The following is a 42,754-nucleotide window of genomic DNA, read 5'->3' on the forward strand; positions in this document are numbered from 1 at the left end:
CAATCATCACCGAGCCCACTCCGCCCTCGGAGGCCAGCCGCCGGTCACCCGACTGACCAACCTCCCTGGACATCACATCTAGCCGTTCTCGGCGATGTCCTCCAGGACCGCGAACATGGTGCGGGCCGGAACCCCGGTGCCGCCCTTGGGCGTATAGCCCCACGGGCCGCCGGTGTTGTAGGCCGGGCCCGCTACGTCGATGTGCACCCACTGCACGCCCTCGGCGACGAATTCGCGCAGGTACACCCCGGCCACCAGCATGCCGGCGAACCGCTGGGAGCTGACGTTGGCCAGGTCGGCGACCGACGACTTCAGGTCATCCTTGAGCTCGTCGGGCAGCGGCATGGGCCAGCCGTTCTCGCCGACGGACTGCGACACCGCCGCAACCCGGTCCCGGAAGTCGTCACTGCCCATCACGCCGGGGATGCGTGCCCCCAGCGCCACCGTCTGCGCGCCCGTCAGCGTCGAGGTCTCGATCAGGTAATCCGGGTTGTCCTCGCAGGCCCGCACGATCGCGTCGGCCAGGATCAGCCGGCCCTCGGCGTCGGTGTTGAGCACCTCAACCGTGGTGCCGCCGTACTGCGTGAGGACATCGCCGGGACGCTGCGCGGTGGCCGACGGCATGTTCTCGGCCATCGGGACCGTGGCGATGACGTTGATCGGCAGCTCAAGCTGCGCGGCCAGCACGACGGTCGCGATGACCGCCGCCGCACCGCCCATGTCCGAGGTCATGTGGTGCATGGACGCGGCCGGCTTGATCGAGATGCCGCCGGTGTCGAACGTGATGCCCTTGCCCACCAGGGCCACCGTCTTGGCATCCTTGCGCCCGGACCGGTGGATCAGTCGCACCAGGCGCGGCGGACGCGACGACCCCTTGCCGACACCGACGATGCCGCCGAAGCCGGCCTCCTCGAGCGCCTTGCGGTTGAGGACCTCGACTTCGAGGCCGACCGAGGAGCCCAGCGCCTTGGCGCGTTTGGCGAACTCGGCGGGAAAGAGGTGGCTCGGCGGAGTGTTGACGAAGTCCCGCGCGGTCGCGACCGCGGTGGCCACGGCCGTGGCCCGCTGGGCCCGCTTCTTGGCGTCCTTGCCGGAGGCGAGCACCGTGATGGAGCTCAGCCCCTTGTCCTTGGGAGCGGTCTTGGCGCTGCGGTAGTCGACGAAGCGGTAGGAGCCCAGGATCAGGCCCTCGACCGTCGCCTCGAGGTCAACCTCGGACAGCGTGGTGAGGACGGCCTCGGTGCCGTTGATCGAGCGCGCCGCGACCCCGGCGGCCTTGCGGATGACGTCCGCGGGCCACTCCTCGCGCGGTTTGCCCAGGCCGACGGCCAGCACGCTGCCGACCGGAAGCGACGGCGCCACCAGACGCGTGACCTGCTCGGCGCCGCCCTTGGCGCCCAGCGCCACGAGCGCCTTCTCGATCTCGGCGACGGCCTCGGCGGGCAGGAACTCCGAGGCCAGCACGGCAGGAGTGGCCTCGGGGGAGTCCGGGTCCCCGCTGACCACACCGACGATCAGCACCGTGGAGTCCAGGCCGCGCTCGGGCAGCGAGGTCGCGATGGTGACGGTGGGAGACTGGTAGGCAGGTTCGGTGCTCACGGTGATCACCCTAATCACTAGGGTGGACAGCCGTGACCGATGATCTGCTGCACGGGCCCCTGGAAGACCGCCACCGCGAACTGGGCGCCAGTTTCGCCGAGTTCGGCGGTTGGCTGATGCCGGTCTCGTATGCCGGCACCGTCTCCGAACACAACGCCACCCGCAGCACGGTCGGCCTGTTCGACGTCAGCCACCTCGGCAAGGCGCTCGTGAAGGGCCCGGGGGCCGCCGAATTCGTCAACTCCGCGTTCACCAATGACCTGACCCGCATCGCACCGGGCAAGGCGCAGTACACGCTGTGCTGCACCGAGTCCGGCGGTGTGATCGACGACCTGATCGCCTACTACGTCGCCGATGACGAGATCTTCCTGGTGCCCAACGCCGCGAACACCGCGGCCGTCGTCGCAGCCCTGAAAGAGGTTGCACCGGAGGGCATCACGGTCACCGACGAGCACCGCTCCCACGCCGTGCTCGCGGTGCAGGGCCCGAAGTCGGCCGAGGTGCTCACCGCACTGGGCCTGCCCACCGACATGGACTACATGGGTTTTGAGGATGGGGAGGTCAACGGCGTTCCGGTGCGGGTGTGCCGCACCGGGTACACCGGCGAGCACGGCTATGAACTGCTGCCGCCGTGGGATCAGGCCGCCCCGGTGTTCGACGCGCTGGTGGCCGCGGTGGCCGAGGCCGGGGGCGAGCCCGCGGGCCTGGGAGCCCGCGACACCCTGCGGACCGAGATGGGCTACCCGCTGCACGGCCATGAGCTGTCGTTGGACATCTCGCCGCTGCAGGCGCGTGCGGGCTGGGCGATCGGGTGGCGCAAGGAGGCGTTCTGGGGGCGGGACGCGCTGCTGGCCGAGAAACAGGCCGGACCGCGCAGGCTGCTGCGCGGGCTGCGCGCGACGGGCCGCGGGGTGCTGCGCCCCGACCTGCGCGTGCTCGTCGGCGACCGAGAAGTCGGGGTGACCACCTCCGGCACCTTCTCACCGACCCTGAAGGTCGGCATCGCGCTGGCGCTGATCGACGCCGATGCGGGCATCGACGACGGTGCCGTCGTCACGGTCGACGTGCGCGGTCGCGCCCTGGAATGCGAGGTGGTCAAGCCGCCGTTCGTCGACGTCCGCACGCGCTGAGTGCGCCGCAGAATTCGTTGGCGCACGGTTATACAATTCCCCCTATGACTGACGGCCCTCTTTCGTTCTCGCTTGCCCGCAATCCTCAACCGGCAAGCGACGACGTAAGGGCTGCGATCCTGCGCGACCCGGGCTTCGGCCGCTATCACACCGACCACATGGTGTCGATCACCTACAGCGACGGAGCCTGGCACGACGCCGAGGTCCTCCCATACGGGCCAATCGAACTGGATCCGTCGGCCGTTGTGCTGCATTACGCGCAGGAGATCTTCGAGGGGCTCAAGGCCTATCGGTGGGCCGACGGCTCGATCGTGTCGTTTCGGCCGGAGGCCAACGCCGCGCGGCTGCGCGCGTCGGCGCGCCGGATCGCGATCCCCGAACTGCCCGAGGACCTGTTCATCGAATCGCTGCGACAGCTCATCGCGGTGGACCACGCCTGGGTGCCGCCGGCCGGCGGCGAGGAGTCGCTGTATCTGCGGCCCTTCGTGATCGCGACCGAACCGGGGCTGGGGGTGCGCCCCGCCACCGACTACCGCTACATGGTGATCGGCTCCCCGGCGGGCGCCTACTTCAAGGGCGGTGTGAAGCCCGTCAGCGTGTGGCTGTCCACCGAGTACGTCCGGGCCAGCCCGGGCGGCACGGGTGCGGCCAAGTTCGGCGGCAACTACGCGGCCTCGCTCCTCGCGCAGGCCCAAGCCGCCGAGCACGGCTGCGATCAGGTGGTGTGGCTCGATGCCATCGAACGTCGCTACATCGAGGAGATGGGCGGCATGAACCTGTTCTTCGTGTTCGGCAGCGGCGGTTCGGCGCGCCTGGTGACCCCGGAGCTGTCCGGTTCGCTGCTGCCCGGCATCACCCGGGATTCGTTGCTGCAGTTGGCCGCTGACGCCGGCTTCGCGGTCGAGGAGCGCAAGATCGACGTCGAGGAGTTGCGCAAGAGCGCGACCACCGGCGAGATCACCGAAGTGTTCGCCTGCGGGACCGCCGCCGTGATCACCCCGGTGTCGGTGGTGAAGAACGCCGATGGCGAATTCACCATCGCCGACGGTGAACCCGGTGAGGTGACGATGGCGCTGCGCGACACGCTCACCGGCATCCAACGCGGCACGTTCGCCGACACCCACGGTTGGATGGCCCGCCTCGGCTGACCCGGCGGCGCCACCTAGCCGATCGCGAGGCCGAGGGCGGTCAACGTCGTCGCGACCTCGACGGCGGCGCCGAGCACGTCGCCGGTGACGCCACCGAACCGGCGCACACAGTGCGCCACCAACGTGACCACCAGGGCCGCGACGACAATCACCACCACAGGTCCCTGCCAGGGTCTGGGCGTGACGACCGCCGCGGCGCCAGCCAGGGCGACCACCCACGCCACGGCCACCCACCAGGGCTGAGTGCCCGCGGCCAGCGACCCCAGCGTGCTGCCCTCGGCGGCGGGGACACCGCGACGGCACGCCAACACCACCGCGACCCGTCCCGCCGCGACCGCGACGACGATCCCGGCCGCCGCCAGGTCGGCGAAGGCCAGGCCCGTCAGCCCGATCGCCAGCACCACGGCCGCCACCCCGAACGGGCCCGCGGTGCCGTCGCGCATGACGGACAGGGCCCGTTCGGGCGGGCCGTAACAGCCCAGGCCGTCGGTGGTGTCCGACAGACCGTCGATGTGCAGGCCGCGGGTGGCCAGCAGCAGCACCGCGACGGCCAGCAGGCCCGACAGGGTGCTTCCGGCGCCGAACAGCTCACCGGCACCCCAGGCGACCCCGGCCGCCAGCGCACCCAGCGCCACACCCACCACCGGCAGTGCCGTCACCGCGCCCCGGCCGAACGGGGTGCTCGACCGCAACGGCAGCACCGTGAAGAACGTGAAAGCGGTTGTCAGCGAGCCGATCACGAGTCGGAGCGGCCGGACACGCCTGCCGAGTCGAAGGTCGCCATCTGCGCCAGAGTGGCGATCGCGGCCCGGACGACGGGCAGTGCGACCATCGCGCCGGAGCCCTCGCCGAGGCGCATGCCGAGGTCGACGATGGGTTCGAGTTCCAACTGGGCCAAGGCCAATGCGTGAGCGGGTTCGGTGGACCGGTGCCCGGCCTGCCACCATGCGCGAGCCCCGGGGGCCAGGCGTTCGGCGACCAGGGCCGCCGAGGTGACCACCATGCCGTCGAGCAGCACCGGGGTCCGGCGCAGCGCGGCCTGCGCCAGGAATCCCGCCATCGCGGCAAGGTCGGCGCCGCCGCCGACACGCAGCACGGCAACAGGATCCGAGCGCACCGGATGTACCCGATAGAGCGCGTCCCGCACCGCGGCGGTCTTTCGGATCCAGCCCGCGTCGTCGATTCCGGTGCCGCGCCCGATCACCGCGACCGGTTCGGTGTTGGTCAGCGCGCACACCAGAACCGTTGCCGCGGTGGTGTTTCCGATGCCCATATCGCCGGCGATCAGCAGGTCGGCACCCGAATCCACCTCCTCGTCGGCGATGTCGCGGCCGGTGGCCGCGGCCGCGGCGACCTCGTCCTCGGACAATGCGTCGGCGACCGCGATGTTCTCGCTGGACCTGCGCACCCTGTGGGTGCCGGGCGTATCGGTGTCGACCGCGACGTCCACCACGCGCACGCCGGCACCCGCGAGTTCGGCCAGCACGTTGATCGCCGCGCCGCCGGCATCGATGTTGGCCACCATCTGCGCGGTCACCTCGGGCGGGTACGCCGACACCCCGGTCCGCGCCACCCCATGGTCGGCCGCGAACACCACGACGCGGGCCCGCTCGAACTGTGTGGGTGGGCACACGCCCTGACAGGACGACACCCACACCGACAGGTCTTCGAGGCGGCCGAGTGCGCCACGGGGTTTTGTCAGATTGTCCTGCCTGGCCCGCGCCGCCGCCGCGGCCTCTGCGTCGGGGGTCGGCACAGTGCCGAACGTGGGTGCCGTCATGACAGCCCCGCCGGTTTCACGGTCAGGGGCTGGCCGGCCACCACGAGCACCACGCGGTCGCACACCGCGGCCAGGCGCTGATTGAGGGTGCCCAGCGCGTCGGCGAACAGACGCCCAGCCGGGGTCGCGGGTACGACGCTCAGCCCGACCTCGGGACTGACCAGCACGAGGGGCCCGGCGAACTGCGTGACCGCGTCGACGAGGTCCTCCACGTCGGCGCCCACCGATCCGTCCTGCCACGCGTCGCGGCGATCCATGGTCGTCGTCAGCCAGTTGCCCACGTCGTCCACGAGGGTGGGGGCGGGGGACTGGCGCAGCACCTCGGCCACCTCGGCACTCTCCACGGTGCGCCACGACGCGGGTCTGCGGTCACGATGCCCCGCGATGCGAGCCGCGAATTCGGGGTCCTCGCGCACCGGAGCGGTGGCCACGTAGGTGATCGCGGAGTCCGCTTCGGCCGCGGCCTCGATCGCCTGCTCGGCCCAACGGGACTTCCCAGACCGGATCCCGCCGAGCACCAGTGTGCGCATCGCGGCCGTCAGTCGATCTTGTCGCCGCGGTTCACGTTCGGCCGGGGCGCCCGCAGGCGTCGCATCTGCGAGGCCCGTCCGGCGGCGTAAAGGCCCAGCCGCCAGCGGCTTTCGGTGTTGCCCGGGAACTTCACGTCCACCTTGCTGTTGACCTTGCGGGCCAGCAGGATGGCGTCGACGGCCATCATGGCCATCAGGATCAGCATGCCGGGGGAGATGTAGTACTGGACCTGCGGCACCGCAAGCATGATGAAGATCAGCGCCAGCGCCAACGGCATGAACATGCCGAGCAGGTTGTAGCGCGAGTCCACGACGTCGCGGACGTAGCGGCGCACCGGACCCTGGTCGCGGGGCAGCAGGTAGGCCTCTTCTCCGGCCATCATCCGCTCGCGGCGCTCGTTCATCCGGCCGCGGCGCTCCGCACGCTCGGCCTTGCGCTCTTCCCTGCTGAGTTTGGGGCCGGCCATGGCCTTGCGCCGCGCGCGGGCCTCGGCGGTGGTCATCGGCGCGGGCGCCACCGGGCCGCGACGACGTCCGTCGTCGCGCTTCGGTGTCGGGCGGCCCTTGGGTGCGGTGGCTTTGGCCTGTGCGGCCCTCTCCTCGGCCGCGGTTGCTGCGGCCGAGTCGGCTGCGGCGTCACCGGTCGGATCGGAGCCACCCTCCGACGCGCCGCCATTCTTACGACCCAGCAGTTTCACGCCTGCCAGATTACTGCGGTGAGCGTCGTGCCTCGTCATGCACCCACCGGAGCCGCGTTCTACGCTGGCGCAATGACTGCGCGGGAGACCTCGGCCCTGCGTGTGCTCATCGCTCCGGACTGCTTCGGCGACACCCTGTCGGCCGTGCAGGCGGCCGAGGCGATCGCCGAGGGATGGCGGCGCAGTCGTCCCGGTGACCACCTGCTGTTGGCGCCGCAGTCCGACGGTGGCCCCGGTTTCGTCGACGTGCTGGCCACTCGCTTCGGTGGAGTGCGCCAGACCCGGGTGTCCGGCCCGCTTCAGGACGAGGTCGACGCGGCGTGGGTGTTCGAGGAGGCCCACGCCACCGCCTACATCGAATGCGCCGCGGCCTGCGGACTGGCGCTGCTGGGCGGCCCGCCGACCGTCCAGACCGCGCTCGCCGCGCACACCACCGGCGTGGGCCAGCTGGTCGACGCCGCGGTGGCTGCCGGGGCACGCCGCGTCGTCGTGGGGTTGGGCGGCAGTGGCAGCACCGACGGCGGGCGGGGCCTGGTGGACGCACTCGGTGGTCTGTCCGCGGCCCGGGACCGACTCGCCGGCGTCGAACTGATCGTCGCCTCCGACGTCGAGCACCCCCTGCTGGGCCCGATGGGTGCAGCCCGTGTGTTCGGACCGCAGAAGGGTGCCGACCCCGCCACGGTCGAACTGCTCGAGGCGCGGCTGACCGACTGGGCCCGCCGCCTCGACGAGTTCGCTGGGCGCCCCGTCAGTGAACAACCGGGAGCCGGCGCTGCCGGCGGGCTCGGCGCGGCACTTCTGGCGATCGGTGGACGGCGCGAATCCGGTGCGGCGATCATCGCCGAGCACACCGACCTGGCCGACGACATCGCCTCGGCTGGGCTCATCATCACCGGGGAGGGCCGGTTCGATGACCAGTCGCTGCACGGCAAGGTGGTCAGCGCGCTGGCGGACGGAGCCCGCGCCCGCGGCATCCCGGTGCTCGTCCTGGCTGGCCAAGTCACGCTCGGACGGGAAGAGCTCGACGTGGCCGGGATCGCCGCCGCCCACGCGATCGCCGACTACGCGGGCTCTGTCCAGCGCGCGATCGACGACGCGGCCGCCCAGTTGACCGGTCTGGCCGCCAAGACCGCCGCAGAACTACGGGAATAGGCGCTGGCCTTGGTACCGTTGAAGGCGTGGGCGCACCGCTCGTGCAGCCCCAACACGCCCAACACGGCAGGGAGAAGGCAATGACTGTTCAGGACGAATCCGCCACCACCACCCATGGTGTGATCCTGACCGACGCCGCGGCCGCCAAGGCGAAGTCGCTGCTCGACCAGGAGGGCCGGGACGACCTGGCGCTTCGGATCGCCGTTCAGCCGGGTGGTTGCGCCGGCCTGCGGTACAACCTGTATTTCGACGATCGTGCCCTCGACGGCGACCTGACCGCCGACTTCAACGGCGTCAAGCTGACGGTCGATCGGATGAGCGCGCCGTACGTGCAGGGCGCTCAGATCGACTTCGTCGACACGATCGAGAAGCAGGGCTTCACCATCGACAACCCCAACGCCACGGGTTCGTGCGCGTGCGGCGACTCCTTCAACTGAGTCAGAACGCTCCCGCCGTGCGCATCACGTAGGAGCACACCAGGATCTGGTTGTTGTGCGTGAGCAGTTGTGCCACGCCCTGACGCTCCTCGGGGCCGCGCGTCCCGCGCGCGGGCGTGACCCGCATCGAGAACAGCACCTGCGCGCTGGCGGGCGACGCGAACACGATCTGGTCCACCGAGGTCACCTCGGCCCGGCTGAACTGCTTGTTGAACGCATCCGCGGACAGCTTGGCCAGCGCGTCGTCGGAGCGCCTGTCCCGCACACCGTCGTACAGGCCGCACAGCGTGTTGCGTGAGATGGTCTGCAGATCCTTGTCCGACAGCGCGTCGAGGTAGTTCTGGATCGCGGTCTTGGCGCTGCTGTCGTTGATGACGCCGGTTGTCGTCGTCGCCGCCTCATCGCGGGCCGCCCACACCACCGCGGCCACCAAACCCGCCACGGCGGCCAGCACGACCAGCCACGTGAGCAGCCTGCGCCCGCGGCGCGGTGCCGGATAGGGGACCGGTGGCGGAAGCGGACCGGGGTAGGACTGGGCCGGTCCGGGGTATCCCGGTCCATAGCCGGGGGGTACAGGCTGCACCGAGGTGACGTCGGTACCCTGAGGCGGCGGGTACGGGCCGGCCATGCTGTCTCTCCCAGATATCCGGTGAGGCCATCGTGGCAGCTCGATCGGCGAACTGTGGCTCTGGTAGGCAGGTTAGCGCACGTCGACGGTGGTGTTCGGGCGCGCGGTGGCCGCTAGGCTTCTCCTGACCGATTGATTTGAAGGGCGGACAAGTTCGTGACGATTGCTGTGACCGGATCCATCGCAACTGATCATCTGATGCGGTTTCCGGGCCGATTCTCCGAACAGCTGCTCGCCGAACATCTGCAGAAGGTCTCGCTGAGTTTCCTGGTCGACGACCTCGTGGTGCGTCGCGGCGGTGTCGCAGGCAACATGGCCTACGCGATCGGGGTCCTGGGCGGAGACGCCGCGCTGATCGGTGCGGCCGGCCTCGACTTCGCCGAGTACCGCGCCTGGCTTGAGAACGCGGGCGTGAACTGCGACCACGTTCTGCAGTCCACCACGGCCCACACCGCCCGGTTCGTGTGCACCACCGACCAGGACATGGCCCAGATCGCGTCGTTCTACCCGGGCGCGATGTCGGAGGCCCGCAACATCTCCCTGGCCGACTACGTGAACGCCGACGGCGCACCCGAATTGGTGATCGTCGGGGCCAACGACCCGGAGGCGATGTTCATCCACACCGAGGAGTGCCGCAAGCTCGGCATCCCGTTCGCGGCCGACCCGTCGCAGCAGTTGGCGCGCCTGTCCGGCGATGAGATCCGCCGCCTGATCGACGGCGCGGAGATCCTGTTCACCAACGACTACGAGTGGGACCTGCTGCTGAGCAAGTCGGGCTGGACGGCCGACGAGGTCATGGCACAGATCGGTCTGCGGATCACCACGCTGGGTGCCAAGGGCGTCGACATCGTCGATCCCGACGGGACCACGCTGCACGTCGACGTCGTACCCGAAACGCACCAGACCGATCCGACGGGCGTCGGCGACGCGTTCCGCGCCGGTTTCCTCACGGCCCGCAGCGCGGGTCTGGACCTCGAGCGCGCCGCGCAGCTCGGTTCCCTGGTCGCGGTCCTGGTCCTGGAGACCGAGGGCACCCAGGAGTGGACGTGGAACCGCGACGCGGGCCTGGCCAGGCTCAAGGACGCCTACGGCGCAGAATCCGCGAGTGCGATCGCGGCCGCACTGGTCTAGACCCCTCCGAACGGGCTACAGCTCGACGGGGTAGGTCGGCTCGCTGATCGCCGGGGTGATCGACCCCTCGACGAAGATGGCGTGCCAGAGCATGAAGATCAGCACGGTCCACAGCCGCCGGCTGTGGTCGCTGGCACCGGCCTGGTGCTCGTCGAGCATGCGGCGCACGCCGGCGCGATCGACGAGGTGGTCGGTCTGCGACTGCGCGACCATCTCATACGACCAATCCAGCAGCTCACCCGATCGCAGCCAGTGTCGGATCGGCACGGGGAAACCCAGCTTCGCGCGATGCAGAACATGCGCGGGCACGATCGGCTCCAGCGCGCGCCGCAGCGCATACTTCGTGGTGGTCCGGGTGATCTTCTGTTCCAGCGGCAGCCGCGAGGCCACCGCGAACACCTCGGGATCCAGGAAGGGCACCCGCAGTTCCAGCGAATTGGCCATCGTCATCTTGTCGGCCTTGACCAGGATGTCGCCGCGCAGCCAGGTGAACAGGTCGATGTGCTGCATGCGCGCCACCGGGTCGGCACCCTCGGACAGCGCATAGATCGGCGCCGTGACGTCGGTGTGGGTCCACTCCGGCCGGAAGTCGGGCAGTACGGCGCGCAACTGTGCGTCGTTGAAGCTGCGCGCGTTGCCGTAGTAGCGCTCCTGCAGGGTCAGTGAACCCCGGTGCAGCAGGCTCTTGCCGCGCATGCCCTCCGGCAGGGGCCGCGACATCCGGCCGACCGACCGCCGCAGCGCGGCGGGCAGGTAGTCGAAGGCCTTCAGCGACAGCGGTTCGCGGTAGATCGTGTACCCGCCGAACAGTTCGTCGGCGCCCTCGCCGGACAACACGACCTTGACGTGCTTACGCGCCTCCCGCGCGATGAAGAACAGCGGCACCAGCGCCGGATCGGCGACCGGCTCGTCGAGGTACCAGACGATCTCGGGCAGGGCTGCGACGAACTCGGCCTGCGAGACGACCTTGGCGACGTGCCGCGCTCCGATGGCCTCGGCCGAGGCGACGGCCACGTCGATCTCCGAGAAGCCCTCCCGTTCGAACCCGGTGGTGAACGTGATCAGGCGCGGGTTGTGCCGCATCGCCAACGCGGCGATCGCCGTCGAGTCGATGCCGCCGGAAAGGAATGCGCCCACGGTGACATCGGCACGCATGTGCTTGGCCACCGAGTCCTCGAGGACCGCGGTGATCTCGTCGTAGCGGGCCTGTTCACCGCCCGGGGTGAAGGGCACGGCCTTGAACTGGGGCACGAAGTAGCGGCTGACCTCCGGGGCCTGGCCCGGCCGGATCCGCGCATAGCAGCCCGACTCCAGGCGGCGGACCCCGCGGTGCAGCGTCTCGGGTTCGGGGACGTACTGCAGCACGGTGTAGTGCTGGACGGCCCGCGTGTCGATCCCGGTGTCGACCCCGAGTTCGTCGGCCAACTCGAGCAGGCATTTCTTCTCGCTGCCGACGACCGTGCCGCCGGGACCGGTTGCCATGAACAACGGCTTGATGCCGAACGGGTCCCGCGCGCAGAACAGCTCGCCGGCGACGGTGTCCCACAGGGCGAACGCGAACATCCCGCGGAGTCGTCTCAGCGCGTCGGGTCCCCAGTGGTGGTAGGCCGCGACGATGGCCTCGCCGTCGCCCTCAGTGGCGAAGACCACACCGTGCTCGGCGCGCAACTGCTCACGCAGCTCGAGGTAGTTGTAGATCTCGCCGTTGAAGACCAGCACGTAGCGGTCGGGCGTCTCCGGAGGGCCCCAGCGCAGCGGCTGGTGGCTGTGGGCGATGTCGATGATCGACAGTCGGTTGAAGCCCAGCACAGAGCGGTCGTCAGACCAGGTGCCGGGTTCGTCCGGTCCACGGTGCCGCATCAGATGCGACGCGCCCGCAACCGCTTCCACGATCTCGCTGGTGACGGACCGGGCCGGGTCGCGTACCAGGGCTAGCAGTCCGCACATCGGGAGCCAGTATGCCCCACCACCTGCGATGTGACGAAGCGGCGGGCAGCGTGGGAGACACGCACGGGCCCCGAGGGGTAGGTGTGTTGAGCCTGTCGCGGGGGCGTGGTCTACGCTGCGTAGTATTCGATTCGCGCCGCTTCAGGCGTGCTTTGGGATGGACGAAAACTCATACAGGAGGCGCCGACGTGAAAACCCGCGGGCAGGCCTTGTCACAGGGCCGATCTCGGCGGTTCCGGATGCTTGGCCTGGCGCTGACGCTGGGTACGGCTGCCGTCGTGCTCAGTGGCTGCACCTGGCAGGACGTCATCGGACTGGGCTGGCCGAAGGGCATCACCCCGCAGGCGCATGCCAACTATGACTTGTGGCTCGGATCGGTGATCGCGGCGTTCGTCGTCGGCGGCATCGTCTACATCCTGCTGTTCTGGACCTCGGTCTTCCACCGCAAGAAGGACTCCGACACGGAGTTCCCGCGGCAGTTCGGCTACAACATGCCGCTGGAGCTGGTGCTGACGGTCATCCCGTTCCTCATCATCTCGGTGCTCTTCTACTTCACCGTCGTGGTGCAGGAGAAGATGATGGAGGTCACCGACGATCCTGAGGTGGTCATCGACGTCACGGCCTTCCAGTGGAACTGGAAGTTCGGGTACCAGAAGATCGACTACGCCGACGGCACCTTCAGCTACGACGGCGCCGACCCGGAGCGCAAGGCCGCGATGGTCTCCAAGCCGGAGGACCACGGCGACGCGCACGGCGCGCACCAGGAGTACGGCGCCATCCGTGGCAGCCGCCCCGAGGACCGCAGCTACCTGAACTTCGACAAGGTCGAGACCCTGGGCTCGAGCACTGAGATTCCGATCCTGGTGCTGCCCAAGGGCAAGCGCGTCGAGTTCCAGATCGCCTCGGCCGACGTGATCCACGCGTTCTGGGTTCCGGAGTTCCTCTTCAAGCGGGACGTCATGCCCAACCCCAAGGAGAACAACTCCCAGAACATCTTCCAGGTCAGCGAGATCACCGAGACCGGTGCGTTCGTGGGCCGCTGCGCGGAGATGTGCGGCACCTACCACTCGATGATGAACTTCGAGGTCAGGGTCGTCGAACCCAACGATTTCAAGGCGTACATGCAGCAGCGCATCGCCGGTAAGGACAACGCTGAGGCACTGCAGGCGATCAACCTGCCGCCGACGTCCGTCACGACTAAGCCGTTCGACTCTCGCCGTGGCGAGCAGGTCGGCGCGCAGACCAACTGATCAGAGGGCGCAGCATGCATATCGAATCCAGGCTGTTTGAGATCCTCACGGCGTTCTTCGCGCTGGCGACCGTGGTGTACGCGGTGCTGACGGCGATGTTCGCCAGGGGCGGCGTCGAGTGGGCCGGCACCACCGCGTTGGCGTTGAGCACGGGTCTCTCGCTGATCATCGGGACCTTCTTCCGGTTCGTCGCTCGCCGACTCGACACTCGTCCCGAGGACTACGAGGACGCTGAGATCAGCGACGGCGCAGGCGAACTCGGCTTCTTCAGCCCGCACAGCTGGTGGCCCATCGCGATCGCCCTCTCCGGTTCGGTGACCGCTGTCGGCATGGCCCTGTGGCTGCCCTGGCTGATCTTCGCCGGCGTCTGCTTCATCCTGAGCACCGTGGCCGGTCTCGTCTTCGAGTACTACCTCGGTCCCGAGAAGCACTGACAGACGCTCGCACGCGTTTCGGCGGGTGTGAAGGTCACAATCCTGGCGCGACACGACGCGCCAGGATTTCCGTCGGACTCGTTCTACCGCCTCGGTTGGGTAGTGTTGCCGGGGCGCAACTAGTCGAGAAGGACAGGCGAAGATGAGCGGGCCGAATTCTCCGGGACCCGAGTCTGCGGACGAGCCGGGCGACAGAGCCGGCGAGGACCAGCCGACCGCGGTGGATCGCGTCGACGATGTCGGCGCCGGTGAATTCCCGTCACAGGCGTATTCGGCGCCTGAGTCCGAGCAGTTCATGAGCGGGCCGTACGTGCCTGCCGACGCCAATCTGTACGACTACGACGGGTACGACGGCTATAACGCCGAGGTCGCGCCGGTCGACGGTGAACGCCCGCCGCGCTGGCCGTGGGTGGTCGGCGTCACCGCGATCATCGCGGCCATCGCGCTCGTCGTGTCGGTGTCACTTCTGGTGGCCGACACCGACACGAACACCCTGGCGACGCCGGCGACCTCCACGACGACGGCGCCTCCGGTTCAGGACGAGATCACCACGACCGAACCGCCGCCGGCGCCGCCACCGACGACCACCACCACGACCCCGGCCGGGCCTCGCCAGGTGACGTATTCGGTGACCGGGACCAAGGCGCCGGGGGACATCATCTCGGTGACGTATGTGGACGCCTCGGGACGTCGGCGCACTCAGCGCAACGTCTACATTCCGTGGTCGCTGACAGTCACGCCGATCTCGCAGTCCGAGGTCGGCTCGGTGCAGGCCTCCAGCCTGTTCCTGGTCAGCAAACTGAACTGTTCGATCACTACGAGCGACGGGACCGTGTTGTCGTCCAACACCAACAACGCAGCCCAGACGAGCTGCTGATGGCCGGGATGAGGGAGCGCGCCCAGGGGTGGTCGCCCGACGTGATCGACCGTGCCCTGATCGTCGCCTGTGCGGTGGCGTGGCTGCTGGCGCTGGGCTTTGCGGTGGCCGCGGGCGTCGCCCTGGCCGACCTCGGCGGGGGACGCTCCAGCGGCACCGCGGAGGACGGGGACACGCCGTGGCTGCTGTACACCGTGATCGGGGTGTCGGCGCTGGTGATCGCCGTGGCGGTGCCCCTTCTGCTGCGGGCCCGGAAGGCGACCCCGGACAGTGTGACCGCGGCCCCGGCAGAGTCCAGCAGGGCCCGCGTCGCCGCCTCGCGAATCCATGCCGGTTATCCCGCGTCGACGGTGCGATCGGCCCCGTCTCGGCTCCCCTCGGCCGCGATGGACCGGCTGCTGCTGCGCTGTGGCCTGGGAGTCCTCACGGCAATGGGCGCGGCCTACATCGCCGTCGCGATCGCCACGCACCTGATGGCCATCGGCTCCGACGGAACGGCGTGGGCGTTGTATGCCGTGGCCGGCCTGCTCACGCTCGGGATGGCCGCGATTCCGGTGCTGCTGGTGCGACAGCTGCCGTCACAGCAGGCTGACTGACCCTCCCTGCGCGACCGTTCGGTGGGTGCGTGACGCGCCCCGCCGGATGCACGTGAGTCGCCGCCCGCCCGCTGATCATCGATGCGTGAGTGCGCTCTGTTCGGTGCAGCTCGGGGCCCCTCTCCGGCAGTTCGGGTTTCGGATCGCTGTCCCTGGTGCCGAGCCGCGTTCCATCCCGGGTTGTACGGCGGCGCTGTCGTTCCCGCTGACACCCCCGACCGGGGCGACGGGCGACCTTCGTCGGCCCAGTCTTGTGCGGCATTGCATGCTTTTCGGCGAAATCTGCTGCGGTTCCGCACAAAAGAGCGCCGTGTGGGCCCGCCGCGGGGGAGGGGGAGTGCCACCAACCCAGCGCAGAGAGCACCGCGTGAGCCCGGCGCGGGGGAGGGGAGTGCCACCACCGAAGCGCAGAAAGCGATAGGGGCCGCCACCGCAATGGTGACGGCCCCGATCGCTGTTCGGTGCGCAGTCGGCTAGTGCCCGTGCCCGTTTCCTTGGCCGTTGCCCGTGCCGTGCTCGTTGTCCTGGTACTCCTTGAGGGCCGTGAGCGCCTTGTGCTCGGCCGCGTGGGCGGCCTCGGTCAGCGCCCGGTCCTCGGAGACGGGATCGGCGAACAGGAAGCTGCCGGAACCCGGTGCACCACCGGAGCCGAGCTTGTTCATCTTCTTCGGCAGCGCCGCACCCTGGTACTCGAGCGGGATCGGATGACCGTGCTCGTCGACCGGGCCGATCGGCTGGTGCAGCTCGATGTAGGCACCGTGCGGGAGCCGCTTGATGATGCCGGTCTCGATGCCGTGCTCCAGCACATCGCGGTCGCTGCGCTGCAGCGCGATGGCCCACCGGTAGGCGATGAAGTACACCAGCGGCGGCAGCACCACCATGCCGATACGGCCGATCCACGTGGTCGCGTTCAGCGAGATGTGGAACTTCAGCGCGATGACGTCGTTCATCGCGGAGAACGTCAACACCAGGTAGAGCGCAATCGCCATGGCGCCGATCGCGGTGCGGACCGGAGCGTCACGGGGACGCTGCAGCAGGTTGTGGTGCGCGTAGTCCCCGGTGAACTTCTTCTCCAGGAACGGCCAGGCGATCAGCAGGCCGAACACCAGACCCATGATCAGCGCCACCCAGGTCGACGCCGGGACGGTGTGACCGAACGGGTAGAGCTCCCACGGCGGGAAGATACGGGCCAGGCCTTCTGTCCACATCATGTAGAAGTCGGGCTGGCTGCCCGCGGAGATCTGCGAGGGCCGGTACGGGCCCAGGTCCCAGATCGGGTTGATCTGGAGAAGACCACCCATGAGGCCGAGGATGCCGGTGACCATGGCGAAGAACGCGCCCGACTTCACGGCGAACACCGGCATGACGCGCACGCCGACGACGTTGGTCTCGGTGCGGCCGGGCCCGGGGAACTGCGTGTGCTTCTGGAACCACACCAACGCCATGTGCGCACCGATCAGGGCCAGGATGATGCCCGGGATGATCAGGATGTGCAGCGCGTACATGCGCGGGATGAAGATACCGATCGAGCAGTCGTTTCCGACGCCGCCACAGGGGAAGTCGCCGCCGAACAGCGCCCAGTGCAGCCAGGTGCCGATGACCGGCATACCCAGGGTGATCGAGCTCATCGCGGCGCGAAGACCGATGCCGGACAGCAGGTCGTCGGGCAGCGAGTAGCCGAAGTAACCCTCGAACATCGCCAGGATCAACAGCAGCGAGCCGATGACCCAGTTGGCCTCACGCGGGCGGCGGAACGCGCCGGTGAAGAAGATGCGCGCAAGGTGCACCATGATCGACGCCGCGAACAGCAGGGCCGCCCAGTGGTGGATCTGCCGGACGAACAGACCGCCGCGGACCTCGAAGCTGATGTCGAGCGCCGAGGCGTAGGCCCGCGACATCTCGATGCCACGCAGGGGCTGGTACACGCCCTGGTAGGTGACCTCAGCCATCGACGGGTCGAAGAACAGCGTCAGGTAGACGCCGGTGATCAACAGGACGATGAAGCTGTACAGGGCGATCTCACCCAGCAGGAAGGACCAGTGGGTGGGGAAGACCTTGTTGAGCTGTCGCCGGACCGCTGCGGACGGGTGATAACGCGAGTCCATCGCGTCACCCTGCTTGGCCAGCCGCTCACCGATTGCCGAACTCATGATTTGCGCTCCCAGAAGGCCGGGCCGACAGGTTCGATGAAGTCACCGTTGGCCACCAGGTAGCCCTCGGTGTTGATCGTGATGGGCAGCTGCGCCAGGGCGCGTGCCGCGGGGCCGAACACCGGCTTCGCGAAATGCAGCGCGTCGAACTGCGACTGGTGGCACGGGCACAGGATGCGGTAGGTCTGCTGCTCGTACAGCGACGAGGGGCAGCCGAGGTGCGAGCACACCTTGGTGTAGGCGAAGAACTCACCGAAGTTGAAGCTCTCCTGGCCCTGACGCCGGACGACCCGGTGCATGTCCTGAGGCTTGATGCGGATGAGCATCACGGGGTTGCGCACACCCATCTGGATCTTGGCCAGATTGTGGTGCGACTCAGGAGTGGTGCCGTCACCGTCGGCCTCACGCCACGGGAACACAGTCTCCATGCCGCCGGCGTCGATGTCCTCGGGGCGCATCTTGACGAAGGGTGCGTGGCCGTCGCCGGTCGCGCGGGCGAGGTAGATGGTCTCGCCGGCATACCGCGGGGTCCACCCCGAGGTCCACAGCACGGCCTTCTTGCCCTCGGCGGTCGGGACGACGGGCTTCCACGGGTTCTTGATCAGACCGCCGGCGAACGCCACCAGCGTGCCGAGGCCGAACGCGCCGAGTCCGAGCCCGAGCGAGGCGCCGATCATCTTGCGGCGCTTGATGGTCGAGCCCTCGAGGGCGTCGGTCAGGTTGGCCACCACGGTCTTGCGGTCGAACTCGCTCGACGCACCGTCGTGGCGGTCCTGGACGGTGATCTCCTCAGGAATGAACTTCTTCTGGTAGAGCACCGCGCCGATGCCGATCGACAGGATCGACAGGCCGAAGGTCAGGCCGTACATCGGGGTCGCGAGGTTGTACCAGATGCTGTCCGGATCCCACTGCCACGGCCAGAACAGGAAGACCACCAGCAGTGCGAGCCCGCTGAGGCCGCCCAGGAGGAGCCAACCGGCGACACTGCGCTCGGCGCGCTTCTCGGCGCGGGTGCCCTCGACGGGCCAGCGGTCCTCCTTGAAGATGATGTTCACGCCGTCCTTCTGACCGCCCAGGGCCAGAAGTTCCTCGCGTGACATCGATGCCAACTGTTCGTCAGTCGGCTGCTGCGCGCCAGTCGCGTCGCTCATGCTCGTGCCCCGATCCACATCGCCACACCGATCATCGCCACCATGCCGACGATCCAGATCACCATGCCCTCAGAGGTGGGGCCCAGTGCGCCCAACCCGTAGCCACCGGGGCTGGGGGTCTCCGCGGCGTGCCGGACGTAGCTGACGATGTCCTTCTTCTCCTCCGGGCTCAGCTGCCGGTCGGAGAATTTGGGCATGTTCTGTGGGCCCGTGAGCATCGCGGTGTAGATCACCTGCGGGTTGGCGTCACCGAGCGCCGGTGCCCACTTGCCGGAGGACAGGGCGCCGCCCTGACCGGTGAAGTTGTGGCATGAGGCGCAGTTCAGGCGGAACAGGTCACCGCCGCGGGCGACGTTCCCGTTGGTCAGCGACTCCTGGGCGATCTGACCGTTCTCATCGCGGACCACCAGCGGTCCGCCGCCGTTGGCCTGGATGTAGGCGCCCAGCGCGTCGATCTGGCTCTCGTCGAAGTTCGCCGGCTTCGACGGCGCCTGAGCGTTGAGGCTCATCGCGGGCATGCGGCCCGTCGACACCTGGAACCACACCGCTGCCTCACCGACGCCGATCAGGCTGGGGCCGCGGTCGGCGACACCCTGCAGATTGGCGCCGTGGCAGCTGATGCACGACGTGTCGTAGAGCTGCTTGCCGTTGCGCAGCAGGGCCGACTGGGATTCGTCGGCGACTGCGACCTGTGGCTTGGGGGTCAGCACTGCCGCCAATCCGCCGGCCATCGCCAGCGCCACCAGCAGCAGCATTCCGGCCGTCAGTCGGCGGCGCAATCGCCGCCGGGACCGGTCACCGCTGGTCGATCCGATCAACCGCGAGATCATCAACCGAGCACTCCTGTTCATCACAGCGCTGGACTAACGGACGAAATAGATGACGGCGAACAGCGCGATCCACACGATGTCGACGAAGTGCCAGTAGTACGACACCACGATCGCGGCAGTGGCCTGCGCCGGCGTGAACTTGCTCATCTTGGTGCGCAACAGCAGCAGCACGAAGGCGATGAGACCGCCGATGACGTGCAGGCCGTGGAAACCGGTGGCCAGGTAGAACACCGTGCCGTACGCACTGCCGGGGATCGTCGTGCCGTGCTGGACGAGGTGGACGTACTCATACGCCTGGCCGAGCACGAAGAACGTGCCCATCGCCAGGGTGATGGTGTACCACCGGCGCAAGCCGAAGACGTCGCCGCGCTCAGCGGCGAACACACCCATCTGGCAGGTGAACGACGACGCGATCAGCACCAGGGTCACCGGTACGGCCAGCGCGAGGTTCAACTCCGTGGGAGGTGGTGGCCAGTCGCCACCGGCTTGTGCGCGCGCAGTGAAGTACATCGCGAAGAGGCCGGCGAAGAACATGAGTTCACTCGAAAGCCACACGATGGTGCCGACAGAAACCATATTCGGCCTGTTCAGCGAATGTACGCGCGACGTGATTGCAGTCCCTGAGGTACCCACAGCGGTCGTCACACCAAGAAGTATGACGCTTTGTAGTTGTCGATCTCCACCCGGGGATGCTTTTGGCGGAGAGTGTCGCGTTCGGAGGGTCCCTCCCGCTTGCCGGATGCGCGTCCCGACGTGGGAATATCGGTGCGTGATTGATACCCAGACCCGACCGGATCCGGCCGCCCCGTCCTGGCGCGGCATCCTGAGCCGCCTCACCGAACTGCAGCCGCTGGCGCCGGGTGAGGCCGGTTGGGCGATGGACCAGATCATGACCGGGGCGGCCACGCCGGCGCAGATCGCCGCGTTCGGCGTCTCGATGAAGATGAAGCGTCCGACGCCGGCCGAAGTCAGTGAGCTCGCCGACACGATGCTGTCGCATGCCCGCAAGGTGCCCACCGATCGGATCGGCACCGAGACCGTGGACATCGTCGGCACCGGCGGCGACGGAGCCAACACCGTCAACCTCTCGACGATGGCGGCGATCGTCGTGGCCGCGGCCGGCGTGCCGGTGATCAAGCACGGCAATCGCGCCGCGTCGTCGCTGTCCGGTGGTGCCGACACCCTTGAAGCGCTCGGTGTGCGCATCGACCTCGGTCCCGACGACGTCGCGCGCTGTGTCGAGGAGGTGGGCATCGGCTTCTGCTTCGCCCCGCAGTTCCATCCCTCGCTGCGGCACGCGAGTGCGGCCAGGCGCGAGATCGCCGTGCCGACCGTCTTCAATCTGCTTGGGCCGCTCACCAATCCGGCCGGTCCGCGGGCCGGTCTGATCGGCTGTGCGTTCGCGGACCTGGCCGAGGTGATGGCCGGCGTGTTCGCCGCGCGGCGGTGCAGCGTGCTGGTGGTCCACGGCGACGACGGCCTCGATGAACTGACCACCACCACGACGTCGACGATCTGGCGTGTCCAGGCCGGCACGATCGACCGGCTGACCTTCGACCCCGCCGGCTTCGGCTTTCCGCGCGCCCAGCTGTCGGAGCTGCTCGGCGGCGACGCCGAGAGCAATGCGGCCGAGGCGCGGTCGGTGTTCTCCGGCGCCAAGGGCCCCGTGCGCGACGCGGTGGTGCTCAACGCGGCCGGGGCGATGGTGGCCCATGCGGGTCTGACCAGTTCCGCCGAATGGCTGCCGTCATGGGAGTCGGGTCTGCAGCGGGCCGTCGACGCGATCGACTCCGGCGCCGCCGGACAGCTTCTCGCCAAGTGGGTGAAATTCACCCAACGGCTGTGATCGGCGTCCGCGCAACGGCTTTCGGCACAGGCGTCAGGTCGGCGGGCGGATCGACGTACTGCTCGGCGGCCAACCGGGCCGACCGCGCCGCCGCCGCCCAGCGCGACCAGCGGCCGGCGCCACCGGTGGGCGACGCCCAGCCCTGACTGGTGTGCACGATCCTGGTGCCCGGCGTGGTCAGCCAGCGCGCCACCAGTCCCACCTCCTCGATGAGCGCGCCGCCCAGGGGGGCGGGCTCGGCGAGGATCGTCTGCGCACCCGCACACAACGCCTCGACCACGGGCATCGGGGGGACGCCGCGTGGCGCGCTGCCCGCCGCGGCGAGTTGGCCGCGCCGCACCACCGCCAACTGCCAGCCGCCGGCCCCGTCGGGTGCCGCTGCGACAAGCTCGTCGACCGAGCTCAGCGCCGCCAGGCGTTGCCCTCGGACCGCGGCGTCGATCGCGGTCGCGGTCTGATCACGCAGCCGCGCTGCGCTCTCGTAGAGTCCGCGCTCGGCGAGCGCGTCGACGTGCGCGACGGCCGCGGCCAGGGGAGTGTCGTCGATTCCGGCCAGCACCGCGGCGGCACGGCTGACCGCGGGCGTGTACTCCGCCGCGGTCACATCCCGCGGCGCGGGACAGGCCGAGACCTCCCGCTCGGGGCAGGACGGTCCGTGCCGGGCCGAGCGGCTGAGGCGGTTCGTGCAGGTGCGCACACCGGAGAACCGCGCCAGCAGGGCCGCGGTCGCCGCCGCGTCGGCCCGGGCCCGGAACGGGCCGAGGGCGTGGCGCTCACCCGGCGTGCGGACGACGGTGAACCGCGGAAATGCCTCGTCGGACAACGTGATCCACCACCATCGGTGCGGGAACTTCGACCGCCGGTTGTAGGGCGGGGCATGCGCGGCCAGCAGGCGCAGTTCCCGCACGCCGGCCTCGAGACCGTGGGCGCACTCGACGTGGTCGACCGCTTCGGCCAGGTTCACCATCTCCTTCATCCGGCCGCGGGGGTCCGACCCGTTGAAGTACTGGGTGACGCGACGACGCAGGTCGACGGCCGTGCCGACGTAGAGGACCTCACCGGACGGGCCGCGGAACAGATAGACCCCGGGACGGTTGGGCAGGGTGGAGGCGAGGCCGCGTTTGCGTCGTTGCGCGGGGGTGACGTCGGGCAGGTAGGCGCGCAGTTCGGGATAGGTGTGCACGCCCTGGTTGCCCACCCGTTCGATCAGGCCGTGCAGCACGTCGACGGTGGCCCGGGCGTCGTCGAGGGCGCGGTGGGTGGGCGTGGTGCTGGTGCGGAACAGTCGCGCCAGATCGCCGAGGCGGACGCTGGGCGCCTCCTCCCGCGTGAGCACCCGGCGAGCCAGCCGCACCGTGCACAGCACGGGCGGTCGCGGCCACGGCAGCTCGCACTGGGCGGCGGCGGCCCGCAGGAACCCCATGTCGAAGCCGGCGTTGTGGGCCACCAGCACCGCGCCGCGGCAGAACTCGAGGAACATCGGCAGCACGGCGTCGATGGTCGGCGCGGCACACACCATTGCGGTGGTGATGCCGGTCAGGTGGACGATCTGCGGCGGAATCGCGCGCCCAGGATCGACCAGCGTGGCAAACTCCCCGAGCACTTCACCGCCGCACACCTTGACCGCGCCGATCTCGGTGATGGCATCACACTGACCGCCCGGCTCCTTGGGGGTCGCGCGACCGCCCGTGGTCTCGAGGTCGACCACGACGAACGTGGTGGCGCGCAGCGGCAGATCCGCCGCGGGATCGAGGTCGGCGAAGCTCAGCTGGGCCGACTTGTCCGAACTCACGTTCGATCACGTTAGGGCCTGCGGGCGACAGAATCCGGCAGATTCGACGCCGTCTGGGGGTCGTGTCGCGGGCCCGCGTGCCGCGGAGCGGGAGATTTCTTGTCGGTGCTCTCGGTTAGCGTGCGAATCGCAGCAGACCAACGGAAGAAGTGGGGCAGCACCTATGCGACAAAACGAGAGTTCCTGGGACCGCGACGATGCGCCCGAACCCGTCGTCATCGACTGTGACGACTGCGCTGTGCGCGGTCCAGGTTGTCGAGAATGCGTGGTCAGCGTGCTTCTTGGAGTGCCTGAGACCCTGCTGGCGGATGAGCGCGCGGCGTTGGAGGTGCTTGCGGAGGCGGGCCTTGCACCACGCCTGCGGCTGGTTCCCATCCATCGCGGCCAACAGCCCGGTGTCGCGTGATTCACAGGAGGTGCTCAGCGGGGGCCGGGCGCGGCAGGGGGATTTCTGGCACTCGGTGCTGTTAAATTTAGGTCTCCTGATGGACAACGCCGATGCCGTTTCGTAACCTACTTGAGACCTAAGGCGGTTCGGCGGCGGTGCGGTTGGGCGAGATCCACGCACCACCCACGCACTCACAGGCAGTTTAAGGACGCAAATCTTGAGGTTCGACGGCAGGCAACGGGGCGATCGGATCACCAGGCGACCCCTCAAGAAGACCGCCATCGGCACACTCGCCGCACTCACCGTCCTCAGCGGAGCACTCGCGTCCGGCGCGCACGCTGATCCGCAGGAGGACGCGCTGGCAAAGTTGAACGAACTTTCGCGGCAGGCCGAGCAGACCACCGAGGCGATGCACAGTGCCCAATTGGACCTGAACGCCAAGCTCGAGGTTCAGGCCGCCGCGGACCGCAAGCTGGCTGAAGACCGCGCCTCGATGGCCGCGGCGCAGACCGAGCTCGCGACCTTCCAGGCCGGCGTCAACAAGTTCGCCGCCGCCATGTACATGGGTGGGCGCACGTCGGGCTTCAACGCCATCCTCACCGCCGAGTCGCCGCAGGGCCTGATCGACAAGCTGTCCGTACAGCGGGTCATGGCCGCCGAGATCGGCGCGCAGATGGGGAACTACCGCCGGGTCAACGAGCAGGCGATCGCGGCCGAGGCGGCCTCCGCCAAATCCGCGGCCGAGGCCAAGACCGCGGCCGAGCAGGCCGCCGCGGTCCGCGCGGACCTGCAGGCGAAGCAGAGTGAACTGCAGCTGAAGATCGCGGTCGTCCGATCGCAGTACCAGGCGCTGACCCCCGAGCAGCGGGTCGCCCTCGCCGACCCGGGCCCGGTCCCGCCGGCCCCCGAGGCACTACCGCCGGGGCCCGATGTGCTGGCGCAGGCACCGGAGGGTGTCCCTCCGGGTGACCTGGCTCCGCCGGATGCCGCAGTGCCGGGTGCGCCAGGCACCGGCCAGGGTGCGGTGGCCGTGCAGGCGGCGCTCACCCGCGTGGGATCGCCGTACTCGTGGGGAGGTTCGGGCCCCGGTGCCTTCGACTGCTCGGGCCTGGTGATGTGGTCGTTCCAGCAGGCTGGGATCGCATTGCCGCACTCCAGCCAGGCGCTGGCCCGCGGTGGGCAGCCCGTGTCCCGCGAGGATCTGCAGCCCGGTGACGTGGTGAACTTCTACTCGGATGCCTCCCACACCGGCATCTACGTCGGCGACGGCATGGTGGTGCACGCGTCCACCTACGGCGTGCCGGTCAAGGTGGTGCCGCTGGATGGTGCCGGACCGTTCTACAACGCCCGTCGCTACTGATCGTCACCGGCGCCGGTGGCCGGTGGCCGTCGGTGCCGCCGTGGTGGTTGTTGCCGCGCTGGTGCTCGTCGCCCTGAGTCGCGGACCGAACGACACCGCCTCAGCGCCGGTATCGGTGCCGTCGGCGCCGACGGTGACCGTCGGGGATGGCCGCATCGTCACGTCGCTGAGTCTCGGCGGCGAGTCCACTGACGCCGTGCTGCGTCGTGCCGAGGCCGATCTCGCGCTGAGCGCTCCACGCGTGGAACGTTTCTGGGGCACCGACTGGTCCGACGAGATCGTGGTGGTCGCGACGGGCACTGACGCCGAGTTCGCCGCCGCGGCGCCGGGCGCGCCCGCAGGTGTGGCCGCGGTCGCGGTGGCCGACGCCGTCGATCCCCTCCGCCGAACGGCTGAAGGGCAACGCATCGTCCTGGGGCCCGGCGCCGGCCGGATGTCCGACGAGGCCCTGCGACTCGTCCTCACCCACGAGCTGTTCCACTACGCCGCCCGCCCCGACACCGCGGCCGACGCGCCGCGGTGGGTCACCGAGGGCGTCGCCGACTATGTCGCCCGATCCGGTCCGGTTCCGGCGATGCCCGCGCCGACCCGGTTGCCATCGGACAACGACTTCTCCACCCACGGCGGGCAGTTGTCCGAGGCCTACGACCGCGCCTGGCTGTTCGCGCGCTTCATCGCCGACCGCTACGGCGAGCCCGCGCTGCGGGATCTCTACACCGCAGCAGCTGGACCCGGACACCGTGACACCGACACAGCGCTGCGCCAGGTCACGGGCACCGCGCCCGCGGACCTGCTCGACCAGTGGCGTGCCTGGCTGGCCGCTGCTGCCGAGCCCCGTTAGCATCGGCAGGCATATGACCCGAGTCCTGCTGGTGACCAATGACTTTCCACCGCGGCGCGGGGGCATTCAGTCCTATCTCGAGGAACTCGTGGTCCGCCTGGCCGCCACGGGCCAGCACGAGTTGACCGTGTACGCACCGCGCTGGAAGGACGCGCCGGCCTTCGACGAACAGGCCGAGTCGGCGGGGTACCGGGTGGTGCGGCACCCCGGAACGCTGATGCTCCCCGTCCCGACGGTCGAGTCCCGGATGAGCGATCTGATCGAACGCCACGAGGCCGAGACGGTGTGGTTCGGCGCCGCGGCGCCGCTGGCCCTGCTGGCCCCGCGGGCTCGCCGGGCGGGCGCGAGCAGAGTCATCGCGAGCACACACGGTCACGAGGTGGGCTGGTCGATGCTGCCCGTCGCGCGGTCGGCGTTGCGCCGCATCGGAGACGGCGCCGACGTCATCACCTACGTCAGCCGATACACCCGCGGCCGCTTCGCCTCGGCCTTCGGCGCACACGCGGCCATGGAACACCTGCCGCCCGGCGTCGACGCGAAGCGATTCGCCCCCGATCCGGCGGCGCGGGCGGAACTGCGCGCCCGCTACGGTCTCGGCGATCGCCCGACCGTGGTGTGCGTCTCGCGCCTGGTGCCCCGGAAGGGGCAGGACATGCTGATCCGCGCGCTGCCACGGATCCGGCAGCGCATCGACGGCGCGGTCCTGGTGATCGTCGGCTGCGGCCCGTACCGCGAGACCCTCGAGAAACTGGCCCACGAGCACGGCGTGGCCGAACACGTCGTGTTCACCGCGGGCGTGCCGTCACGCGAACTGGCCGGGCACTACGCGCTGGGCGACGTCTTCGCCATGCCGTGCCGGACCAGGGGAGCGGGCCTGGACGTGGAAGGTCTGGGCATCGTGTTCCTGGAGGCGTCGGCGACCGGAGTGCCCGTCGTCGCGGGCACCTCCGGCGGCGCGCCGGAGACCGTGCTCGACGGCCAGACCGGGACCGTCGTCGACGGCCGATCGCTGGACGGGATCGTCGACGCGGTCGCCGACCTGCTGGCCGACCCCGACCGCGCGGCCGCGATGGGCGCGCGGGGCCGCGAGTGGGTTCTGGCGCAGTGGCAGTGGGACACCATGGCGGCCCGGCTGTCGGGCCTGCTGGATCAGTCCTTGCGGTAGATCGCCTCGATCTCCTCGGCGAACTTCTCCGCGACCACCTTGCGCTTGACCTTCATGGTCGGGGTGAGCTCACCGGTGTCCTCGGTGAAGTCGACCCCGAGGATGCGGAACTTGCGGATGGCCTCCGCCGCGGACACCGCCTGATTGGCCTCCTTGACCGCACGGTCCACCTCGGCCACCAGATCCGGATCGGTCACCAGGTCGGCGACCTTCGCGTCGGTGTCCTTGCTGTTGCGCTGCTTCCAGCCGTCGAAGGCCTCGGGGTCGATCGTGATGAGCGCGCCGATGAACGGCTGGGCATCACCCACCGCCATCGCCTGGCTGATCAACGGATGCGAGCGCAGCCGGTCCTCGAGCACGGCAGGCGCGACGTTCTTGCCGCCCGCGGTGACGATGATCTCCTTCTTGCGGCCGACGATCTTGACGAACCCGTCGTCGTCGTCGTCGCCGAGGTCGCCGGTGTGGAACCAGCCGTCCACGATGGCCTCGGCCGTGGCCTGCTCGTTGTGCCAGTAGCCGCCGAACACCACACCGCCGGAGACCAGCAGCTCACCGTCGTCGCCGATGCGCAGGCTGTTGCCGGGCAACAGCTTCCCGACGGTGCCGACCTTGAGGTCGCCGACCCGGTTGACGGTGATGGCCGCACTGGTCTCCGTCAGGCCGTAGCCCTCGTAGATGGTCAGACCGACACCGCGGTAGAAGTGGCACAGCCGCGCACCGAGTGGGGCGCCGCCGGAGATCGAGGCCCTGCAGTCGCCGCCGAGGGCCGCCTTGAGCTTGCCGTACACCAGCTTGTCGAACACCGCGTGCTTGAGCCGCAACAGGAGCCCCGGACCGCCCGGGGTGTCCAGCGCCTCGCTGTAGTCGATGGCGGTCTGTGCGGCGATCGCGAAGATCCTGCCCTTGCCGCCGTTGATCGCGTTCTGCTCGGCGGTGTTGTACACCTTCTCGAACACTCGCGGCACCGACACCACGATGGTCGGCTTGAACACGCCGAACATCGGCACCAGGTTCTTGATGTCGCTCGTGAACCCGACGGTCACCTTGTTGTGGAACGCCCCGATGGTGATGGCACGGGCCAGCACGTGCGCCAGCGGCAGGAACACCAGCGCACGCTCACCCTTGCGCAGCAGGTCGGGCAGGCTGGCTTTGGAGCCGCGGATCTCATAGATCAGGTTGGAGTGTGTCAACTGGCAGCCCTTGGGCCTGCCGGTGGTGCCGGAGGTGTAGATCAGGGTCGCCGGATCGGCGGCGCGGAGGTTGGCGACGCGGGCCGTGACCTCGGCCGGGTCCACCTCGGCGCCGGCCGCGATGAGTTCGTCGAGACCGCCCCCGTCGATGTGGAACACGCGGCGCAGGTCGGGGAGTTCGTCGATCAGCGCAGCGGCCGTCGCGGCGTGCGCATCGGTCTCGGCGAACAACACCACGGCGCCGGAGTCGGAGAGCACCCAGCGGATCTGCTCGGCCGAGGAGGTCTCATAGATCGGCACCGTCACCGCACCGATGGACAGAATCGCGAAATCGAGAATCGCCCATTCGAAACGTGTGGCGGACAGGATCGCCACCCGGTCACCGGGGGTCACCCCCTGGGCGATCAGCCCCTGGGCCGCCGACCGCACCATGCCGGCCGCCTCGGCGGCGGTGACATCACACCACTCGCCGTCGATGAGCCGCTGGTAGATCACATAGTCAGGATCGTCACGCTCGTGCTCGAAAACGGCGCTGACGATGTTGTCGTGCTCGCCGACTTCGAACGACGCGGGAACACTTAACTCACGCAATGGTCGAGGCCTCTCCGGTTGACCGACTTTTCGTTCAGCCTAGTCTGCGGCCCCTGGCCCCATGCGCGGCTTGGCGTGTGTGAAGCTAAGGCCCATGAACAGCATCCAGGTGGCCGACGAGACGTTCGTCGCGGCATCGCCACAGCAGGTCGGGGAGGCGATCGCCGATCCGGCGCAGTGGCGCCGCTGGTGGCCGGATCTGCAGTTGCAGGTGATCGAGGAGCGCGGTGCGGCCGGCATCCGCTGGTCGGTGGCGGGCCCGCTGACCGGGTCGATGGAGATCTGGCTCGAACCGGTGCTCGACGGGGTTCTCCTGCACTATTTCCTGCACGCCGAACCCGCGGGTGTCTCGGCGCGCGAACTGGCCAAGTTGAACCTGCCCAAACTCGTCCACCGGCGCAGGGTGGCGGGTAAGAACATGTCGTTCGAGATCAAGTCCAGGCTTGAGGCCGGGCGGCCCGTCGGAGCGGCGCCGCAGGCCGGTTGAGGGGCCGAGCAGTCGGCGGTCGGGGTACCGTTTGACCTCAAGGGCGGGGCAGTACAGGGTACGAGGTTAGGCAGCGCACGTGGCGGACAAGACGACGCAGACCATCTACATCGACGCGGATCCCGGCACGGTGATGGACGCGATCGCCGACATCGCCACCTATCCCGAGTGGGTCAAGGAGTACAAGGAGACCGAAGTCCTCGAAGCCGACGACGAGGGCTATCCCAAGACCGCCCGCCTGGTGCTCGACGCCGCGGTGCTGCGCGACACCATGGTGCTGTCCTACGACTGGCCAGCCGATAAGAAGTCGGTCCGCTGGTCGCTGGTGTCGAGCACGCTGCTGAAAGCTCTTGACGGTGCATATCGGTTGGAGCCCAAGGGTTCTGGAACCGACGTCACCTACGAACTCTCCGTGGACCTGCAGATCCCGATGATCGGGCTGCTCAAACGCAAGGCCGAGCGCAGGCTCACCGACACCGCTCTGAAGGACCTGAAGAAAAGAGTCGAGGGCTGAGCGAAGTCGCCGAGTCCGCAGCCGCTGGCCGCGCCCGGATCAGCCTGTTCGTCGGCAAGGGTGGGGTCGGTAAGTCGACGCTGGCCTGCGCCACCGCGGTGCGCGATGCGCGCGCCGGGGAACGGGTGCTCGCGGTGTCCACCGATCAGGCGCATTCCCTCGGCGACGTCCTCGGTGTGCCCGTGCCGCCCACCGGCGCGCGACGTGCGGTCCGAGTGTTCACCGACGATGCCGACGCCGGCGGTGGCCTGCTCGATGCGCTCGCGCTGGACACGCTGGCACTGTTGGAGTCGCGGTGGCGTGAGGTCGCGGTCCCGCTGGCCGCTCAGTTTCCCGAATCGGAATTGGGTGACGTTGCCCCCGAAGAGCTTTCGGCCCTGCCCGGCGTTCAGGAGGTGCTCGGGCTCGCCGAGGTCGCCGAACTCGCCGACTCGGGGCAGTGGGACCACATCGTCGTCGACTGCGCGTCCACCGCCGACGCGCTGCGCATGCTGACCCTGCCGTCGACCTTCGCGCTGTATGTCGAGCGGGCCTGGCCGCGGCACCGCAGGCTCTCGGTCGTCGGCGACGGCGGGGCCGCCGGGGCGGTGGTGTCGTTGCTGGAACGGATCACCGCCGCGGTCGAGCGACTGTCCGACCTGCTGACGGACGAGTCGGCGATCGGCGCGCATCTGGTGCTCACGCCCGAGCGCGTGGTGGCCGCCGAAGCGACCCGGACCCTGGGATCGTTGACGCTGATGGGCGTGCCGGTGGTCAGGCTGATCGTCAATCAGGTTCTGCTGCAGGATGATTCCTACGAGTACCGAAACCTGCCCGACCACCCGGCGTTCGACTGGTACTCGGAGCGGATCGCCGAGCAGCAGAGCGTGCTCGACGAGCTGTCGACCACCGCCGGCGGCCCCGCGTTGGTCCTGGTGCCGCACCTGCCCGGCGAGCCGGTCGGGCCGAAGGCCCTCGGCGATCTGCTGGACTCCGTGCGCCGCCGCGACGGTTCCGCGCCGCCGGGGCCGCTGCGTCCCGTCGTGGACCTCGAGTCGGGAACGGGACTCGGCTCGGTCTATCGCATGCGATTAGAGTTGCCCCACGTGGACTCGGGATCCCTGAGTTTGGGCCGGGTCGACGACGATCTGATCATCGGTGTGGGCGGTATGCGGCGGCGCGTGAAGCTGGCGTCGGTGCTGCGGCGCTGCATCGTGATCGGCGCCCAGCTCAAGGGTGCCGAACTGACTGTGCGTTTCCGACCCAACCCGGAGGTGTGGCCTCAGTGAGCGGTGTGCACTCCGACCTTGGGCCGGAGCTTCGCCAGCTGGCGCAGGCGATCCTCGACCGCATCGACCCCGCGGTGCGCAGTGCCGCACTGCTGGCCGCGGCCCGCGCGGGCGCAGGCCCGGGGCGCTGCCAGCAGGTGTGGTGCCCGGTGTGTGCCCTGGCGGCGCTGGTGACCGGCGAGGAGCACCCGCTGCTCAGCGTCATCGCGGAGCACAGCGTCGCGCTGCTGGCGGTCATCCGCACTCTCGTCGATCAGGCCGGAGACGCCGCACCGGAACCGCCCAGCCCGCCCGAGCCGCCGTCTGGGCCCGGCGCGTCGCGCGGACGCTACGAACCGATTCCGGTCACGGTCGAGGAGTAGCTGGGCGGTGTTCACGCCCTGTGGTCGCATCAGGGCGGGGTGGGTAGAGTTGGCGCGAAGCAGGGCCGGTGTGCGCCCGACCGGTGTGCGTCCGAAAATCAGCGGGAGGGTTCGAGTTCCATGTGGTACTGGCTGTTCAAGTACGTCCTGCTGGGCCCCCTGCTCGCCCTGATCGGGCGGCCCAAAGTCGAAGGACTGGAGCATGTTCCGGTCGAGGGCCCCGCGATCCTGGCCAGCAATCACCTGGCCGTGATGGACAGCTTCTACCTCCCCCTGGTGGTGCGTCGACGCATCACCTTCCTGGCCAAGCAGGAGTACTTCACCGGCACCGGCGTCAAGGGCCGCTTCCTGGCGTGGTTCTACACCGTCGTCGGCCAGGTGCCGATCGACCGGACCGACGCCGACTCGGCGCAGGCCGCGCTGGACACCGCGGTGCGCATCCTGGGCGAGCGCAAGCTGCTGGGCATGTACCCCGAGGGCACCCGGTCACCCGACGGCAGGCTCTACAAGGGCAAGACCGGTCTCGCGCGCCTGGCGCTGCAGACCGGAGTCCCGGTGATCCCGGTGGCGATGATCGGCACCAACGTCGTCAACCCGCCGGGGAAGAAGGGCCTGCGGTTCGGCCAGGTGACGGTCCGCTTCGGCAAGCCGATGGACTTCAGCCGGTTCGAGGGGATGGCGGGGAACCGCTTCATCGAGCGCGCCGTCATCGACGAGGTCGTCTACGAACTGATGGAGCTTTCGGGGCAGGAGTACGTCGACATCTACGCCGCCAGCCTCAAGAACGGGGCAGCGCCTGCTCAGAATGGTCAGGCGACGGCACCGTCTCGCCTTCCGCAGTCGGCCGCGGGCTGACCCGCGTCGTCACGGTCAGACCGGCGGCGACGATGACCGCCAGCGCCCACCACACGTAGGAACCGCCCACGAGTTGGCGCCACCACGCGGCCTCGGCCTCCTGGTGTTCGGGAAGCAGGTCGATCGGCGTCCAGATCATCAGGGCGCACCCGACGGCGGTGACCAGGCCCAGCGCGGTGCTGCGGTGACGCCAGCCCACCACGGCGCACGCCACCAACGTCGGCAGCACCCACACCCAGTGGTGTGACCACGAGACCGGCGAGACCACCAGACCGAACATCGCCACACAGATCAGGGCCAGCACCGGTTCACCGGCGGCGAGGACGCGCCTGCCGGCCCACACCGTGAGCCCCAGCACCGCAAAGCACGCCAGCGTCCACAGCGCGAACCGGAAGTCCTCCGTCAACCCCAGCCTGGCCAGCGCGCCCGAGATGTTCTGGTTGGTGTTCAGCGTCGCGGTGCCGATCCGGTCGGTGTTGCGCACAGTCCGGGTCCAGTACTCGATCGAGTCCTGCCAGGCCAGCACGAAACCGATCAGGGTCGCGCCCGCGAAGGACGCGAACGCCACGAGCACGGCCCGGATGTCGCGGCGCAGCACGAAGTACACCAGGAACACGGCCGGGGTGAGCTTGAGCGCGATCGCCAGGCCCAGCAGCAGTCCGCGTGGCCACGGCGTCCGCCGCGGCACGCAGTCGGCGATCACCAGGGTCATCAGCACGACGTTGATCTGACCGAAGTCGAAGTTGGACCGCACCGGTTCCAGCCAGATCACCGCGGGCGCGACGAGCGCCATCGCCAGCACGACGACCCGCCAGCGCGGTCCCGGGGTGTCGACGCTGCTCAGGCGGGCCAGCACGATCGACGTCGACACCACCAGCAGGACCAGGGTGGTCGCGGTGATCGCGATGCTGGCCGCGGGCAGCGACAGCCACGCAAAGGGGCTGAAGGAGATGGCCGCCAGCGGTGGATAGGTGAACGGCAGATCGATGCCGCCGACGGTGTGGAACACCGTGCCGTCGCTGTAGAGCGGGCGTTCGTCGAGCCAGGCCCGACCGCCCATGCGATAGACATCGATGTCGATGCGATAGGGCACGTCGCGGAACAGTCGCCACGTCGCGTAACCGAACGCGGCGAGCGCGGCGAGCGTGAACACCTGCCACGCGCCGCGTCGCCCGCGGGTGGACTGATCGCCCACACCGGGCCAGCGCCTGTTACTCATGTCTCGAACAGCCTATCGGGGGCAGAGGGCCGACACGGGCATCCACCCGCGGTGTGCACCGCGATCGTGGCGCGGGACGCGTAAGTTCGCGGGCGTGCCTGAGACGTTCCTGGACATCCGGTTCGCGTTCATCGCGCCCGGACGCGAACCGTTGGTCTGGTGCCTGGTCTCGTTCATCATCACGTTCTTCATTACCCGGTGCATCGTGCGATATATCCGCGCGACCGCCGACAGCGACAAGCCGAAGCGCTGGTGGCAGCCGCGCAACATGTCGGTCGGCGGCGGCGGTGGGGGCTTTCACCTGCATCACGTGGTGATCGGCGTGGTGTTGGTGCTGGTCTCCGGCGTCACGATGGTCACGCTCGCGGTCAACGGCGGATCGCGGGAGTTCACGATGGCCGCGGTGGTGTTCGGGATCGGCGCCGCCCTGGTGCTCGACGAGTTCGCGCTCATCCTGCATCTGCAGGACGTGTACTGGTCGGAGGACGGGCGGACGTCGGTCGACGCGGTGTTCGTGGCGATCGCGGCGGCGGGGCTTCTGGTCATGGGGTTCAACCCGTTGGCGTTCTTCGACATCAACGTCTGGCGTGCCGACACGTCGTGGTGGGTTCGGGCGGCCGTGGTGGCCTGGGCCGTGGGCAGTCTGGCGCTGGCCGTCGTGGTGCTCGCCAAGGGCAAGGTGTGGACCGGCCTGCTCGGCATGGGGATTCCACCACTTCTGGTCGTCGGCGCGGTGCGCCTGTCACGTCCTCATGCGCCGTGGGCGCGGTGGCGGTACACCAGCCATCCGCGCAGGATGCGGCGCGCACTCGAGCGCGAGCGTCGACTCCGTCGGCCCGTGGTGCAGGCCAATCTGTGGTTGCAGAGCGTGGTCGCCGGGATGCCGAGGTTTCCCGATGACGACGCGGTCGACGCGCAGTTGGATCGGCAGATCCATGCGGCCGCACCTCCGCCGCAGGTTGCGGCTGGATAGGGTTTCACGACGTGCGGTTCTTCTACGACACCGAATTCATCGACAACGGGCGCACCATCGAGTTGATCTCGATCGGGGTGGTGGCCGAGGATGGTCGTGAATACTACGGCGTGTCAACCGAATTCCCCGCCGAGCAGGCCGGGAAGTGGGTCAAGACCAACGTGCTGCCGAAGCTGCCGCCGCCGTCGTCGCAGCTGTGGCGATCGCGGCGCCGGATTCGGGAGGACCTCGAGGACTTCCTGGGCATCGACGGTGACGAACCCATCGAACTGTGGGCGTGGGTGGCGGCCTATGACCACGTGGCGTTGTGTCAGCTGTGGGGGCCGATGACGCATCTGCCGCCGCAGATTCCGCGGTTCACCCGCGAACTGCGGCAGCTGTGGGAGGACCTCGGGTCCCCGCGGATGCCCCCGCGCCCCCACGACACGCATGACGCCCTGGTCGACGCGCGTCACAACCTGCGCCGATTCCAGATCATGGCCGAACTCGTTGGTGGCTTTGAGCGCCGCTCGGGCTGGTGAAGACCGCTGCGCGGCCCGGTTACGATGGTCGGGTGAACTGGACCGTCGACGTACCCATCGACCAGTTGCCGTCGTTGCCGCCGCTGTCTGATGACCTGCGCAAACGACTGGACTCGGCGTTGGCGAAGCCCGCCCTGCAGCAGCCAAGCTGGGATGCCGGGCAGGCCACGGCCATGCGCACGGTGCTCGAGAGCGTACCGCCCATCACGGTGCCGCGCGAGGTGGAGAAGCTGCAGGCCCAGTTGGCCGCGGTGGCCCGCGGCGAGGCCTTCCTGCTGCAGGGCGGTGACTGCGCCGAAACCTTCGCCGACAACACCGAGCCCCACATCCGGGCCAACATCCGGACCCTGCTGCAGATGGCCGTGGTGCTGACCTACGGCGCGAGCATGCCCGTTGTGAAGGTGGCCCGCATCGCGGGGCAGTACGCCAAGCCGCGGTCATCGGACACCGACGCGCTGGGGCTGAAGTCCTACCGCGGTGACATGGTGAACGGGTTCGCCCCGGATGCCGCGGTGCGCGAACACGATCCGTCGCGACTGGTGCGCGCCTACGCCAACGCCAGCGCCGCGATGAACCTGGTGCGCGCGCTGACCGCGTCGGGCCTGGCCTCGCTGAACCTGGTGCACGACTGGAACCGTGAGTTCGTCCGCACCTCGCCGGCCGGTGCGCGGTATGAGGCGCTGGCGGGGGAGATCGACCGCGGGTTGCGTTTCATGACCGCCTGCGGCGTCAACGACCGCAACCTCGACACCGCCGAGATCTATGCGAGCCACGAGGCGCTCGTGCTCGACTACGAGCGGGCCATGCTGCGCCTGGCCGACGACGCCGACGAGGGCGCCGTGGAGGGCGAGCCGGCCAAGCTGTATGACCTGTCGGCCCACTACCTCTGGATCGGCGAACGCACGCGGCAGCTCGACGGCGCGCACGTCGCCTTCGCCGAGGTCATCTCGAACCCGATCGGCGTGAAGATCGGCCCGACCACGACGCCGGAGATGGCGCTCGAGTATGTCGAGCGACTGGACCCGCACAACGTGCCGGGCCGGCTCACGCTGATCAGCCGGATGGGCAACAACAAGGTGCGTGACGTGCTCCCGGCCATCATCGAGAAGGTGCAGACCTCCGGGCATCAGGTGATCTGGCAGTGCGATCCCATGCACGGCAACACCCACGAGTCGTCCACCGGGTACAAGACCCGGCACTTCGACCGGATCGTCGACGAGGTGCAGGGCTTCTTCGAGGTGCACCACTCCCTCGGCACCCACCCGGGCGGCATCCACGTCGAGATCACCGGCGAGAACGTCACCGAGTGCCTCGGTGGTGCCCAGGACATCTCCGACGACGACCTGGCCGGGCGCTACGAGACGGCCTGCGACCCGCGCCTGAACACCCAGCAGAGCCTGGAGTTGGCGTTCCTGGTCGCCGAGATGCTGCGGGGCTAATTCCCCAGCAGCGTCGTCAGGTTGCTGCCCAGGGCCCATGCGCCCGCGGCGACCGACCCCGTCAGCACCAGCACGATCATCAGCCAGATGGCGGTGTTGCGGCGGGCCCGCTGGCGGGCCCAGGCGAACTCGTCGAGGTGGATGCCCGCGAACTGCTCGGCCGGGGCCGCCTCCGGCGTCTCGTTCCAGTCGTCGGGTCCGCGGGTGAGCTCCCGAGTGGGGTTGCGCACCGGCAGGATCGGGGGATTGGCGGCCCGGCGCGGCTGTTTCGCGGTGGTCTGTGCCGCCGACGCGTGCTGCGCGGAGTTGCGCGGTGCGGGCACCCTGAACGCCGGCAGTCCCAGATCGGCGGCGATCGCGTCCAGGTGTGCACCCATCGCCGCGGCGTCTGGGTAGCGGTCGGCGGGAGTGCGGGCGGTGGCGCGCAGCACCAGGTCATCGAACGCGGGTGGGACACCGTCGATCTGGGAGCTGGGCGGGGGGACGTCGTGGTCCATCCGCTGGTACGCCACGGCCAGTGCCGAGTCGCCGGTGAACGGTGTTGTGCCGGTGAGCAGTTCGTAGGCCAGCACGCCGACGGAGTAGACGTCGCTGCGGGGATCGGAGTCGCCGCTGGCGACCTGCTCGGGCGACAGGTATGCCGCGGTCCCGAGAATCACACTGGTGGAGGTGATTCCGGCCTCGGCGACGGCGCGCACCAGTCCGAAGTCGACGAGTTTGACCTCGCCGTCGTCGGAGATCAGCACGTTCTCGGGTTTGACGTCGCGGTGGACGAGGCCCGCCTGGTGGGCCGCCGCCAGACCGCCCAGTACCGGCCGCAGCACCGCGGCGGCCGCATGCGGCGGCATCGGCCCGCGTTCACGCAGCAGTTCCCGCAGTGTGCCGCCCTCGACCAGTTCCATCACCAGGAACGGGTGCCTGCCGTCGATGCCCTGGTCGTAGATGGCGACCAGGCCGGGATCCTTGAGGCGCGCGACCGCGCGGGCCTCCCGCTCGAAGCGGGTGAGGAACTGCTGATCGCCCGCGTAGCGGGGATCCATGACCTTGCAGGCGACGGGTCGGTCCAGCCTGGTGTCGACGCCGCGGTACACCGTGGACATACCGCCTGAGGCGATCCTGGTCTCGACCAGATACCGGCCGTCCAACAGTGCGCCCTCGAGCGGGTCGTCAGAAGCGTTCGGCATCACTGGGTCATCGTAGGTGGACAGTCGAACCTGGCAGAAAAGTTCCGGCGCACATGCCTACACTTGTGACCCGTGAGCACCATTCCGGCCGGCGACGACGTGCTCGACCCGGACGAACCTGTCTTTGCCCTCAACCACGTCGCCGACATGCTCGGCGTCACGGTGACCAAGGTGCACCAGCAACTGCGTGACGGGCACCTCGTGGCCCTGCGTCGCGACGGCGCGGTGGTGATCCCGCAGGCGTTCTTCACCGAATCTGGTCATGTGGTCAAACCCCTGCCGGGGCTGTTGGCCGTGCTGCGCGACGGCGGTTACCGCGACACCGAGATCCTGCGCTGGCTGTTCACCGCGGATCCGTCCCTGACGCTGACGTTCAACGGGTCCAAGGAGGTGCGGGAGAACGCCCGTCCGGTGGACGCGCTGCACTCGCATCAGGCGCGCGAGGTGTTGCGGCGCGCCCAAGCGCTCGCCTACTGAGCCTGGTCCTGCCCGGCCCGCAGGCCCTGCCAACGGGCCAGTGAGTACCACGCGGCCACCCCGCAGGCCGTGGCCAGCAGGACGTGCATCCATGAGTACATGCCGTGCGAGCCGTCGGGTTTGAAGATCACCATGATCCAGGTCGAGAAGCCCGCGATCGCCGCGATCCAGGCCCGCGACTGCGTCAGCGCGGCCATCACGGCCAGCGGCCACGTGTAGTACCACGGCAGCGCCGCGGGCACGAACAGCACCACGACGGCCATGACCCAGGCGATTCCGGTGAGCGCCTCGCGGTCGGTGTGCCGGAATCGCCACCACAGCACCGGAAGTGACACGGCGATGATCGCGATGCCGACGATCCGGGTGACCTCGAGCACCGCGTAGAAGTTCACGTCGAAGACCAGGCCGACCACGGCGTTCGAGAGGTTGGCGACGGCCGTGGGGACCGTCAGCCAGTTGATGATCTTCACCGATCCGGCCAGCGCTGTCAGCCAGCCCAGGCCGACGCCGGCCAGCCAGGACGTCACCGCGAACACCGCGACGAAGATCCCCACCGATCCGGCGCCCGCGGCCAGGAAGGCCGGAACGGGGCGGCGCAGTGCGCCGGCCGGGCGGTCGCGCAGTTGCCTCATCCAGACCCAGACCAGGAACGGCAGGGCCAGTCCGGCGGTGGCCTTGACCGCGACGGCACCGGCGGCCAGCGTGATACCGGCGACCGGGTGGCGGGCGAAGGTCAGTGCGATGCCGGCCATCATCAGCCCGACCATCAGCATCTCGTTGTGCACGCCGCCCATCAGATGGATGATCACCAGGGGATTGAGCACGCAGATCCACAACGCCACGGCCGGATCGGCCTTCAGATGCCGGGCGATGCGCGGCGTCGCCCAGATCAGCAGGGCCAGCCCGGGCAGCATGCACAGGCGCAACACCATGGTGCCGGCGATGACGTTGTCGCCGACGAGCATCGTGACGAACTTGGCGATCAGGATGAACGCCGGCCCGTAGGGCGCAGTCGTCGTGGTCCAGATCGGGCTGACGTTGTCCAGCAGGGCATTCGGATTCTCAATCGGCCCCACCGCGTACGGGTCGAAGCCGTCGCGCAGCAGGGCGCCCTGCGCGAGATAGGAGTACGTGTCCCGGCTGAACAACGGCACCGACAACAGCAGCGGCGCCAGCCAGAAACCCGTGGTGGCCACCATCGTGTAGACCGTCGTGCCGCCCTCGCTGACCCGGCGCCCGAGCCACAGCCACGCTGCGAGCATGAGCGCGACACCCGACCACAGCAGCAGCGACGACACCACGAGGCCGTGCCCGAACCGCAACCAGGACAGGTGCAGGCTCTCCAGAACGGGATCGTGCAGGCGGGTGCTGCCCGCGCCGAGACCACCCGCGGTGATCATCAGGGCCCCGAGCAGGCCCAGCAGTGCGGGACGGGCCTCCTCGGCTCTGCTGAACTCGCGCAGTCGCGCGAATGCGGCACTGCGGCCGTCGCGGTGCGCAGTCGGTGCGGTCGGCATGTCAGGCGGACCGGTTGGCGGCCAGTCTGGCGAGTTCGGTGAGGCCGACCTTGGCGGAGGGGTTGATCGCCGCGGCGTCCAGGGCGGTCAGTGCGCGCTCGGTGAGTTCCTCGATGCGGGTCTCGACGGCGGCCAGCGCGCCGACGGCCTCGATGATGCCGCACAGCTCGCGGACCTGCCCGTCGGACAGTTGGCTTCCGATCGACGTGCGCAGCTTCTCGGCGGCCAGCGGGTCGTGGGACTCCGCGCGAGCGACGGCCTCGGCCCACAGGACCGTACGCTTGCCCGATCGCAGGTCGTCTCCGGACGGCTTGCCGGTGACGTCGGGGTCGCCGAACACGCCGAGCACGTCGTCGCGCAACTGGAACGCGATGCCCAGATCGGTCCCGACGTCGTGGAAGACGGCTTGGATGTCGGGTCGGTCAGCACCGGCCGCGGCCCCCAACTGCAGTGGTCGGGTCACGGTGTAGCTCGCGGTCTTGTAGGTGTTGACCGCCATCGCGGACTCGATCGAGTCGGCCCCGCTGGACTCGGCGACGATGTCGAGGAACTGGCCGCCCAGGACCTCGGTGCGGATGGCGGACCAGACGCGGCGCACCCGTCTGCGGGTGTGGTCGGACACGTCTGCGGTGGCGATGATGTCGTCGGCCCACACCAGCGACAGGTCGCCCGCCAGGATCGCCGACGAGATGCCGAACTGTTCGGGGGAGCCGTGCCAGCCGCGACTGCGGTGCTGATCGGCGAAGTGCCGGTGCACGGTCGGCATACCGCGCCGGGTGGCCGAGGCGTCGATGACGTCGTCGTGGATCAGTGCGCAGGCGTGCAGCAGTTCGAGCGCGCCGAACACCAGCAGCATGTCGTCGCTGACCTGTTCGGTCTCGGGCGCCACCGCCCGCCACCCCCAGTAGGCGAAGGCCGGTCGCACGCGCTTGCCGCCGCGCAGCACGAAGTGCTCGAGTTCGGCGATCAGTTCGTTGTAGGCGGGGCCGATGTACTCGGCGTCTCGACGACGCTCGCGCAGGTGGCGCCGTAGTTGCTCGGTGACCGCGTCAGCTACATCGACGGCCGACGGTGCCGCAGGTTTGACGCTCAGCGCGGGGCCCCTTTCTTGATGATCCACCCCAACTGAACAGAGTAGAGCCTCGGGCCTGGTTTGCGCTCCCGGGCGGGGGTGCACGCCCGGTCCGGCGACTACTCCGAACCGACCGTGGGGGAGCGGTCCCGCGTGGACCAGGCGAGCGCGGCCACCGCTGCGGACGCCAGCAGTGCCGCGATGCCCAGCCACAGGGCGCCGCCGGTGAACGAGCGGGTGCTGGGGTCGGTGTAGCGGGCCTGGGCGCTCATGGTGTTGACGATGCCGGGCTTGAGGGTCCACTCGACGACGTCGGTGTCGATCCGGTCGCCGTTGGTCGACGTGACCTCCCCGGGGAAGGACACGGTCAGTTCCACTTCGGCCTCGGTGTCGGACAGGCTGGTCAGGTCGACGCGGCCCTCGAGGATCACCAGGTTGCCCGCGCGGCGCAGGGACAGGTCGACGCCCGCCGCGTCGGCGTTGAGGTTCGCCAACTGCGGCAGCTCGCCGAAGGTCAGGTTGGAGAAGACGGCCTCGGATCCGACGTAGCCGTCCGCCTCGTAGTCGGAGACCGCGACCTTCTGGGCGAACGGCAGGTCGTTGTCGAACTGCGGACCCCTGTCGTCGGCGTTGTGGGGTTTGGCGGCGGCGATGATGTGACCGGACACCAGGTCGTCGGGAGAGACCGTGATCGACGCCCGGACCCGCACGCAGCCCACGGCCAGCGGGGCGACGACGAGCATCAGCACCACCAGCGACAGCAGCCGGGTTCGGCGCCGACCGGGGCTTGGATGGACACGCAGCACTGCGTCATCGTGCCAGACGCCCGCCCGACATGGTTGCTGGATCAGTCACAGGGGCAGTGGCCTGCCGAGGATCGCGAACGGTCGCGGATCTCCGGCGAAGTGATAACCGCGGATCACATCGTTGAACCCGAGGCGCCGGTACAACCGCCAGGCGCGGTTGTCCTCACCGTTGATCTCCGGTGTCGACAGCAGCACGCTGCGCTCCGGCCGCCCGTGCAGCAGCCTGCGGGCCAGCGCTTCACCCAGGCCGTTGCCCTGCGCGCGGGGATGGATGTGAAGCTCGGTGAGTTCGAAGTAGTCGGCGATGAGGTGGTCGATCGCGTCGCCGGGCATGCCGGTGCGGCGCAGCCCCTGCAGGACCTGCTGCTGCCACCACTGGTCGGGCGCTCCGCAGTAGCCGTAGGCCACTCCGAGCAGGGGAGCGTCGGCCAGCGCCGCCGTCGTGGGGGTGTCGCCGCCCGGCGGGTCGGCGGCCCCGTCGACCTGCACCGCTGCCACGGCTTTCCAGCCACGGCGGCGCATGTGCTCGAGCCACATCGACGCGCGCTGTTCCTCGGTGCCGCGCGGGTAGCGCATCGCGTCGACGTAGACGTGCAGGGCATCGGAGAGTCGACGCTGCATATCGCTGGGCGACAGGTCGATGAGGTAGGTGGCCAAGGCCGGTCAGTCCTCCCGGAGGCGATGACGAGCGAGCAGGGAACGTGCGCGTGCGGTCTGCTGCCATTATGTCGGTGTGGGGTGTGGCCCAGGCACCGCCGTCGAGGGCATAGAATCGGGGGTGCGAACTAGGTGGTACCACGCACATTCACCTCGTATCATCGATGTTGGCAGTCCAGCACTGGACTCACCTGACCTGATCGGGAATCCGATCGACACGACCGCCGCGGGTGCCGGCAAGGAGGGACTAATGCCACTCTCCGAGCATGAGCAGCGCATGCTTGACCAGATCGAGAGCGCGCTCTACGCCGAGGATCCGAAGTTCGCGTCAAGCGTGCGGGGAGGCACCCTGCGTGCCCCATCGGCTCGCCGTCGCTTCTACGGTGCCGGGCTGTTCATCGTCGGTCTCGCGTTGCTTGTCTCCGGCGTGGCCATCAAAGCGACCATGGTCGGAGGCTTCCCCGTCCTTTCGGTCCTCGGGTTCATCATGATGTTCGCGGGTGTCGTGTTCGCGGTGACGGGTCCGCGCGGCATCGCCAAGGACGCCAAGGGCGGTGACGCCGGGGCCTCGCATCCGAAGAAGGCGAAGGGTTCGGGCGGATCCTTCACCAGTCGGATGGAGGATCGCTTCCGCCGTCGTTTCGACGAGTGACCTTCTGAAATCTCGGCCAGCGGGCCGGCCCTGTTGAGGGGCCGGCCCTTTTTGTTGGGTTGAGGCTGGACGGACCCACCCTGAGTCCCCACTCGTCCCCACCACACAAC

42 protein-coding genes and 1 pseudogene are annotated in these 42,754 nt (G+C 69.1%); 24 read left to right on the forward strand and 19 right to left on the reverse strand.

The window, feature by feature from the left end; all coding sequences use genetic code 11:
* Positions 1–78: 78 nt before the first annotated feature.
* Positions 79–1,599: a leucyl aminopeptidase gene (locus A5727_RS09570; protein WP_197507631.1), complete on the reverse strand. Its 1,521-nt coding sequence runs from the start codon at positions 1,597–1,599 to the stop codon at positions 79–81.
* Positions 1,600–1,631: 32 nt separating this feature from the next.
* Here A5727_RS09570 and gcvT point away from each other — a divergent pair, with 32 nt between their 5' ends.
* Entirely contained in the window at positions 1,632–2,729 is a 1,098-nt protein-coding gene (gene gcvT / locus A5727_RS09575; protein WP_068248235.1) for a glycine cleavage system aminomethyltransferase GcvT, read from the forward strand.
* Positions 2,730–2,773: 44 nt separating this feature from the next.
* Positions 2,774–3,877 (forward strand): branched-chain amino acid aminotransferase, encoded by a 1,104-nt coding sequence (locus A5727_RS09580; RefSeq protein WP_068248238.1) that lies wholly within the window; start codon positions 2,774–2,776, stop codon positions 3,875–3,877.
* 14 nt (positions 3,878–3,891) lie between these two features.
* Here the strand turns inward: A5727_RS09580 and A5727_RS09585 are convergent, their stop codons facing one another.
* From A5727_RS09585 to A5727_RS09600, 4 genes are read right to left on the reverse strand one after another with little or no spacing between them, the layout of a single operon-like run.
* Positions 3,892–4,617 (reverse strand): adenosylcobinamide-GDP ribazoletransferase, encoded by a 726-nt coding sequence (locus A5727_RS09585; RefSeq protein WP_068248241.1) that lies wholly within the window; start codon positions 4,615–4,617, stop codon positions 3,892–3,894.
* Entirely contained in the window at positions 4,614–5,657 is a 1,044-nt protein-coding gene (cobT, locus tag A5727_RS09590) for a nicotinate-nucleotide--dimethylbenzimidazole phosphoribosyltransferase (RefSeq protein ID WP_068248244.1), read from the reverse strand. The genes A5727_RS09585 and cobT overlap by 4 nt, the downstream gene beginning before the upstream one ends.
* Positions 5,654–6,187, reverse strand: a complete 534-nt coding sequence (locus A5727_RS09595; protein WP_068248247.1) for a bifunctional adenosylcobinamide kinase/adenosylcobinamide-phosphate guanylyltransferase — start codon at positions 6,185–6,187, stop codon at positions 5,654–5,656. Before A5727_RS09595 ends, cobT begins: the two co-directional genes overlap by 4 nt.
* 8 nt (positions 6,188–6,195) lie before the next feature.
* Positions 6,196–6,885, reverse strand: a complete 690-nt coding sequence (locus tag A5727_RS09600) for a DUF3043 domain-containing protein (protein WP_068248250.1) — start codon at positions 6,883–6,885, stop codon at positions 6,196–6,198.
* A 72-nt stretch (positions 6,886–6,957) separates the two neighbouring features.
* Here A5727_RS09600 and A5727_RS09605 point away from each other — a divergent pair, with 72 nt between their 5' ends.
* Together A5727_RS09605 and A5727_RS09610 are read left to right on the forward strand one after the other, a co-directional pair.
* Positions 6,958–8,037, forward strand: coding sequence for a glycerate kinase family protein (locus tag A5727_RS09605; RefSeq protein ID WP_068248254.1), 1,080 nt, complete (start codon positions 6,958–6,960; stop codon positions 8,035–8,037).
* An 80-nt stretch (positions 8,038–8,117) separates the two neighbouring features.
* Complete coding sequence (locus A5727_RS09610) at positions 8,118–8,474, forward strand: HesB/IscA family protein (protein ID WP_068248258.1); 357 nt, start codon at positions 8,118–8,120, stop codon at positions 8,472–8,474.
* A gap of 1 nt (position 8,475) precedes the next feature.
* Here A5727_RS09610 and A5727_RS09615 read toward each other — a convergent pair whose 3' ends face one another.
* Positions 8,476–9,102, reverse strand: coding sequence for an Rv0361 family membrane protein (locus tag A5727_RS09615; RefSeq protein WP_068248262.1), 627 nt, complete (start codon positions 9,100–9,102; stop codon positions 8,476–8,478).
* 156 nt (positions 9,103–9,258) lie between these two features.
* Between A5727_RS09615 and A5727_RS09620 the strand changes: the two genes are divergently transcribed.
* Positions 9,259–10,233 carry a carbohydrate kinase family protein gene (locus A5727_RS09620; protein WP_068248268.1) on the forward strand — a complete coding sequence of 325 codons (975 nt, stop codon included), beginning with the start codon at positions 9,259–9,261 and terminating at the stop codon, positions 10,231–10,233.
* A gap of 15 nt (positions 10,234–10,248) precedes the next feature.
* Here the strand turns inward: A5727_RS09620 and asnB are convergent, their stop codons facing one another.
* On the reverse strand, positions 10,249–12,180 hold the full coding sequence (gene asnB / locus A5727_RS09625) for an asparagine synthase (glutamine-hydrolyzing) (RefSeq protein ID WP_068248269.1): 1,932 nt from the start codon (positions 12,178–12,180) through the stop codon (positions 10,249–10,251).
* A 239-nt stretch (positions 12,181–12,419) separates the two neighbouring features.
* Here asnB and ctaC point away from each other — a divergent pair, with 239 nt between their 5' ends.
* The 4 genes from ctaC to A5727_RS09645 all read left to right on the forward strand — a co-directional run bounded on the left by ctaC (position 12,420) and on the right by A5727_RS09645 (position 15,337).
* Entirely contained in the window at positions 12,420–13,430 is a 1,011-nt protein-coding gene (gene ctaC / locus A5727_RS09630) for an aa3-type cytochrome oxidase subunit II (RefSeq protein WP_068248270.1), read from the forward strand.
* A gap of 14 nt (positions 13,431–13,444) precedes the next feature.
* Complete coding sequence (locus tag A5727_RS09635; RefSeq protein WP_068248273.1) at positions 13,445–13,864, forward strand: cytochrome c oxidase subunit 4; 420 nt, start codon at positions 13,445–13,447, stop codon at positions 13,862–13,864.
* 142 nt (positions 13,865–14,006) lie between these two features.
* Positions 14,007–14,741, forward strand: coding sequence for an MmpS family transport accessory protein (locus A5727_RS09640; RefSeq protein ID WP_068248276.1), 735 nt, complete (start codon positions 14,007–14,009; stop codon positions 14,739–14,741).
* Positions 14,741–15,337, forward strand: a complete 597-nt coding sequence (locus tag A5727_RS09645; RefSeq protein WP_157521307.1) for a DUF2561 family protein — start codon at positions 14,741–14,743, stop codon at positions 15,335–15,337. The genes A5727_RS09640 and A5727_RS09645 overlap by 1 nt, the downstream gene beginning before the upstream one ends.
* 473 nt (positions 15,338–15,810) lie before the next feature.
* Here the strand turns inward: A5727_RS09645 and qcrB are convergent, their stop codons facing one another.
* Genes qcrB through ctaE form a run of 4 tightly spaced genes read right to left on the reverse strand, consistent with a single transcriptional unit; the run spans position 15,811 to position 20,113 of the window.
* Positions 15,811–17,487 (reverse strand): cytochrome bc1 complex cytochrome b subunit, encoded by a 1,677-nt coding sequence (gene qcrB, locus A5727_RS09650; protein ID WP_068248279.1) that lies wholly within the window; start codon positions 17,485–17,487, stop codon positions 15,811–15,813.
* Entirely contained in the window at positions 17,484–18,638 is a 1,155-nt protein-coding gene (qcrA, locus tag A5727_RS09655; protein ID WP_068248282.1) for a cytochrome bc1 complex Rieske iron-sulfur subunit, read from the reverse strand. Before qcrA ends, qcrB begins: the two co-directional genes overlap by 4 nt.
* Positions 18,635–19,468, reverse strand: coding sequence for a cytochrome bc1 complex diheme cytochrome c subunit (gene qcrC / locus A5727_RS09660; RefSeq protein WP_068248285.1), 834 nt, complete (start codon positions 19,466–19,468; stop codon positions 18,635–18,637). The genes qcrA and qcrC overlap by 4 nt, the downstream gene beginning before the upstream one ends.
* 33 nt (positions 19,469–19,501) lie before the next feature.
* The gene (gene ctaE / locus A5727_RS09665; RefSeq protein WP_068248288.1) at positions 19,502–20,113 is read right to left on the reverse strand and encodes an aa3-type cytochrome oxidase subunit III; all 612 of its coding nucleotides are present in this window, start codon (positions 20,111–20,113) and stop codon (positions 19,502–19,504) included.
* Between the two features lie 94 nt (positions 20,114–20,207).
* Between ctaE and trpD the strand changes: the two genes are divergently transcribed.
* Positions 20,208–21,314 carry an anthranilate phosphoribosyltransferase gene (gene trpD, locus A5727_RS09670; protein WP_082949708.1) on the forward strand — a complete coding sequence of 369 codons (1,107 nt, stop codon included), beginning with the start codon at positions 20,208–20,210 and terminating at the stop codon, positions 21,312–21,314.
* On the opposite strand, the pseudogene A5727_RS09675 reads toward trpD, so the two are convergent.
* Positions 21,216–23,106: pseudogene (locus A5727_RS09675) on the reverse strand (DEDD exonuclease domain-containing protein). The gene trpD and the pseudogene A5727_RS09675 overlap by 99 nt on opposite strands.
* Before the next feature lie 163 nt (positions 23,107–23,269).
* On the opposite strand from A5727_RS09675, the gene A5727_RS26885 reads away from it, so the two are divergent.
* From A5727_RS26885 to A5727_RS09695, 4 genes are all read left to right on the forward strand, one after another.
* The gene (locus tag A5727_RS26885) at positions 23,270–23,512 is read left to right on the forward strand and encodes a hypothetical protein (protein WP_082949710.1); all 243 of its coding nucleotides are present in this window, start codon (positions 23,270–23,272) and stop codon (positions 23,510–23,512) included.
* Positions 23,513–23,711: 199 nt separating this feature from the next.
* A complete protein-coding gene (gene ripC / locus A5727_RS09685; RefSeq protein ID WP_068248294.1) occupies positions 23,712–24,854 on the forward strand; it encodes a peptidoglycan hydrolase RipC in 1,143 nt (380 codons plus the stop codon).
* 22 nt (positions 24,855–24,876) lie between these two features.
* Complete coding sequence (locus tag A5727_RS09690) at positions 24,877–25,695, forward strand: hypothetical protein (protein WP_231992014.1); 819 nt, start codon at positions 24,877–24,879, stop codon at positions 25,693–25,695.
* 13 nt (positions 25,696–25,708) lie between these two features.
* A complete protein-coding gene (locus tag A5727_RS09695; RefSeq protein ID WP_068248300.1) occupies positions 25,709–26,860 on the forward strand; it encodes a glycosyltransferase family 4 protein in 1,152 nt (383 codons plus the stop codon).
* Here the strand turns inward: A5727_RS09695 and A5727_RS09700 are convergent.
* Positions 26,845–28,641, reverse strand: a complete 1,797-nt coding sequence (locus A5727_RS09700; protein ID WP_068248303.1) for an AMP-dependent synthetase/ligase — start codon at positions 28,639–28,641, stop codon at positions 26,845–26,847. The genes A5727_RS09695 and A5727_RS09700 overlap by 16 nt on opposite strands.
* A 94-nt stretch (positions 28,642–28,735) precedes the next feature.
* On the opposite strand from A5727_RS09700, the gene A5727_RS09705 reads away from it, so the two are divergent.
* The 5 genes from A5727_RS09705 (at position 28,736) to A5727_RS09725 (ending at position 32,127) form a co-directional block, all read left to right on the forward strand.
* Positions 28,736–29,128: an SRPBCC family protein gene (locus A5727_RS09705; protein WP_068248309.1), complete on the forward strand. Its 393-nt coding sequence runs from the start codon at positions 28,736–28,738 to the stop codon at positions 29,126–29,128.
* Between the two features lie 79 nt (positions 29,129–29,207).
* Complete coding sequence (locus tag A5727_RS09710) at positions 29,208–29,642, forward strand: SRPBCC family protein (RefSeq protein ID WP_068248312.1); 435 nt, start codon at positions 29,208–29,210, stop codon at positions 29,640–29,642.
* A complete protein-coding gene (locus tag A5727_RS09715) occupies positions 29,639–30,910 on the forward strand; it encodes an ArsA family ATPase (protein WP_082949711.1) in 1,272 nt (423 codons plus the stop codon). The genes A5727_RS09710 and A5727_RS09715 overlap by 4 nt, the downstream gene beginning before the upstream one ends.
* Positions 30,907–31,272, forward strand: a complete 366-nt coding sequence (locus A5727_RS09720; RefSeq protein WP_068248314.1) for a hypothetical protein — start codon at positions 30,907–30,909, stop codon at positions 31,270–31,272. The genes A5727_RS09715 and A5727_RS09720 overlap by 4 nt, the downstream gene beginning before the upstream one ends.
* Positions 31,273–31,392: 120 nt before the next feature.
* Positions 31,393–32,127 (forward strand): lysophospholipid acyltransferase family protein, encoded by a 735-nt coding sequence (locus tag A5727_RS09725; protein WP_068248317.1) that lies wholly within the window; start codon positions 31,393–31,395, stop codon positions 32,125–32,127.
* Here the strand turns inward: A5727_RS09725 and A5727_RS09730 are convergent.
* A complete protein-coding gene (locus tag A5727_RS09730; RefSeq protein WP_068248319.1) occupies positions 32,051–33,346 on the reverse strand; it encodes a glycosyltransferase 87 family protein in 1,296 nt (431 codons plus the stop codon). The two genes, A5727_RS09725 and A5727_RS09730, sit on opposite strands and share 77 nt — an antisense overlap.
* A 94-nt stretch (positions 33,347–33,440) precedes the next feature.
* Between A5727_RS09730 and A5727_RS09735 the strand changes: the two genes are divergently transcribed.
* From A5727_RS09735 to A5727_RS09745, 3 genes are read left to right on the forward strand one after another with little or no spacing between them, the layout of a single operon-like run.
* A complete protein-coding gene (locus A5727_RS09735) occupies positions 33,441–34,319 on the forward strand; it encodes a hypothetical protein (RefSeq protein ID WP_231992015.1) in 879 nt (292 codons plus the stop codon).
* Between the two features lie 11 nt (positions 34,320–34,330).
* A complete protein-coding gene (locus A5727_RS09740; protein WP_068248322.1) occupies positions 34,331–34,840 on the forward strand; it encodes a polyadenylate-specific 3'-exoribonuclease AS in 510 nt (169 codons plus the stop codon).
* Between the two features lie 32 nt (positions 34,841–34,872).
* Positions 34,873–36,279: a class II 3-deoxy-7-phosphoheptulonate synthase gene (locus A5727_RS09745; RefSeq protein ID WP_068248325.1), complete on the forward strand. Its 1,407-nt coding sequence runs from the start codon at positions 34,873–34,875 to the stop codon at positions 36,277–36,279.
* Here the strand turns inward: A5727_RS09745 and A5727_RS09750 are convergent.
* A complete protein-coding gene (locus tag A5727_RS09750; protein WP_068248327.1) occupies positions 36,276–37,463 on the reverse strand; it encodes a protein kinase domain-containing protein in 1,188 nt (395 codons plus the stop codon). The two genes, A5727_RS09745 and A5727_RS09750, sit on opposite strands and share 4 nt — an antisense overlap.
* Before the next feature lie 72 nt (positions 37,464–37,535).
* Here A5727_RS09750 and A5727_RS09755 point away from each other — a divergent pair, with 72 nt between their 5' ends.
* Positions 37,536–37,940, forward strand: a complete 405-nt coding sequence (locus A5727_RS09755) for an Rv2175c family DNA-binding protein (RefSeq protein WP_068248330.1) — start codon at positions 37,536–37,538, stop codon at positions 37,938–37,940.
* On the opposite strand, the gene A5727_RS09760 is transcribed toward A5727_RS09755, so the two are convergent.
* The 4 genes from A5727_RS09760 to A5727_RS09775 form a co-directional block, all read right to left on the reverse strand.
* Positions 37,934–39,457: an alpha-(1->6)-mannopyranosyltransferase A gene (locus tag A5727_RS09760; protein WP_068248335.1), complete on the reverse strand. Its 1,524-nt coding sequence runs from the start codon at positions 39,455–39,457 to the stop codon at positions 37,934–37,936. The two genes, A5727_RS09755 and A5727_RS09760, sit on opposite strands and share 7 nt — an antisense overlap.
* Position 39,458: 1 nt before the next feature.
* Complete coding sequence (gene idsA2 / locus A5727_RS09765; RefSeq protein WP_068248357.1) at positions 39,459–40,550, reverse strand: bifunctional (2E,6E)-farnesyl/geranyl diphosphate synthase; 1,092 nt, start codon at positions 40,548–40,550, stop codon at positions 39,459–39,461.
* A gap of 98 nt (positions 40,551–40,648) precedes the next feature.
* Positions 40,649–41,272, reverse strand: a complete 624-nt coding sequence (locus A5727_RS09770; protein WP_068248360.1) for a DUF3153 domain-containing protein — start codon at positions 41,270–41,272, stop codon at positions 40,649–40,651.
* Between the two features lie 108 nt (positions 41,273–41,380).
* Positions 41,381–41,992: a GNAT family N-acetyltransferase gene (locus tag A5727_RS09775; protein ID WP_068248338.1), complete on the reverse strand. Its 612-nt coding sequence runs from the start codon at positions 41,990–41,992 to the stop codon at positions 41,381–41,383.
* Positions 41,993–42,242: 250 nt separating this feature from the next.
* Here A5727_RS09775 and A5727_RS09780 point away from each other — a divergent pair, with 250 nt between their 5' ends.
* Positions 42,243–42,644 carry an SCO2097 family morphological protein gene (locus A5727_RS09780; protein WP_068248341.1) on the forward strand — a complete coding sequence of 134 codons (402 nt, stop codon included), beginning with the start codon at positions 42,243–42,245 and terminating at the stop codon, positions 42,642–42,644.
* Positions 42,645–42,754: the final 110 nt, after the last annotated feature.

The organism is Mycobacterium sp. ACS4331, from assembly GCF_001667265.1.
Lineage (GTDB): Bacteria > Actinomycetota > Actinomycetes > Mycobacteriales > Mycobacteriaceae > Mycobacterium.

Bases quoted from the DNA above. Each gene is read 5' to 3' on its own strand.
- A5727_RS09580 (WP_068248238.1), top strand. From the start codon at position 2,774: ATGACTGACGGCCCTCTTTCGTTCTCGCTTGCCCGCAATCCTCAACCG.
- cobT (WP_068248244.1), bottom strand. From the start codon at position 5,657: ATGACGGCACCCACGTTCGGCACTGTGCCGACCCCCGACGCAGAGGCC.
- A5727_RS09595 (WP_068248247.1), bottom strand. From the start codon at position 6,187: ATGCGCACACTGGTGCTCGGCGGGATCCGGTCTGGGAAGTCCCGTTGG.
- A5727_RS09605 (WP_068248254.1), top strand. From the start codon at position 6,958: ATGACTGCGCGGGAGACCTCGGCCCTGCGTGTGCTCATCGCTCCGGAC.
- A5727_RS09610 (WP_068248258.1), top strand. From the start codon at position 8,118: ATGACTGTTCAGGACGAATCCGCCACCACCACCCATGGTGTGATCCTG.
- A5727_RS09615 (WP_068248262.1), bottom strand. From the start codon at position 9,102: ATGGCCGGCCCGTACCCGCCGCCTCAGGGTACCGACGTCACCTCGGTG.
- asnB (WP_068248269.1), bottom strand. From the start codon at position 12,180: ATGTGCGGACTGCTAGCCCTGGTACGCGACCCGGCCCGGTCCGTCACC.
- ctaC (WP_068248270.1), top strand. From the start codon at position 12,420: ATGCTTGGCCTGGCGCTGACGCTGGGTACGGCTGCCGTCGTGCTCAGT.
- A5727_RS09635 (WP_068248273.1), top strand. From the start codon at position 13,445: ATGCATATCGAATCCAGGCTGTTTGAGATCCTCACGGCGTTCTTCGCG.
- A5727_RS09640 (WP_068248276.1), top strand. From the start codon at position 14,007: ATGAGCGGGCCGAATTCTCCGGGACCCGAGTCTGCGGACGAGCCGGGC.
- A5727_RS09645 (WP_157521307.1), top strand. From the start codon at position 14,741: ATGGCCGGGATGAGGGAGCGCGCCCAGGGGTGGTCGCCCGACGTGATC.
- qcrB (WP_068248279.1), bottom strand. From the start codon at position 17,487: ATGAGTTCGGCAATCGGTGAGCGGCTGGCCAAGCAGGGTGACGCGATG.
- qcrA (WP_068248282.1), bottom strand. From the start codon at position 18,638: ATGAGCGACGCGACTGGCGCGCAGCAGCCGACTGACGAACAGTTGGCA.
- qcrC (WP_068248285.1), bottom strand. From the start codon at position 19,468: ATGATCTCGCGGTTGATCGGATCGACCAGCGGTGACCGGTCCCGGCGG.
- trpD (WP_082949708.1), top strand. From the start codon at position 20,208: ATGCGCGTCCCGACGTGGGAATATCGGTGCGTGATTGATACCCAGACC.
- A5727_RS26885 (WP_082949710.1), top strand. From the start codon at position 23,270: ATGCGACAAAACGAGAGTTCCTGGGACCGCGACGATGCGCCCGAACCC.
- A5727_RS09695 (WP_068248300.1), top strand. From the start codon at position 25,709: ATGACCCGAGTCCTGCTGGTGACCAATGACTTTCCACCGCGGCGCGGG.
- A5727_RS09705 (WP_068248309.1), top strand. From the start codon at position 28,736: ATGAACAGCATCCAGGTGGCCGACGAGACGTTCGTCGCGGCATCGCCA.
- A5727_RS09725 (WP_068248317.1), top strand. From the start codon at position 31,393: ATGTGGTACTGGCTGTTCAAGTACGTCCTGCTGGGCCCCCTGCTCGCC.
- A5727_RS09730 (WP_068248319.1), bottom strand. From the start codon at position 33,346: ATGAGTAACAGGCGCTGGCCCGGTGTGGGCGATCAGTCCACCCGCGGG.
- A5727_RS09750 (WP_068248327.1), bottom strand. From the start codon at position 37,463: ATGCCGAACGCTTCTGACGACCCGCTCGAGGGCGCACTGTTGGACGGC.
- A5727_RS09760 (WP_068248335.1), bottom strand. From the start codon at position 39,457: ATGCCGACCGCACCGACTGCGCACCGCGACGGCCGCAGTGCCGCATTC.
- A5727_RS09770 (WP_068248360.1), bottom strand. From the start codon at position 41,272: ATGCTCGTCGTCGCCCCGCTGGCCGTGGGCTGCGTGCGGGTCCGGGCG.
- A5727_RS09780 (WP_068248341.1), top strand. From the start codon at position 42,243: ATGCCACTCTCCGAGCATGAGCAGCGCATGCTTGACCAGATCGAGAGC.